Here is a 54993-nt window from a genome sequence, read left to right as displayed (position 1 = left end):
GGTGTTCTCGGGTTCGGACAGCGGCTTTACCTTTTGTTCCCACCGTATCGAGTGATGACTCTGTGTTCGATCGCCGGTAGTTTGGAGGCATGACCAACGACGTGGCTCTCTCCTCCGAGGCGGTGGCCTTCGCCGACCGCATCGGCGAGTTGGTCACGCGCATGCGGTCCGCCGAAGCCGAACTCGGGGCGGTCCTGGTGGAAATCGAGCAGCGCGGGGTGATGGAGCTGTTCGGCTACCGCTCCGCCGCCCGCCTGCTGGAACACCTGGCCGATATGCCGAAGCCGGCCACGGAACGGCTGATCAAACGCGCCCGCCTGCTCAACCCCGGCCGCAACCTCGACGGCAGCCCGATCCCCGCACTCGCGCCCGCCACCGGCGCCGCGGCCCGTGCTGGGCGGTTGAGCAACCCGATGATCGACGTGATCACCAACGTGCTGGCCCAGGTTCCGCCCGAGCACTGCGCGAGCGCCGAGACCAACCTGCTGGCTTTCGCCGAGGAGGCCGGGCACAAACAGGTCGCCGCCCTCGGTGCCCGCATCCTCGCCCACCTCGCCCCCGACGGCCCCGCACCCGACGACACCGAACCCGTGGTTCCCACCCGGGAACTGTTCCTCCGCCACAAAAGAACCGGCATCTGGGAACTGAGTGGCCGGTTCGATGATGAGACCGGCACCCGCGCCCACGCCCTGCTCGACGCTTTGGCCGAGCGCCGCACCGGGGATGAGGGTCCCGACTTCCGCACCACCCCGCAGCGTTACGGGGATGCTTTCTCCGACGCCGTCGACCTGGCCCTGAATTCTCCGGAGTTGCCGATGCAGGCCGGGGAACGCGCCCACGTCATGGTCGCGGTCTCCCTGAACGACCTGAAATCTGGTGTTGGCAAGGCGACCCTTGGCGATACCGGGACGATGACCGCGGCCGAAGCGCGGGTGCATGCCTGCGACGCCATGATCATCCCCGCCGTGCTGGGCGACAAAAGCGAACCGCTGAACCTGGGCCGCCTCCGCCGATTGATCTCCGCCGGACTCCGCCGCGCGTTGTTCCTCCGGGACCGGGGTTGCGCCTTCCCGGGCTGTCATCGGCCACCCCGGCACTGTCAAGGTCACCACATCCGGCACTGGGCAGACGGTGGCCCCACCGATCTCACCAACCTGGTGCTGATGTGCGCCCACCACCACCGGCTCCTGCACCGATCCGGCTGGGAAGTCCGCATCGCCCCCGACGGGTTACCGGAGTTCCTGCCACCGGTATTCATCGACCGGCGCCGCAAACCAAGGCGCAACAACCTCCACGAACCACTCCCATTCACAGCCTGAACACGGGACGGGCCCGCAGCCCCACGGCTGCGGGCCCACACCCACGCGCGCACCACAAGCCACCCGTTGATCGCCGCGATTCGCCGGCCAGGCCGGACTCCGGTGTTCAGGTTCACCCCAGTCCAGACCAGCTCGACGTGGCGCCCGGACTGACGAGCGGGCTGGTCCCGAGCCCGCCCGGCAACGGCTCGTCGTCGCGGAACTGACCAGCAGGTCGACGGTCACCACGACAGTGGCGGTCAGCCGAATCATCACGAGAGCAGGCATTACCAGATCCTTTCGCTCGACGCGCGAGCGCCACGAGGTCGCGGGCGCGCCGAACGAGGGCGGCGTGATCGTGACCGGCACGCGCAGTGCGGCGTGCCGGCCGGAGGCGAGGTCGGGGTGGCCGGCGGGTGCCGGCCCGAGGAGCAGCGGGACCGCAAGCGGCAACCCGAGGCGGTGGCGCCGCCCCGGGTTGACGCTGGTCACGCTGCCTCAGCCACCGCCGTAGGTGGCCTGGGTGACCGCGAAGACGTTGCGGTTGCCCACCCCTTCCTGCATTGTCCACAGCAGGTCGGCGGCGGTGGCGTCCTCCCAGTAGGAAATGCTCTCGCCGCCGCTGACCCAGGCGAAGGTCTGCGCGGCAGCCGCCGGCTTCCAGTAGTAGAGCTGTTTCGAACCGGACGACTGGAACCACCAGCGGCCGTTGTGCGACGCCACGCCGTTGAGCTTGTACCAGGGCAGCTGCAGTGCCTGGCTCGCCGTGGTCGTGGCCGCGAAGGTGCCGGTGGCGGCGAACGGGTAGCGGATCGCCCGCGGTGCCCGGTTCGGGTAGCTGGTGCAGCCGGAGGAGCACGTGTACTCGGTCATCACGATCGACTTGCTGACGCGGTCGAGGGAAATCGACGACCACGCGAGGTTCGTGCCCGATGTCGTTTTCGACGAGATGGTGCCGACCTGCGGCAGGACGTAGGCGTAGTTGTGGGCGTAGTACGTGCTGCCGCTCTGCCGGCCGATCTGGTCGGCGGTGCCGCCGGTGCTCGTCTTGAGGATCTTGCGCATGTCGAACACGCGCATGCCCTTCCCGGTGTCGGCGACGTAGAGGTAGTCGCCGTACCAGGACATGCCGCCCGCGTGGATCGGGATGTCCTTGAAGTCCGGGGCGTCCGCGGTTCCGGTCGGCTCGACCAGCAGGATCTTGCGGTAGGCGTTCGGGTAGTCGGCGTCCCAGTCGACGAGGGTGATCCGGCTGCGCTGCTGGCCGCCGTCACAGCCGTCCTTGGTGTACCAGCTCACCGCGATGAGCTGGTGGCCGTCGTAGTTGCCGCCGTTCGCGGTGCCGACGGCGTCGCGGCTGGTGGTGATGCCCTGCGGGTAGTTGGTGCAGTCGGAGTTGTCGCCGCTGTCGAACCGGAACCCGGTCTCCAGCCCGGCGACGGAGAACGACGACGGCAGCGCGGTGCGGTTGTGGTTCGCGTTCTCCATCACGGTGTGGACGGCGGCGGTGCCCAGCGTCGACACCAGGGCGCTGTTCACCGCGTCGAACTGGTTGTAGTTGGCGGTCAGGGTGTACTGGTCGGCGGGCAAGGTGGACGGCGCGGCCGCGGCGGCGGACGCCGGCGCGGCCGCCAGGCCCGCCAGCACGCCGGCGGCCAGCGCGGCCTTGGCCAGACGGTGGAGTGACATGGGAGCCATCGTCGGACGGGCACGTACAAGAGTCGTACAACTCACCGGTTAATACTTTCCGCCTATTCCGTGCCGTCCGAACTTCCGATGTGCGCGCCCGCCGGACCGGCGATCGTGGACGTACTCACCCGTTGCGAGTCCGAAGTGGAGTACGAATGTCCGTGGCACACGAGACGACGCAGGCCTGGATCTTCATGGGTGTGGCCGGCGCCGCCGTCCTGGCCTTCGCCGTGCTGTTCCTGGCCGCGCTCGTCAGCATCCTGCGGTCCCCGCTGACCGGCGGGATGAAGCTCGTCTGGGTGGTCTTCGCCTTCTGCGCGCCGTTCCTGGGCAGCCTGCTGTGGTTCGTGGCCGGCCGCCGCGACGCCGTCGTTCCGGTCCGGCGATGATCGTCGCCGAAGGACTGGGCAAGTCCTATCGGGACGGCGCCGGGGTCGAGGGGCTGTCCTTCACCGTGCGCCCGGGCGTCGTGACCGGTTTCCTCGGCCCGAACGGCGCCGGCAAATCGACGACCATCCGGCTGATGCTCGGCCTCACCCGCGGCCGCGGCCACACCACGTTCGGCGGGCGGACCTACGCCGAGGTACCGGGTCCACTTCGGACGGTCGGTGTGCTGGCCGACGCCGCGGCGGTCCACCCGGCGCGGACGGCCGCCGCGCACCTGCGCATGGTCGCCGCGGGTGGCGGCGTGCCGTTCCGCCGGGTCCGCGAGGTGCTGGCGGCGGTGGGGCTCGCGGACGTCGCCGGGAAGCCGGCGGGCCGGTTCAGCCTGGGCATGAAGCAGCGGCTCGGCCTCGCCACCGCGCTGCTGGGCGACCCGGAGTACCTGATCCTCGACGAACCGGCGAACGGGCTCGACCCGCAGGGGGTCCGCTGGATCCGCGACCTGCTGCGGCGGCTGGCGGGGGAGGGCCGCACGGTCTTCGCGTCCTCGCACCTGCTCGCCGAGACGGCCCTGCTCGCCGAGGACCTGATCGTCATCGCCGGCGGCCGGCTCGTCTCGGCCGGTCCGCTGGACGAGTTCGTCCGGCGGCACGCCCGCGCGGACGTGGTGGTGCGGGCCGAGAGCCCGGGAGCGTTGCTGGTGGCGCTGGCCCGCGACGGCCTGCGCGTGCGGCAGGAGGCGAGGGAACTGGTGGTGGACACGGCCGACACCGCGCGGGTGGCCGCGGTCGCCGGCCGCGCCGGGGTGCCGGTGCGGGAGCTGTTCGTGCGGCAGAGCGGCTTGGAGGACGCGTTCCTGGCAGCGACCGCGGACGCGGCGACTGCGGGCGCGGTGGCCGCGGGGGCGATGACTGCGGACGCGATGACGACAGACGCGGTGACCGACCGGAGCCGAGGCGGGTTGCCGTGAAGCGCGCACTGGCTTACGAATGGGCCCGGGCCCGCTCCCTCCGGTCCACCTGGCTGCTCGTCACCGCCGCCGGCGTGCTGCAGTTCGCTTCCGGCCTCTACTGGGGCATCCAGCACGATCCCGGCGCCTTCGTCGCCGCGCTCGGGCTGGCCGGGAAGCTCGGCGCCCTCCTGCTCGCCGCGGTCGGTATTGCGTCCTTCGCGGCCGACCACCAGCACGGGACCCTGGCCACCACCCGTCTCGTGCTCCGGTCGCCCGCGCGGATCGTCGCCGCGCGGGCGCTCGTCAGTGGTGGTGTCGCGTTGCTCGGCGGCCTGTCGATGGTCGTCCTGACCGCTGCCGGCGTGGTGGGGGGGGGGCCCGCCCTGCCGGCCGTGGGGGGGGGGCATGGCGGGGCGGCCGGGGCGATCCTCCTCCTGGCCGTCCTTTCCGGACTCGCCGGCGTTGCGCTCGGGGGGCTGCTGCGGCACTCCGGCCTGGCTGTCGGTCTGTTCGGCGGCTGGGTGTTCGCCGGGGAGGTCACGCTGGCCCTGCTCGCCCACGTGCCCGCCACCGTCTTGCCCGTCGCCGGCACCGCCCTGCTCGCCGCGCCCGGCGTCGCCGTCTTCGCGGGCCTGGTCGCCGTGGCGCTGGCCGCGACCACGCGGACGCTAACCTGACCACGATGAAGCGATGGCTGAGCTGGTGGGACGGGCGCCCCGCCCTGCTGGCGCTCGACGTCGCGGTCGCCGCGGCCGTGATCGTCGTGTCCCTCACCGGCGGCGACCCGCGTGACCCGCACCCCGCGCTCTACGTGCCCGCCGTCGTCGTTTCCGGGCTCGCCCTGCTCGCGCGGCGGCGGTGGCCGTTCCTCGTGTTGCTCGTCGCCGTCGCCTGCATGCCCGCCGGGGTGACGCTGCTGCCGCTGATGGTCGCCCAGTACTCCGTCGCCGCGCGGCACGGGGTCAGCGTCCTGACCGGCGTTGCCGTGGTCGTCGCCGGGATCGCCGGCAACGTGCTGCCCGTGCTGCGCGACCCCGGGAGCTTCACCCTCGTCGTGGTCGTGCTCGGCACCTACGTGCTCGGCCCGGTGCTGGCCGGCCTGTGGATGCACCAGCGGGCCGTCCTGCTCGGCGTGCTGCGCGAACGCGCGGACGAAGCCGAGCGCACCCGGACGCTGCTGGCCGACCGGGCCGTCTTCGCCGAGCGGCGGCGGATCGCCCGCGAAATGCACGACGTCGTCGCCCACCGGGTGACCGCCGTCGCGCTGCAGGCCGGGGCCTTGTCGCTGCGGGCGCCGGACGAACCGACCGGGCAGGCCGCCGAGACGATCCGGGCCACCAGCGCGCTCGCGCTCGACGAACTGCGCGGGATCCTGCGGGTGCTGCGCGACGCCCCGGTCGGCGACGCCCCGGCCGAGGACGCCGGGCCGGGTGTCCTCGCGTCGCTGGAGGACCTCGTCGACGGCGTCGCCGCGACCGGGGCGCGGGTCGAGCTGAGCCTGCCCGACCCGCTGCCCGCGGTGCCCGACCAGGTCGGCCGGGCCGTCTACCGGGTGGTGCAGGAGTCCCTGACCAACGCCGGGAAGCACGCCCCGCACGCCGCGGTCGACGTCCGGCTGGCGGTCACCGGTGACCGGCTGACGGTCGAGGTGACCAACCGGCTGACCCCGCACGGCAGCACCGTCCCGGGGTCCGGCTACGGTCTGGTCGGGATGCGCGAACGAGTCGAGCTGGCAGGCGGTGACCTGCGGACCGGGCCGACCGGCGACGGCCGGTTCCGGGTGCTGGCGCGGTTCCCGGTGGGGGTGCGGCCGTGACGGTCAAGGTCGTGCTGCTGGAGGACGAGGAGCTCGTCCGCAGCGGCATCCGGATGATCCTGGAGTCGGCGGGCGACGTCGAGGTGGTCGCCGAGGACACCGACGGCGCGCGGGCGGTCGAGCTGACCGACCGCCACCGGCCGGACGTCGTGCTCACCGACGTCCAGATGCCGAAGGTGGGCGGCCTCGAGGTGGTCAAGCGGCTCGCCGGCCACCCCGCGGCCCCGGCGGTGGTCGTGCTGACGACCTTCGACGTCGACGAGTACGTCTACACGGCGCTGCGCCACGGCGCGGCCGGCTTCCTGCTGAAGGACACCCCGCCGCGCGAGCTGGTCAACGCGGTGCGCGTCGCGGCCCGCGGCGAGGCGATGCTGTCGCCGAAGATCACCAAGCGGCTGCTGGCCGAATTCGCCCTCGGGGGCGGCACTTCGCGGGCCCAGGCGAAGCTGTCGGTGCTGACCCCGCGCGAGCACGACGTGGCCGTCCACATCGGACGCGGGCAGAGCAACGCGGAGATCGCGCGCGCCCTGGTGCTCAGCGAATCCACCGTTAAGGTCCACATCGGACACATCATGGCCAAGCTCCAGGCGGCGAACCGGACGCAGGTGGCGATCCTCGTCCACGACGCCGGCCTAAGCTGACCCGCGCCGCCGGTCGAGCACCTTCAGCGACTGCTCGCACCACCGCAGGTTCTCCCGCTCGAACGACAGGCCCCGCATCAGCGTCAGGTACGGGCCGATCCGCTCGGCTTCGGCGAGGTAGTCGTCCTCGAAACGGCCGTCGAGCAGACGCGCGCGAAGCCGTTCGTAGCCGGCGATCTTGGCCTCCGCCCGGGCCATCCGCTCCGCCAGCGCCCGCCGGACCGCCGCCTCGTCGCCCGCGTCCACGGCCTGGACCTGCACCAGCAGCTCGTCGCGGATCACGCTCGGCCGGGGCGGGCGCGCGGTGAACGCGTGCAGCTCCCGGTGGCCGGCTTCGGTCAGGGAGAACAGCCGTTTGTCCGGGCGCCGCTCCTGGCGGACCAGCTGCGCCTGCACCAGGCCGTCGGCCGCCATGCGGTCGAGCTCCCGGTAGAGCTGCTGCGGGGTGGCCGCCCAGAAGTTCGCCACAGAGGCATCGAACCCCTTCGCCAGGTCGTAGCCCGACGCCTCGCCTTCGAGCAGCGCCGCCATCAGCGCGTGCCGCAGTGCCATACTCAACTAGTTGACTGCTTCACGCTGGATCCGATCGAACTGCGCCGCCATCGCCTCCGCGAGGGCCTGCGCCGCCGACAGCGGCCGGACCATCACTGTGAACTCGTCGATCAGGCCGGCTTCGTCGAGGTGCAGGAAGTCGCAGCCCTCGACCTGCACGTCGCCGATCCGGGCCTCGAACACGAGCGCGTGGTCCCGGCCTTCGCCGCCGGTCAGCTCGCGCACGTACCGGAAGTCCTCGAACACGCGCAGCACGCCGCGCAGGATGGCGGCGGTGATCGCCTTGCCGGGGTACGGCTTGAACGCGACCGGGCTGCGGAACACGACGTTCTCCGCCAGCGTCGCGGCCATGGCCTCGGGGTCGCGTGCCTCGACGGCCTTGCGGAAGCTGTTCATGCCCACCTCACCTACTCAATTTTTTGACTATTCCGGGTGAGCATACCCCGGCCCGGCGATCGATCGGCAACGGATAGCTTCGTCACAGGCCTGTCTCAGTTGCCGTCGTGACGCTTGGCCCCAAAGCCGGGTCAAGCGGAAGCCGGCCGGCCATTACCCACCACGGGAGGACGGGCATGGGGAACGACCACGAGGGCCGGCGCGTCAGCCGGCGCCGGCTGCTCGCCGGCGTGAGCTCGATCGGCTTCGGGGCGCTCGTCACGGCGTGCGCCGGCAAGGGCGCCGGCCCGAGCACCGTCACGACGTCCACCGGCGAGACGGTCACGCTGGAGGCGGTCACCGACGCCGACCTCACCGCCCTCCTCTCCGGCGCGCAGACGTGCACGCTCACCGCGTCCACCACGCAGGGGCCGTACTACTTCGACGCCGGCAAGATCCGCAGCGACATCCGCGAGGACAAGCCGGGCACGAAGCTCCGGCTCGCCCTGCAGGTGCAGGACAGCGAGACCTGCCGGCCGATCCCGAACGCGGTCGTCGAGATCTGGCACTGCGACGCGGGCGGCCTGTACTCCGGCGCGGAGGCGGCGTCCGGCGGCAGCGGCGGGGCACCGCCGCCGCCGGGTGGCGGCGACGGCGACCTCGTGCCGGCCGACGACACGCGCTACCTGCGCGGCGCCCAGGTCACCAACCAGGGCGGGATCGTCGAGTTCACGACGATCTGGCCGGGCTGGTACCGCGGCCGGACCGTCCACATCCACGTGATGGTGCACGTCGGCGCCGAGAAGACGCTCACCACACAGCTGATGTTCGACGAAGCCCTGAACGCGCGGGTGCTGGCCACCGAGCCGTACGCGCGGCACACCGGACGGGACACCTTCAACGACGACGACTCGATCTACCGGCCGAGCATGCTGCTGAAGGTGGCCCAGGCCCGCGACGGGTACGTCGGCGGCATCGTCCTCAACGCCGACCCGGACCACGACGGCGCGTAGTGCCTCACGCCCGGGCGAGCCACTCGGCGAGCGTCGTCTCCGAGAGCCGCGCGCCCGCTCCCGGCAGGAGGTCCGCCCGTCCCGGCACCGCGCCGAAGTACGGTGCCCGCGGGTCGGTGACCACCTGGCGCGGATCCGAGCGCGCGGTCAGCACGGTGCGCACCCACTCGTCGAGCCCCAGGACCTCCGGCCCGGCGACCTCGGTGACACCCCCGACGGCGTCCCCGGTGGCGACCCGCCCCACGGCGGTGGACACGTCGGCAGCGGCCATCGGCTGCACACCGGCGCCGGGCAGCCGCACGACGCCGTCGGTGACCGAGGTGTCCGCGATCCCGCCGGCGAACTCGAAGAACTGCGTCGCCCGCACGATCGAAAACGGCAGCCCCGACCCCGCGATCAGCTCTTCCTGCGCGACCTTCGCCCGGAAGTACCCGACGTCGGGCTGCCGGTCCGTGCCCACCACCGACAGCGCGACGTAGTGCCCGACGCCCGCTTCCTTCGCCGCGTCGACGAGGTTGCCGGTCGAGGTGCGGAAGAAGGCCATGACGTCGTCGTCGGCGAACGACGGCGAGTTCGAGACGTCCACCACGACGTCGGCGTCCCGCAGCACCTCCTTCAGCCCTTCGCCGGTCAGGGTGTTCACGCCGGTGCTCGGCGCCGCGGGCACCGCTTCGTGGCCCTGCCCGGCCAGCCAGGTCACCAGGTGCCTGCCGATCAGACCGGTCCCGCCGATGACGACGACCTTCATGTGTCCGTTCCCTCCGTTCGGCACCGCCCGGCGGCGCTGCTCATCCCTGGGGACGAGAGTGCTCGCCGATTCGTGACAGCGGAGGTTGTCGGATCAAACGGCCTATACGTCGGCGCTGTGCCGCGCGTACTGGGCGCGCAGGGCCTTCTTGTCGGGCTTGCCCAGCCCTGTCATCGGCAGCGACTCGGCGACGACCACCTGCTTGGGCACGTGCACCGGGCCCTTGCGCTCGCGGACCGCCGCCTGGATCTCGGCCGTGAGCCGCTCGAGGCCGGTGTCCGCGTCCTGCCGCAGGACCACGACCGCCGTCACCGCTTCGCCCCACTTGTCGTCCGGGGTGCCGATGACACCCACCTGCGCGACCGCGGGGTGCTCGGCCACGACGTCCTCCACCTCGCGGGGGAACACGTTGAACCCGCCGGTGACGATCATGTCCTTGACCCGGTCGACGATGAACCAGAAGCCGTCCTCGTCCTCGCGGGCGACGTCGCCGGTGTGCAGCCAGCCGTCGCGGAAGGTCTCGGCGGTGATCTCCGGCAGGTTCCAGTAGCCGCCGGCGAGCAGCGGGCCGGCCACGCAGATCTCGCCCGGCTCGCCCGGTGCCACCGGGGCGCCGTCCGGGCCGAGCAGCGCCGTGCGCAGGAACGCCGACGGACGCCCGCAGGAGGCCAGCCGCGCGTCGTCGTGGTCGCCCTTGGCGAGGTAGCTGATCGCCATCGGAGCTTCGGACTGACCGTAGTACTGGGCGAAGATCGGGCCGAAGCGGTCGATCGCCTCGCGCAGCCGCACCGGGTTGATCGACGCCGCCCCGTAGTACACCGTCTGCAGTGAAGACAGGTCGCGCGTGCGCGAGTCGGGGTGGTCCATCAGCGCGTAGAGCATCGTGGGCACGAGCATGGTCGCGGTGATCCGCTGCTCTTCGATGATCCGCAGGGTTTCGGCGGGGTCGAACTTCGGCACCACGATCAGCGAGCCGCCCTTGAGCAGCGTCGGGGCGAAGAACGCGGCGCCGGCGTGTGAGAGCGGGGTGCAGATCAGGAACTTCGGTGACTCGGGCCACTCCCACTCGGCCAGCTGGATCTGCGTCATCGTGGTCATCGCCCGCGCGGTGCCCATGACGCCCTTCGGCTTGCCGGTGGTCCCGCCGGTGTAGGTGATCGAGACGACCTGGTCCGGCGGCAGCACCGCGGGCTCCAGGGGTTGCGGCTCGAACTTCGCGGCGGCCGCGGTCAGGTCCGTGCCGACGTGGGCCAGCGGTTCGGGCACCGGCCCGATGGTGAGCACCTGGGTCAGGCCGGGGACCTTGGCCAGGAGGCCGAGCGCGCGGTCGACGAAGGCGGGCACCGGGTCGATGATCAGCGTGGTGATGCCGGCGTCGGCGAGGATGTAGGCGTGGTCGTCGAGCGACCCGAGCGGGTGCAGCGCGGTGCGCCGCGAGCCCTGCAGCTGACCGGCGGCGATGATGAGCAGGACTTCCGGCCGGTTCAGCGACAGCAGCGCGACCGGCGCGCCGGTGCCGGCCCCGAGCGCCTCGAAGGCCTGGGCGTACTGGCTGACCTGTTCGGCGGTCCGGGCCCCGGTCATCGTGGTCTCGCCCAGCACCATGACCGGCTTGTCCCGATGCCGTTTCAGTGCGGAGACGACCAGGTGGCCGAGGTGGTTCGGATACCGCATCGCCTGCTCGTCCATCCCGGTCCCTTCCACGGCGCCAGACTAGAACACGTTACTGTTTTGGACAAGATACGGCGATCCGGCCGGGTTTGTCAGCTGGGGTCGTGGTGGAACAGGTTTCAGGGGCCGCGCCGACGGTGCCCGGGGCGGCCCGGGCACCGCTCCTTTGTGGACGGTTACGGCACCGGCACCGGCGCCGCCTGCGCCCTGGCCACGGCCTCGTCGCGGTCGGGCCGCAGCAGGTAGCCCGCCCGCACGGCCCGGTCCGCCGCCGCGGTGAACTTCGCGACGTACGTGGCGTGGTCCGGGTACAGCTGCCGGATCCGGTCCGGCGTCAGCGGCATGGTCGTGCCGAGCAGCAGGCACGCGCCGGGCACGTTGCCGCCGGTGTTGTTGGGCGAGTAGGCCGCCACCGGGACGTCGAGGTCGGGCAGCCGGACGCCGCCGAGGGCGTTCTGGTCGCCGTCGCGCAGGATGATGAGGTTGAACAGCATCGAGATCGGCGGCGCCGTGGGCGGGGCGGCGCCGCCGCGCGCCCAGCGGTCCAGGTGGCGGAACGCGGCGTTCTCCGCGTAGCGGAACGTCATGCTGTTGACCGGCTTGTCGCAGGTCGTCGGAGCGCCGTTGTTGATCGACTTGTCCCGGGCGTTGGCCGCGTTGTACAGGTCGAGGCCGTACTGGTCGGCGTGCGCGGTGCCGGCGACCTCCCACGTGCGCACCCGCGCGGTGTCCTGCCGGACCGAGGCCGACGCGACGACGTCGGTCTCCGCCTGCAGGACGAACACCGGGACGCCGAGGTCGGTGCGGATCCGGGCCGACAGAGCGCCGACGACGCCGTCGCCGATCGGTGCGGCCAGCGCGGCCCGGCCGTGGATCAGGAAGCCGTCATAGCTCCGCCGCACCGGCTGGACGGCGTTCGCGAAGGTGGTCAGCCGCAGCGCGGACTGCGAGTGCCCGCTGCCGAGCACGATCGACGGCGTCCGGCCGCCCAGCAGCTGCGGGTTCGCCCGGATCGCCTGCGCGGCCTGGGAGAACACGTCGTAGGAAAGCGCGTCGCCGCCGAGGTTCACCGCGGCGTACCGCGCGGGGTCGAGGCTCTTGAGCTTGTCGGCACCGGCTTTCTGGGTCGTCAGGCCGACGTAGGCGTGGCCCTCGCGGACGAAGTGCTCGTAGGACTGCGAGAAGTCCACCGGGATGTCGACGCCGAAGCTGACGTTGAGCCATTCGACCACGACCGTGCCGGTGAACCGCGCGGCGTCGCGCGGTCGCACCACGACCATCCGGGTGGTGTACGGGGTGTCCGTGGTGGCCACCCGGGTGGTCCAGCGGCCGTCTTCGGTCCACAGTCCCACCTGCTCGAACGTGTCGGCCTGGCCGGACAGCAGGTATTCCTCCTCGACGTACCCGCGGGCGGCGAGGTCGAGGACGCCTCGGGCACCGCTGACCGGCCAGCCCCGCCCGGCGTTCGCGGGCACCGCCGCGACGGCCGGGGCGGCGGACGGTCCGGCGTGGGCGGCCGGGGTGATCGCGAAGGTGGGCAGGAGCGCGGTCAGCAGCACGAGCAGGGCTCTGCGCATGGGGAAACCCTTCTGGTCGTCGACGGCGCGCGAGCGGCTCCCGGCTCGTGTACCGTCCACATCGGACACTGGGTGGTGACCGGCCGGTCACCGCCGTTTTCTTTACTCGCCGGTAAAGGCCGGGGCAACGCCGGGTCGGCGAACCGGGGAGAATCCACCCGGGACCGCTCAGGGATGTGACAAGTCAACGCGCCCGTCACTCGCTTGGCGCGAAATCGGGAAAGTCCTTTCGGCGCCGCAACCTTGCGCAGGTGTCACTCGTTGCGCGACTATCTCGGGACGTTCTGCACGTGCACGCGCACGGCGAGGGGGAGTGGTGACCGATGTGGCGCCGGCGGTGGCCGGGACGACGGACGTCCCGAGCGACGCGGCCTTGATCGCGGCGGTCCGCGGTGGCGACATCGCGGCCTACGGCGAGCTCTACGACCGGCACCTCGTCGCCGCCCGCCGGGTGGCGGCCGCGATCGCGGCCGACCGGGCGGAGCGGGAAGACCTCATCGCCGAAGGATTCACCCGCGTACTCCGGATTCTGCGCTCCGGCGAAGGCCCGGACGAGGATTTCCGGCCGTACCTGCTGACGACCATCCGGAACACGATGATCAGCTGGCGCCGCCGCGACTCGGCCGTCTCGGTGGTCGCCGAGGTCCCGGACGTGACGCCGGGTGCGGGGAGTGACGAGCCGGTCGGCAGCCGGTTGCACGCCACGGTCGCCGCGGACGCGTTCGCGAGCCTGCCCGAGCGGTGGCGCACGGTGCTGTGGCGGACCGAGATCGACGACGAGTCACCCGCGGAGATCGCCGAGGACCTCGGGATGACGCCGAACGGCGTGGCCGCGCTGGCCTACCGCGCCCGCGAGGGCCTGCGCCAGGCCTACCTCGACCAGCACGTGCCCGAGGCGCGGCGGCGCAACTGCAAGAACGTCTCCGGTCAGCTGGCCAAGTTCGTGCGCGACGGCATCTCCGACCACAAGGCGCACCGGGTCGCCGCCCACCTCGACCGCTGCCCGGACTGCCGGGAGCTGGCCGACGGGCTCCGGCAGCTCAACCAGGAACTGCCCGCCACGGTGGCCCCGCTCATCCTGGGCATCCCGATCGTCTCGCAGTGGTTGTCCACCACCGGTTCGATCGCCTCCTCCGGGGCCGCCGCGGGTGCCACCGGCACGGGCGTGTCCGCCCTGTCGTGGGCGACGGCGGCGAAGGTGGCGGCCGCGGGCGCGGCGCTGGTCACCACGGTGACGATCGGCGCGAGCACGTCGAGTGACGCCCCGCCGCCGTTCTCCGGCGAGGGCACGACGACCCAGCCCGTGCGCACCGGACCGCAGGCCGGCTCCCGCGCCGGCGTCCCGCCGGGCGGCGTCGCACCGACCTCGGACGCGGCGGGCACGGCGGTACCGGGCGTCCCGGGTGGTGTGGAACCGACGGGCGTGCCGCCGGCGGGTGAGACAGCGGGAGCCGGGGAATCCGGGGAATCGGGAGCGGCCGGAACCGGAACCGGAACCGGAACCGGTAACGGCAACGGCAACAACGGAAACGGCAACGGGAACAACGGCAACAACGGGAACGGCCTCGGGAACGACCCGGCCGCGAAGGAGTCCAAGAAGGCGGCCAAGGAGTCGTCGAAGGCCGCGAAGGAATCCTCGAAAGCGTCGAAGAAGGCCGAAAAGACCCAGAAGAACGGGGGATGACCCGGCGCCACGCGGCGCCGGGTCATCCCGCTCAGCAGGGCTGCAGCAGCCAGCAGAGCCGGTAGTTCGCCTGGTAGGACGCGCCCGTCGCCGGCGCGACGACGTTCTGCGTCCGCGCCCCGCCGTGCGCCCAGCTGGTGAAGGCGTACTTCATGTTCAGCGGGGGCAGGTTCTGCGGGCTGTTCGCGCTGATCGAGTTGACCGACCCGGCGATCACCGTCCGGGAGAACGGCGTGCGCTGCTGGGTCCCGCCGACGGTGAGCATCGCCTGGCTGGGGCTCGACGTGAAGTTCAGCGTCACCGTCTTCGGCTGGAGGTCGATCGTCCTGGACCCGGTGCGGCCGGTCGAGTCCGTCGCGGTCAGCGTCAGCTGCAGGTACGACGGGTATTCGTGGTCCGGCGCGACGAACGAGCCCGCGGCCACGCCCGGGAAGTCCTGGACGTTGTGGGTGTGGCAGGTGCCGTTGGCCGCGCAGTGCCGGATGGCGAGCCGCCACGACAGCGCCGAAGGCGGCAGCTCGCCGTCCTGGGCGTCGACGGCGCGGCCGGAGAAGGACACCGTCTGTCCGACCGACCAGTTCAGCGTGGCGGCCGGGGTGTCGATGACCGGCACCGGGTCGAGCCCGGCCGGGGTCCCGACGGTCACCCGGACGGTCGTGGCCGCCGTCGCGCCGTGGGAGTCGGTCACCCGCAGCCCGGCGTCGACCGCCGCCGCGGTGGTGTAGGTCCGGGTCGGCCGCGGATCCGCCGAGTCGTCGTAGGCGCCGTCCGCGTCGAGGTCCCACGCGTAGGAAAGCGTGTCGCCGACGTCCGGGTCGGTGGAACCGGTGCCGTCGAACTGGACGGTCAGCGGCGCCGGTCCGCTGGACGGCGTCGCCGTGGCCACCGCGACCGGCGGCCGGTTGGTGCCGCCGGCGTAGCTCACCCGGCGCAGTTCGCCGGCGCCCAGCGCGACGTAGAAGAGGTCGCCGCCGGGACCGGTGAGCACCTGCACCGGCGTGCTCACCCCGGTCACGAACGGCACCAGCCTGCTCGAACTCGGCTGGCCGGAGACGGTCTGCATCGCCCAGATGCAGCCGCGGGAGGAATCGGCGAAGAACAGCGCGCCGGCGTACTCGGCGGGGTAGTTGCTGCCGGCTTCGAAGGCGATCCCGCTGATCGAGGAGCCGCCGGTCGGACACGGGTCGGTCGCCACGACCTTGGCGTTGTGGTTGTAGGCGAAGTACGGCGCGGTCTGCCCGCCCGCGGAGTACAGCGATTCGCAGCGGTCGAGGTTGGCGCCGTCGTAACCGGCCTGCCGGGCGCTGCCTTCGAAGCAGGGCCAGCCGAAGTTCTCGGCCACGCCGTCGCCGGCGTTCGCGACGCGGTTGATCTCCTCCCAGGTGTTCCAGCCGACGTCACCGGCCCACAGCTCGCTCGTGCCGGGCCGGAACCCGAACCGGAACTGGTTGCGGAAGCCGTAGGCGATCACCCGGCGGGCGTCGGCGTCGCCGCTGCTCGCGAAGGGGTTGCCGGGCAGGCCGGCGCCGGTGTCGGGGTCGATGCGCAGGAGCGCGCCGTTGAGCAGCACAGGCTGCCCGGCCGCGCGGCGGGGCGACTGCGACCGCAGCGCGCCGCCTTCGGCCGACGGCGGCGCGAGGTTCGTGCCGGCCGGCGCGGGCGGGTCGGCGCAGGGGTTGCCGACCTGGCCGTAGTCGGCGAAGTTGAAGCTGGCGCCGTCGCCACCACCGGCGTACAGGGCGCCGTCCGGGCCGAAGGCGAGCGCGCCGACCGAGTGGCTGGGGTACTGCTGGCACCAGCCGGTGACCAGGGGTTTCTCACTGACCGCCGTGCCGGCCGGGCCCATGGTCAGCTGGGAGACGCGGCCGGTCACGACGCAGCCGGCGTCGGTCGCGCCCGGCGGGGTCGGGCAGGTGTCGCCCCACCTCGGCGCGGTCCCGCCCGGCAGGGCGTCGAGGGTGTAGGAGACGTAGACGTACGGCCGCGCGGGGAAGGCCGGGTCGACCGCCAGCCCGAGCAGGCCGCGGTCCCAGAAGTCCTGGGTCGGGGTGCGCAGGTCGGCGAACACCGTCGCCGTCGGGTCGGCAAGGGAGTCGAACACCTTGACCAGGCCGCTCTTCTCCGCGACGAACACCCGCCCGTCGGGGGCGAACGCGGCGGCGGTCGGCGAGCTGAGGCCCCCGATGGCCAGCGTGTCGGTGAAGCCGGTGGGCACGGCGGCGGCAGCGGGTGCAGCGGTGGCGACGGCGACCGCGAGCGCGCCGGCGAGGGGCACCACCAACCCCGCGGCCGGCAGGCGTCTCGATCTTCGGGGCAGCGGGAAACGGCGAAAACCCATCACGAACTCCTCGTGCGGCGGGGACCGGACTGGCGCGAGCGCCGTCCGGTATGGCGCGCGAGGCCGGAAAGTTGTTACACCACACACAAGAAATGCGCACGAACAGCTCAATCCCGTTAGGGGTCAACGACTTACCGGCACTCGCGCGGCCGCCGCGGTGCGGCCATGCTGGGGACACCAGGGGAACGAGGAGGGTGCCCGTGACACAGCTGCCGACGACGATGCACGCCTGGCGCGTGCAGCGGCCGGGTCCGATGCCGACCGGGCCGGTGGACCTGGTGCGGGCCCCGGTGCCGCGCCCCGAAGCGGGGGAGCTGCTGGTGCGCGTGCTGGTGTGCGGCGTGTGCCGGACGGACCTGCACGTCGCCGAGGGCGACCTGCCGGTGCACCGGCCGGGGGTGACGCCGGGTCACGAGGTCGTCGGCGAGGTGGTCGCGCTCGGCGCGGACGTCACCGGCTTCGCCACCGGCGACCGGGTCGGGATCGCGTGGCTGCGCGCGACCTGCGGGCGGTGCCGGTACTGCCTGCGGGGCCGCGAGAACCTGTGCCCGGAGTCGCGCTACACGGGCTGGGATGCCGACGGCGGGTACGCGGAGTTCGCGGTCGTCCCGGCGGCGTACGCGTTGCCGTTGCCCGCCGGCTACACCGACGACGAGCTGGCGCCGCTGCTGTGCGCCGGGTTGATCGGGTACCGCGCGCTCCTGCGGGCAGAGCTGCCCGAAGGCGGCCGTCTCGGCATCTACGGGTTCGGCGGCAGCGCGCACCTGACCGCCCAGGTCGCGATCGCGCGGGGAGCCGCGGTGCACGTGCTGACCCGCAGCGCCGAAGCCCGCGAGCTGGCGCTGGCACTGGGGGCGGCGTCGGCGGGGGACGCGGCCGAGCCGCCGCCGGAGCCACTGGACTCGGCGATCCTGTTCGCGCCGGTGGGAGACCTGGTGCCGCCGGCACTGGCCGCGCTCGACCGCGGCGGGACGCTCGCCGTCGCGGGGATCCACCTGTCCGATGTGCCGCCGTTGGACTACCAGCGGCACCTGTTCCAGGAACGCCAGCTGCGCAGCGTCACCGCGAACACCCGGGCGGACGCGCGCGAGTTCCTGGCCTTCGCCGGTCACCACCACCTGGAAGTCAGCACGGTGCCCTATGCGCTGGACGCGGCGGACCGGGCGCTGACCGACCTGGCCGCGGACCGGGTGACCGGAGCGGCGGTGCTGCGGGCGACGTGATTCCACTGGTAACCCCATTGTGATATCACTGATGCTAACGTGGTTAGTATCAGCGTGAACAACACGAAGGGGTGGACCATGATCGTCATCACCGGGGGTACCGGGAAGCTCGGGTCGGGCATCGTCGACCGGCTGCTCGAGCGCGTTCCGGCGGCCGAAATCGGGGTCAGTGTCCGGGACCCGGCCCGGGCGGCGGACCTCGCCGCGCGGGGCGTCCGGGTCCGGCGCGGCGACTTCGCCGACCCGGGCTCGCTCGCCGCGGCGTTCGAGGGGGCGGCGCAGGTTCTCGTCGTGTCCACGGACGAAACGGGCGAGGAAGCCGTGGCGCACCACGTCTCGGCGATCGAAGCCGCGCGCGACGCGGGCGCCAAGCGCGTCCTCTACACCAGCCACCAGGGCGCGGCCGCCGGTTCGCGGTTCGCGCCCATGGCCGACCACGCCGCGACCGAGCGCCGGCTCGAAGGTGCGCCGTTCACCGCGCTGCGCAACGGTTTCTACGCCGCCACGGTGCCGCTGCTGCTCGGCGGCGCGCTGGAGACCGGCGAACTGGCCGCGCCGGTCGACGGGCCGGTGTCCTGGACCGCGCACGCCGACCTCGCCGAAGCCGCGGCGATCCTCCTTGCGGACGAGGGGCGCTTCGACGGGCCCACGCCGCCGCTGACCGCGCCGGTGGCGCTCGACCTCGAGGACGTCGCCGCCCTGCTCACCGAACTCACCGGCCGCCGGATCCGGCGGGTGGTGGTCTCCGACGACGCCTGGGTGGCGGGCCTGATCGGGCACGGCGTCCCGGCGGCGCGCGCGGAGCTGCTGCTCGGCATGTTCCGGGCCGCGCGCCGCGGCGAGTTCGCCACGGCCGGGCCGGACCTGGAAGCCTTGCTGGGCCGGTCGGCGACCCCGCTGCGGACCGTCCTGGCCGAGGCGCTCACGCGGTAGCCGGGGGCGCGAGGAGGTCCACAATGGACTGTCCGGAGTACAAGAGCCGTACAAGGCCGGTGTACGAATTTTGGATTGCCCGCTGGCGTACTGCTCCCATGCGAACTCCGAAAGTCCTCCTCCTCGCGCTGGCCGTGGCGGCCGGCGCGCTGGCGCTGCCCGGGACGGCCAGCGCCGCGTACAGCGATCCGCTGACGACGACGACCAAGCAGAACCTGGTGTGGCACGCGACGCCGGCCTCCGCGCTGACCGCGCTGGACAGCGCGCTGCCGAACGTCAGCCTCAACACCGTCGTCAACGACACCAGCTACGCCATGACCGGCTGTACCACCGCGGAGAAGGCCTCGCTGCCCAAGGCGCCGGTGGCCACCAAGTCGATGTGCTGGGACGCCGACCGCGCCGGGACGAAGACGTGGAGCCCCCAGGGCATCACGACCTCCGGCGACGCCGACGACGACGGCAAGTGGGGCGACGACAAGATCATCCTGTCCGGCTGGCACGGCACCGACGAGCTCGGCCGCTACAACGACGCCCGGATCCAGGCGATCAACTACAACGACCCGGCCAAGCCGTCGTACCGGATGCTCTACCTGGCCGTGCCGAACAGCACCGGCTCCAGCTTCTCCGCCGCGCAGGCCCACATGGGCGGGATGGCCTGGTACGGCGACAAGATCTACGTGACGGCGGAAGGCAACACCTCGACCGCCATCCGCGTGTTCAGCACCAAGCACATCCTGCAGATGACCGACACGACGTCGAACTCCATCGGCAAGACCTCGGGCGGATACGCCGCCTACACCTACAAGTACGCGATGATGCAGGTCGGCTACTACACCTACGCGGGCGGCACCTGCAGCATGGCGTCCGACACGGGCGTGCCGTGCTTCTCGTCGATGTCGCTGGACCGCAGCACCACCCCGGCGTCGGTCGTGACGACGGAGTACTTCTCCGACCAGAGCCTCCACGGGCGCCTCTACCGCTACCCGATGGGCACGGACTTCCTGCTGTCGGCGTCGTCGTCCGGCACGGTGGGCGCGACCGAGGCGCTGCGCAGCTCGGTGGGCAACATGCAGGGCGTGCTGTCCAACAACGGCAAGTACTACGTCGCCCACAGCTCGGCGACGATCAACGGCCAGCTCTGGACCCAGACGACGGCGAAGAGCAGCTCGGCCACCTGCGGCACCGGCACGACGGCCTGCTGGGCGGTCCACCCGGAGGCGCTGACCTACGACTGGTCGACGGGCCTGGTGTGGTCGCAGTCGGAGTGGTCGACGGCCGACTGCTCGGCGAAGAACCAGGTCTGCGGCCGCGCGGTGTTCGCGGTGCCGCTGTCCTCGCTGCCGGCGTGAAAAGTGTTCAGGTGACCGGCGCCGCCGGCTCGGGTTCCCGGGCCGGCGGCGCCGCCGCGGCGCGACGGCGGCGTTGCCACAGTTCCCGGCCTCGCCGCAGCAGCACCGGCGCCACCATGACGCCCAGCGCGAGCGCCGTGACGTCGAGCAGGTAGGCCGCCAGCCAGACGTGCTTGGCGATCTCGAAGTACCCGTCACCCACGACCGACATCGCCGCGATGCCCAGCGCGCTCGTGACGGCGACGCCGGCGACGATGCCGTAGCGGGTCGTCGACCGGCGGCGGCGCACCAGCGCCACCACCGCGGCGGCCAGGCCGAGCAGGACGAGCAGCGCGGGCAGCCACGGCAGGCCCATCCCGTCGAGCCACTGCTGGAACGTCGCCGCGTCGCCACCCATGTCGCCGCTGACCGGGGCCGAGTTGTCCGGCGGACGGCTCACCGCCGACCACGGCTGGTCCGGCAGGTACGGCAGGCTCCGGCCCAGCGTCGCCTGCAGGCCGACGCCGATCGCGTGCGCCAGCACACCGGGGTGCTCCAGCAGGAGGTCCCACGCCTTGTGCTTGACCGCGGTGGGGTCTTCGAGCAGCACGTCCGAGCCGGCGAGCGCCTCGGGGCCGTCCGGGTAGTACGCGTGCCCCGCGCTGTCCTGCGCGGCTTCGGGCAGGCCGAGCCGGGACGCCGAGCCCGGCACCTCGGCCAGCGCGAGGGTGTAGACGACGTTGACCGCGTTGACGTCGGCGTAGTTGCGTTCCTGCCACGCGAGGTTCGCGCGGATCGGGGCGATGATCTCCAGTACGAGCAGGACCGCGAGCACCGGCCCGACGATCCGGCCGGTCCACCACTTCCCGCTGCCCGGCCGCGCGGCGGTGACCGCGCAGACGAGCACGGCCAGCACGAACAGCGGCAGGAAGCCGATCTTCGCCAGCCCGCCCACGACCCCGCCGACGGCGACGAGCACGAGGGCGGCCAGCCGCGCGAAGCCGTCCTCCGCCTTGGTCGCGGCGATGACCGCGAGCCCGCACATCAGCGTGTACGCGCCGAACAGGCCGGCCGGCTCGGCGAACGTCGAGAGGAACAGCCGCGCGAAGGCCGGCTCGAGCAGGGGGAGCAGCGGGGGTACCAGGAACAGCAGCCGCTTCGGGCCGCGGGCCTGCAGCGCCCAGGCCGCGAGCAGGGTGACCAGGAAGACCAGCAGCACGTACAGCCAGCCGAGTTCGAGGAGGCTGAACGAACCCTGCCCGTTGGCGACGGACCCGAACAGCACCGCGGCGCTGGAGGGCTGCGGATCCGGGCACGGTGTCCCGCGCCCGAAGTCGAGCACGACCCCGCCCAGCCAGCTCGCCTTGTGGTTCGGCGTCGCGGGCGTCAGCCCGGGCCCGCAGAACAACCGATAGCCGTCCCCGTTGTCCCCGGCGCCGGTCGGTGTGCCGCCCAGCAGACCGAGGACGAGCGCCAGCACGAGCGCGGCGACCGCCGCGGTCGCCGTGGCGATCCCCACCCTCTTCATTCCGGTCAGCGTAGGTGGTCGGGGCCCGAACCGGTTCCGGAACACCCGATTTGCGGGGTGTGATCAGGCTCCCGGGTGCCCGCAGGCGTAGACGTCGGCCGACGCCAGCGCGACACAGGCGGGGCAGGTGTTGACCGAGCGGTCGCGGCGGCCGTAGTACGGGTGGCGGGCGCCGCACAGCGCCGTGATCACGTCCCCGGGCCGCGGATCCGGGTGGCACCGGGGGCAGTAGGCGTGCGCGGCGCGTTCGACGTCGGCGGACATGTCACCCGGGTACCCCCGGCGGTGGCGCGCCAACCCGCCGCCACGCCCACACCGACCGGCCGCCGGTGAAGCACCAGATCGCGATGACCGGGTCGCAGATCGCGCAGCCGAACGACGAATCATGGGCGAACGGCAGGATCGGCTGGCCCTTGAGGTGGTGGACGACGTCCCAGCCGGTGTGCAGCAGCCAGCCGATGCCGATGAACGTCCACGAGTCGAGCCCGCGGAACGCGACGTAGGTCAGCACCGCGCAGAACGCCAGTTCCCACGGCCCCAGCGCGCCGCCGGAGAGGTAGGCCGCGCCCGCGCCGCCCACCATGACGGCGTTGAACCGCTGCCGGTGTCGCTCCGGGATCAGGGAGTTGAGCAGGACGTAGCCGAGGCCGACAAGGATCGGCGCCAGGATCTCGATCACGGGATCCGAGGTTAGAAACGGGCCGCCGGGGCGGCCAGTGGCTCGATGGTCAGGGGGCGCCGGGATCTCGCCATCAAATTAACTCAAGCGCTTGACTTAAACTGAGGTACGCTGTCGCCGTGACCACCACGGAACGGCTCACCGCGGACAGCCCGATCGGCGAGTGGGTCGCGCACCCCGACGGCGGCCCGCTGATCCGCGCCCTGCTCGCCGAAGCGGGGGTCGACGAGACCGTCCTCGCGCCGGTCCGCCTGCTGCCGCTGCGGCAGCTGGTCACCCTCAGCCAGGGACGGCTCGCCCAGGACGTCGTCGACGACATGGTGGCCCGCGCCAACCACGGCGTCGTCCCGGCGCCGGTCTCCGGGCGGACCGGCTGGCGCGAGCGGATCGTGCCCGGCCGGTTCGCGGGCAAGACCGTCGTCGTGACCGGCGCCGCGTCCGGGATCGGGCGGGCCACCGCGTCCCGCATCGCCCGTGAAGGCGGCCGGGTCGACGTCTCGGCGGACCGGCTGGACGAGTTCGCCGCCGGCCTCGGCTCGTCCGAACTGGTTGCCGTCTCCGCCGACATCACCGGAGAGCACGGCGTCGCGCGGATCCTCGCCGCCGCGGGCTCGCGCATCGACGGGCTGGCCAACGTCGCCGGGATCGTCGACGACTTCTCCCCGGCCCACGAGGTGAGCGACGAACTGTGGCAGCGCGTCTTCGCCGTGAACGTGGACGGGACGTTCCGGCTCATCCGCGCGGTCGTGCCGTCGATGCTCGAAGCGGGCTCCGGCGCCATCGTGAACGTCGCTTCCGAAGCGGCGCTGCGCGGCTCGGCCGCCGGGATCGCCTACACCGCTTCGAAGCATGCCGTCGTCGGCATCACCCGCAGCTGCGCCTTCATGTACGGGCCGCACGGCATCCGCGTCAACGCCGTCGCGCCGGGCGGCGTCGCCACCGGCATCGGGCTGCCCGCGGAGCCGTCGGAATTCGGGCAGGGCCGGGTCGGGGAGTTCCTCGGGCTGATCCCGCCGATCGCCACGGCGGAACAGCTGGCCGCATCGATCACCTTCCTGCTCGGCGACGACGGCGTGAACGTCAACGGCGCCCTGCTGCCGTCCGACGGTGGCTGGTCGGTGCAATGACCGTGCCCCTGTCCGCGGTGGCGCCCGAGCTGCGCGCCCGGGTCCGGCGGCTGCCGCGCCTGCCGCTGGAGCGCGCCTGGGCGCGGCGGCTGATGCGGGCGGCGACCGGGCGGATGCGGCCGCGGCCGGTCCCGGACGTCGACGTCGAGCTGCGGCCCGGCCTCCGCGTCTACCGGCCGCGGACGCCGCGGTCCGACCTGACGCTGCTGTGGATCCACGGCGGCGGCCTGGTCATCGGCGGCGCGGCCCAGGACGACCGGTTCTGCGCCGGCACCGCCCGCGAGCTCGGCATCACCGTGGTGTCGGCCGAGTACCGCCTCGCCCCGGAACACCCGTACCCGGCCGCGCTCGACGACTGCCACGCCGCCTGGACGTGGCTGCGGGCCGGCGTCGCCGCGGAGCGGGTGGTCGTCGGCGGGCAGAGCGCCGGCGGCGGGCTCGCGGCGGCCCTCGTGCAGCGCCTGCACGACGAGGGCGAGCGGCCACGCGCGCAGTGGCTGTTCTGCCCGATGCTCGACGACCGCACCGCGGCCCGGCGCGCCCTCGACGCCGCCCGGCACCGGGTCTGGGACAACCGCCTCAACCGCTTCGGCTGGCGCGCGTACCTCGGGACCGAACCCGGCGCGCCGGTCGTGCCGCACTACGCGGTGCCCGCCCGCCGCGACGACGTCACCGGGTTGCCGGAGACGTGGATCGGCGTCGGGGACATCGACCTGTTCCACGACGAAGCCGCCGAATACGCCCGCCGGCTGCGCGCGGCCGGCGTCGGCACGACGTTCCACGTCGCGCCCGGCGGGCCGCACGGGTTCGAGGCCTGGGCGCCGTCGGCCGCGTTCACCCGCCGCTACCTGGACGCGGCGCGGGCGTGGCTGGGACGGCTCCGGTGAGCGGCTCCGTAAGGTGGGAGCCGGCAGGGCGTCGGGTGGACCGGGTGGGTGGATGAACGTCAAGGCGGATCGCGCGAGTGCCACGCGGGAGAGCATCCTCGTGACGGCGGAGCGGTTGTTCGCCGAGCACGGCGTGCACGCGGTGTCCAACCGGCACATCAGCGAGGCGGCCGGGCAGGGCAACAACGCCGCGGTCAACTACCACTTCGGCACCAAGGTCGACCTGGTCCGCGCGATCACCCGCAAGCACTCCGTGCGGATCGAGCGGCTGCGCGAGGAACTCGTCGAGGCCGTCGACGGCGACGGCGACCTCCGCGACTGGGTGGCGTGCCTGGTCCGGCCGAGCACGAGCTACCTGCACGAACTGGGCGCGCCGACGTGGTTCGCGCGGTTCAGCGCCCAGGTGATGACCGACCCGGCCCTGCGGGCGATCCTCGCGGAGGAGTCACTGTCCTCGCCGGCCCTCGCCCGCGTGGTCGAGGGCCTGAACCGCTGCCTCGGCGGCCTGCCCGCCGAAGTCCGCGCCGAGCGCGGCGACATGGCCCGCCAGCTGATGATCCACATGACGGCCGAGCGCGAGCGGGCACTGGCCGAGGGCACGGCCACCCCGCGGGCGAGCTGGAACGACGCGGGCACGGGCCTGATCGACGCGATCACCGGCCTCCTCCTCGCCCCGGTGACCCCGCCCTCCTGACCCCGCCGGCGCGGGACTCAGTGCACCGAGGTGGACGGTGTGGCCGGGCGGCCGCGCCGGACCAGCCAGCTGCCCGCGAAGGCGACCAAGCCGACGACCCCGGCCACGACGAACGCCGTCCGCAGCCCCGCGGCATCCGGGCTGGTCGCCGTCGTGTCGTGGCTGCCCAGCGTCGCCACGCTGACGAACATCGCCGTGCCGAGCGCGCCGGCCACCTGCTGCAGCGTCGAGAGGATCGCGCTGCCGTGCGAGTACAGGTGCTCGGGCAGCACCCCCAGCGACTCGGTGAACAACGGCGTCATCATCAGCCCCAGCCCGGCCATCATCAGCACGTGGATCCCGATCACCGCGACCAGCGGCGAATCCGGCCCCAGCGCCGCGAACAGCCACAGCGAAGCGGCCATCGCCGCCGCGCCGGGGATGACGAGCGGGCGCCCGCCGACCTTGTCGAACAGCGCGCCGACCGGCCGGCCCAGCAAGCCCAGCACCAGACCGCCGGGCAGCACGGCCAGCCCGCTGACGAACGTGCTGGTGTGCAGCACCGTCTGCAGGTAGAGCGGCAGCAGGATCGCCGCCGCGCCGATCAGGCACACGAACACCAACGCCGTCAGCGCCAGCGCGACCACGAAGCTGCGGTGGGTGAACGGCCGCAGGTCCAGCAGGGCCCGGTCCTGCCGCTGCAGCCGCACCTGCCGCCAGGTGAACACGACCAGCGCGGCGACGCCGACGACGATCGGCACCCAGCCCGGCACCAGCGGCTCGGCCCCGGCCTGCTCCCCGCTCGACGACAGCCCGTACAGCACCCCACCGAACCCGATCGCCGACAGCAGCACCGACGGCAGGTCCAGCGGCAGCCGGCGGCGTTCGCCGTCCAGACGCAGCAGAACCGCCCCGGCCACCAGCGCGGCCACCGACAGCGGCAGCACGATCCAGAACATCCAGCGCCAGCCCAGCGACGACAGCACCGCGCCGCCGATCGTCGGCCCGATCGCCGGCGCCACCGCGATCACGATCGTGATCGTGCCCATCGTCGCGCCCCGCCGCTCCGGCGGCACCAGCAGCATCACCGTCGTCATCAGCAGGGGCAGCATCACCGCCGTGCCGCACGCCTGCACCACGCGCCCGGCCATCATCAGCCCGAACCCGGGCGCCAGCGCGCACAGCACCGTGCCCACGCTGAACGCCGACAGCGAGAACAGGAACACCTGCCGCGCCGAGAAGCGCTCCAGCATGAACCCGGTCGTGGGAATGACGACGGCCATCGTCAACAGGAACCCGCTGGTCAGCCACTGCACTGTCGTGGTGGGGACCCGCAGGTCGACGGTCAGGTCCCGCAAGGCGACGCTCAAGATCGTCTCGTTGAGGATCATCACGAACGCGGAGAGCACGAGAACCCCGATGAGGAGTCCCGAACGCGCCGGGGCGCGGTGCACGTCGGCGGGCGGGGTGGACACGGTTTCGGTCATCGGGGTGGGACTTCTCCTGGTCGGTCGGGACGGCCGCGGCGAACACGGACGTCCTTCGCAGTGTGCCCGTTTCCGGCCACTTCTGTCAGGAGGTTTTCCGTACAGCGGACCCCCTGCAAAGCCGTTCGAGGCATCCGATATGCTTCCGCCAGTACGAAGTTCCGCAGCGCGCGATTAGCTCAGCGGGAGAGCGCTTCCCTGACACGGAAGAGGTCACTGGTTCAATCCCAGTATCGCGCACCACGAAGACCACCCCCGGAATTCGTGAAGTTCGTACCACGGGCGATTAGCTCAGGGGGAGAGCGCTTCGTTCACACCGAAGAGGTCACTGGTTCGATCCCAGTATCGCCCACGAGATTCGTAGGAGAGCCCTGTCCGCGGAAAGCGCGGACAGGGCTCTTCTCGTCGTGTCCTGTGGGGGCCGAGCCCCCACGCCCCCGCCGGGGGCAAGCCCCCGGACCCCCGCGTGTGGTCACCTTTTCGTGTTGGCTGCTGTTTGATCCACTTTGGACTGTTGGTCTGGTTGGTCTGGTTGGTTTGGGTCAGAGTAGGCGGCGTTGGAGGGGGTCTGCCATCACCGTGTTGACCATTTTCTCCAGCTCTGTGGGGTCTGGGAGGGATTGGCGGGGGCGGCCCGCGAAGATCAGGTGGGCTGCTCCGATCAAGGAGACCGCCAGGGCGCTCAGGTCCGCGTTCGGTGCTATGCGGCCCTGTTCGCGCTCGGCTGACAAGTAGGTCGCCAGCATGGCCTGGGCCTCCGACAGAATCGGGAGGCCCTTTTCTCCGCTTTCCCCGCGTAGGCGGGTGCGGAGCTCGTCGCGGAAGAAGATCAAGCTCGTCAGGGCTACCGAGATCGGGTCGAACAGGTCTGTCAGTGCGTCGACGAGGTTTTCGGTGACGCTTCGGGTTCCCGCCGCTGCTTCCAGGAGAGCCGCCTGGTCTGCCAGGCGGGCCAGGCGGTCGCGGACCAGCTCCGCCAGGAAGTCGTCGAAGTCGGCGAAGTGACGGTGCAGGACCCCTTTCGCGACGTCGGCTTCGGTTGTCACCGCGCGGCTCGTCAGGGCGTTCGGGCCGTCGCGGAGGAGAACCCGCTCCGCCGCGTGGAACAGCTGCCCGCGCACGTCGCGCAGGTGGACCCCGGTTGGCATGGCGCCATTCTCCGGTACGCCCGCGGCGAACGCTCGCGCGGTTGCCCTAGTGGGCGACTGCCCACTAAAGTGGGCGCATGCCCACTCAACCTCATGAAGCCCGGTCCGTGGCGGAGTCCTTCGGTGCCGACGTCGAACGCTACGACCGGGCGCGGCCCGAATATCCGCGCGACCTCGTGGCGGGGATCGTCGCGTCGAGTCCCGGTGGCGACTTCCTCGATGTCGGTTGTGGCACCGGGATCGAGGCGCGGCAGTTCCGCGCCGCGGGGTGCCGGGTGCTCGGCGTCGACCCCGATCCGCGGATGGCCGCCTTCGCCCGCCGTGGCGGGATCGACGTCGAGGTGGCCACGTTCGAGGACTGGGACCCGGCCGGGCGGACCTTCGACGCCGTCGTCGCCGGGCAGGCCTGGCACTGGGTCGACCCGGTTGCGGGGCCGGCGAAGGCGGCCGCGGTGCTGCGGCCCGGCGGGCTGCTCGCCGTGTTCGCCCACGTGTTCCAGCCGCCTGCCGAGGTGGCGGACGCGCTGGCCGCGGCCTGCCGTCGCGTGCTGCCCGACGTGCCGTTCGCGGCGGAGTCCCGGCCCGCCGGGGAGATCTACGACGTGATGTTCACCGGTTTCGCCGACGCGATCCGGAAAGCCGAGGGGCTCGGCGAGCCGGACCGCCGCCGGTTCACCTGGGAGCGGAGGTACGCGCGCGAGGAGTGGCTCGACTTCCTGCCCACGACCGGCGGCCTGACGCGGTTGTCACCGGACGCGCTCGCCGAGGTGCTGGCCGAGGTCGGGGCGGCCATCGATCGCGTCGGGGGGAGTTTCGTGCTGCCGTACGCGACCGAGGTAGTGATCGCGAGGAAGGCTTGACAAAAAAAGTTGTCGGTGAGACGGTGATGCCCGCGAGGGCGAGGACCGCGACGACGAGGTTCGCGCGCGGCGACGCCTCCCCGGCGGCTCTGGATGGCTCGGGCACGGGCGGTCCTCCGAAGATTGAAATTAAATCAGTCGCTTGACTTAGCGTAGCAGGCTTCGGTTGACTACTCACGAACCGATGGCCACCGCGGAGGAATGATGACGACGACCGCCGAGCTCCCCGAGTTCCCGATGACCCGGGCCGCCGGTTGCCCGTTCGACCCGCCGCCGGCCGCCCGCGCGCTGCAGGGAGAAGCCCCGCTCGCGCGGGTCCGGTTGTGGGACGGCAGCACGCCGTGGCTCGTCACCCGCTACGCCGACCAGCGGGCGCTGCTGGCCGACCCGCGGGTCAGCGCCGACGTCACCCGGCCCGGCTACCCCAGTCCCGCGCCGCTGCCGAAGGGTGGCACCGGCATCAGCTTCATCCTGATGGACAACCCCGAGCACGCGCGGCTGCGCAAGATGGTGACGGCGCCGTTCACGATCCGCCGGGTCGCCGCGATGCGCCCGGCCGTGCAGCGGATCGTCGACGACCAGATCGACGCGCTGCTGGCCGGCCCGAACCCGGTCGACCTCGTCGAGGCGTTCGCGCTGCCGGTGCCGTCACTGGTGATCTGCGAGCTGCTCGGCGTCCCGTACGCCGACCACGACTTCTTCCAGGACAACAGCAAGGTCATCATCCGCCGCGACGCCAAGCCGGAAGAACGCGCGGCCGGGCACCGGGCACTGATCGGCTACCTCGACGACCTGGTGGCGGCGAAGCCGGCCGCGCCCGCCGACGACCTGCTGTCCGGGCTCGCGGCCCGCGTCGCGACGGGCGAACTGACCCGGCTCGAAGCGGCGCAGATGGGCGTCCTGCTGCTCATCGCCGGCCACGAGACGACGGCGAACATGATCGCGCTCGGCACGCTGGCCCTGCTGGAGCACCCGGACCAGCTGGCGCTGCTGCGCGAGAGCGACGACCCGGCGCTGGTCGCGTCGGCGGTCGAGGAACTGTTGCGCTACTTGAACATCACGCACAACGGACGTCGCCGCGTCGCGCTGGCGGACATCGAAATCGCCGGCCGGGTCATCCGCGCGGGCGAGGGCCTGATCATGGCCAACGACATCGCCAACCGCGACCCGGAGGTCTTCCCCGACGGCGACCGGCTCGACCTGACCCGCGACGCGCACCGCCACGTGGCCTTCGGCTTCGGCGTCCACCAGTGCCTCGGCCAGCCGCTGGCCCGGCTGGAGCTGCAGGTGGTCTACAGCACGCTGTACCGGCGGATCCCGGCGCTGGCGCTGGCCACCGACGTCGGGCAGATCCCGTTCAAGCACGACGGGTCGGTGTACGGCGTGTACGAGCTGCCCGTCACCTGGTGAGTCAGACGCTCCGCAGCACCGACACGACCGCGCCGAGGATCACCGCGCGGTCGCCGTCGATGACGTCGTAGGCCGGGTTGCGGGGCTCGAGGTACACGTGGCCGTCGCGGCGGCGGTAGACCTTGACCGTCGCCTCTTCGTCGATCATCGCCGCGACGATCTGGCCCGAGTGGGCTTCGGACTGCTGCTTGACCACGACGATGTCGCCGTCGCAGATGGCCGCGTCGATCATCGAGTCGCCGCGGACGCGCAGGCCGAACACCGTGCCCCGGCCGGTGAGGTCGCGCGGGAGCTTGAGGACGTCGTCGGTGTGCTCGACCGCCGAGATCGGCGTGCCGGCGGCGATGTCGCCGACCACGGGCACCGGCACCGAGTCGCCGTCCTCGGCGGCGGCCGAGCCGTTCAGGAACGCGCGGACGTCGATCGGGCGCGAGACGGTGGCGCCGCGCCGCAGGAAGCCCTTGTCCTCCAGGCTCGCCAGGTGCTTCGACACCGACGACGTCGACTGCAGGCCGACGGCCTCGCCGATCTCGCGCGTGCTGGGGGAGTAGCCGTGCTGGACCACCCAGTCCCGGATCGCGACCAGGATCCGCTGCTGCCGCTCCGGCAGGGCCGAGGGGTCGAGGTGCTCGAAGGTGTCGTCGTAGGTGGTCACGGGCGTGATCCTAGGGGGAGTGGACTGCCCGCCGCCGCCCGGTCCCCGGGTCGCGGTCCCGCTCAACGGAACAGCGGGTGACAGTTGGCGCCTTACCAACATCAACCGTGACTTTGCCGAACGTTGACCTGGGCGGCGAACCGACGTATGGTCTAGACCACAAATTTCCTTCGCTCGTAACCCTTCCCGTCGCGGCGGACCTCCCAGCGAGGCCGGGGCCGCGGCCTCGCCGTGCCCGGCGGCGGGAGGCGAGCCCGTCCCCGAAGGAGCTGGTATGAACCGCAAACTGGTCGCCGCCGCGGCGGGTGTCCTCCTGGCCCCGGTGCTGGTGGTGCTCAACCCCGCCGGGATCGCGAGCGCCCACGGCTACGTCAGCTCACCGGCCAGCCGGCAGGCGCAGTGCGCCCAGCGCGTCGTGTCGTGCGGGTCGATCCAGTACGAACCCCAGAGCGTCGAAGGGCCGAAGGGCCTGCGGTCCTGCAACGGCGGCGTGGCCCGGTTCGCCGAGCTCAACGACAACAGCAAGGGCTGGCGCGCCGCCAAGGTCGGCCGCACGGTGACCTTCACGTGGACGTTCACGGCCCGCCACCGCACGTCGAACTACCAGTACTTCATCGGCGGCCAGAAGATCGCGGAGGTGAGCGGCAACGACCAGCAGCCGCCGGCCACGGTCGCGCACCCGGTGAACCTGGGCGACCGCACGGGCCGCCAGACGGTCCTCGCGGTGTGGAACATCGCCGACACGTCAAACGCCTTCTACGCCTGCATCGACCTGCAGGTGGGCTGAACCCGGCGCGGCCACCGGGGCGCGTTGTCCACTGTGGTCGGGCGGGCCGGCGGCTGCCACAGTGCGCCGGGCGGTCCGGCCATTGTGGACGTCGGATCAGCGCGGTGGCGGTGCCGGGAGGCCCGCCGCGGCCAGTGCGGCCCAGAGCGGCCGCGCGTCGAACCGGCGTGGCCCCAGTCCTTCGACGAACTGGCAGCCGTAGCCGGCGGCAGTGACGGTGGTCGTGCGGCCCCGGGCGTCGAGGAACCTCAGTTCGAAGCCGGGACCCATGTCGGCGGTGCAGGCCAGGTTCGACGGCGGTTCCGGCAGGCCGCACGCGGCGGCGACGATGCTCCTGATCGCCGCCGCGTCGGTGGTGCGGTCTTCGGCCGGAGCGCGTCCCGTGGCGGAGGGCAACGCGGGGTACAGCGGCCCGCGGACCACGAGTTCCCGAGGCTCGTAGGACGGGGTGCACAGCGCCTCGGCCGTCCGGGGCACCTGCTGGTTGCGGCCGCAGGCCGCGGTGCTCAGGACGACGAGGAGCACGAGAGCGGACAGCCTGCGCACGGGCGGTGCCTCCTTCGATCCGGTGCCTTCCGGACGGAACGACCCGGCCGCCCGGTTGCACGGTTGCCGCCGGTGCCGGGGCCGGCCGCCGCCGAGATACTGATGCGAACTCGGCGCGCGACCGCCCGCTGAAATGGCGACCCTGGTCAACCGGACGATCCTGGTTGTCGGGGCGCAGCGCGCTGCCGTAGCCGTCGAGGTAGGCCAGATAACTGCCGGAGTGCGCGGCCTCGCTGCTCGACGCCGTGGTGATCACGCCGCTGGACGCCGTCCACGACGTCGCGCCGCTTTCGAAGCCGGGGTTGGCCGGCTTCTGGCCCGAACAGCCGCTGCCGCCCGGTGCCGTGATCGTCCACGAGAACGTCGTGCTGCCCGTGGCGCCCGAAGAGTCCTTCGCGGTCGCCGTCACCGAGTACGTCCCGGCGGTGGCCGGCGTGCCGGAGATCAGGCCGGCCGCGCTGATCGACAGGCCGGCGGGCAGTCCGGTGGCGGTCCAGGTGTAGCCGCCGCTGCCGCCGGACGCCGACAGCTGCAGGCTCGCCGCCGTCCCGGTGACGCCGCTCTGGCTGCCCGGGTTCGCCGCGGTGACACCACCGGACGACGTGCCGGCGGTGAACGCCGCGGTGCCGTTGGGGGTGCCGAGCCCGGTCGGGCCGTCCCAGCCGGTGCCCGCCTTGCACTGCACCGCCGTCGAGCAGGTGCCGTTGCTGCCGGAGGTGACGTCGTTGAGGTTCCCGGCGTGGGAATACGGGTAGGCGGCCGGGGTGTCGGCGGCGCCGGGGGTGCCGGCGAGCGCGTAGACCGAGGCGATGATCGGCGCCGAGGCGCTGGTGCCGCCGTAGACCACCCAGCCGCTGCCGCCGTAGGTCTGGTAGACCGCGACCCCGGTCTGCGGGTCGGCGACCGCGGAGACGTCGGCGTTGGCGCGCTTGGCGCAGCCGGTCGGCACGTCCTGGAACGCCGGCTTGGCCACGCTGGTCGAGCAGCCGCTGCCGGCGCCGCTCCAGGCGGTCTCGGTCCAGCCGCGGGTGCCGCCGCCCTGGGTGAGCGACGTGCCGCCGACCGCGGTGACGTACTGCGACGACGCCGGGTAGCTGATGCCGTAGCCGTTGTCGCCGGTGCTCGCGGTGATCGCGACGCCGGGGTGGTGGAAGTAGCTGGTGTCGTAGCTCGGCTCGCTGCCGTCCTCACCGCCGCCGTAGCTGTTCGAGACGTACTTGGCGCCCAGCGCGACAGGTCGAGCGGTAGGTGGCGAGGTCGCTTTCGGCGTTGGGTCGTCGTTGGAGTCCACAATGGCCACCGTCGCGGACGCGCTGCCGCTCGCGGTGAGGTTGTACGCGGAGCGCAGCCCGGACGGCCCGAACCCGCTCGGCAGGGCGTCGGGCGCGAGGGCGGCGTGCATGGTGTCGGTCCGGCGTTCGGCGAAACACGTTGCCATGCCGGGCCGCGCGGTCTGGGCGCAGACACGTGCGGTCGGGTGGACCGCGGCCGCGCCGGCGGGCGACGCGGCGGCGGGGAGCGCGGGGACGGTCAAGGCCAAAGCCGCGAAACCGGCTACGGCGAGGACTCTTCGACGCATGGATCACTCCTGGAGAGAAGCTGCGAAGTGGCGGAGCCCCATGGGTGTCCTGTTTATACAGTCGGGCCGCCGCCGGTGACCCCGTTCCGGCGCGGGCAAAGCAATTGGTACCCGCCGCCCCGGCCGTCGTTGCGCCGAATGGCCCGCGGACCAACCGGCCGGCGCGCCACGTTCGGCCCCGATCGGGACGAATCGGCCGGTGCGCCCGTCCGACTTTCGTCGTGAACCGCCCCCGACTTTCGTCGGGCGGAAGTGAACCGGAGGGGCCCATCGTCCGTGTTCAAGGGCGGGTGTGGAGCGGAAGTACGGGAGAAAAACCTGGTGACTGCCATCGACGAAGCACGGCGCGGCGCCGGCCGCCGGGATCGGGAGGGGCAGGGCTGGAACGTCGATCCCGTCCTCGTCCTGACCTTGGTGCTGCTGGTCGGGTTCCTGGCGCAGGGCCCGGTCCGGCGGCTGCTGTCCGCTCCGGCCGTGCAGAGCTGGCTGACGGTGTTCGTGGCGGTGGTCGTGCAGGCGCTGCCGTTCCTGGTCGTCGGCGTGCTGCTCTCGGCCGCGCTCGCGGTCTTCGTGCCACCGTCGGTCTTCACCCGCGTGCTGCCGAAACGGCCCGCGCTGGCCGTGCCGGTCGCCGGGCTGGCCGGGGCGGTCCTGCCGGGCTGTGAATGCGCGTCGGTGCCGGTGGCCGGCGCGCTGGTGCGCGGCGGCGTCCGGCCGTCGGCCGCGGTGGCGTTCCTGCTGTCGGCGCCGGCGATCAACCCGGTGGTGCTGACAGCGACGGCGGTCGCGTTTCCCGGTCAGCCGCGGATGGTCGTCGCCCGGTTCGTCGCGAGCCTCGCGGCGTCGTGCGTGATGGGCTGGCTGTGGCAGCGGCTCGGCCGTCCGGACTGGCTGCGTCCCCGCCCGCATGACCACGGCGAGGGCGCGAGCCGCGGCGAGGTGTTCTGGGGTTCGGTGCGGCACGACGTCCTGCACGCGGGCGGGTTCCTGGTCGGCGGCGCGATGGCGGCGGCGACGCTCAAGGCCGTGGTGCCCGCGAGCTGGCTGGCGGCCGCGGCCGGCCATCCGGTGGTGGCGGTCCTGGCGCTGGCGGTGCTCGCGGTGCTGCTGTCGATCTGTTCGGAGGCCGACGCGTTCGTGGCGGCGTCGCTGACGCAGTTCTCGCCGACGGCGCGGCTGGCGTTCCTGGTCGTCGGCCCGATGATCGACCTGAAGCTCTTCGGCATGCAGGCGGCCACGTTCGGCCGCGGGTTCGCGCTGCGGTTCGCGCCGGTGACGTTCGCCGTGGCCGTGGCGGCCGCGGTCCTGACCGGGGCGGTGCTGCTGTGAACCGGACGGTGCAGGCGATCCTGCTGTTCCTCGTCGGCGGCGTCCTGATCCACGCGGGCGTGAGCGGGCTGTATCTGCGGTACGTCAAGGCCGGCTTGCAGCCGCTGGTCCTGGCGGCCGGGGCGGTGCTGGTGCTCGCGGCCGGGGCGACGGCCTGGTACGCCCGCCGCCGCCCGGCCGGGCACCCGGGGCCGCGGGTCTCGTGGCTGCTCGTGCTGCCGGTGTTCGCGCTGGTCCTCGCGGCGCCCCCGGCGCTGGGCTCGTACAGCGCGATGCGCACCGGCACGGCGGTGACGGCGCCCCGGATCGTCGCCCCGCTCCCGGCGGGCAACCCGGTCCGCCTGCCGGTGATCGACTACGCGGACCGCGCGGTCTACGACCACGGCCGGTCGCTGGCCGGCCGCACGGTGACGCTCACCGGGTTCGTGGCGTTCGACCACGCGGGAGCGCCGTACCTGGTCCGCATGCTGCTGAACTGCTGCGCGGCGGACGCCCAGCCGGTGAAGGTCGGCTTGACCGGGCGGGTGCCGCCGGTGCTGCAGCCGGACTCGTGGCTCGAGGTCACCGGCGGCTATTCGGCCGAGTCGGTGCGGGATCCGGTGAACGGCGGGACGATTCCGTTCGTCGAGGTCGCGGAGGCGCGGCCGGTCGCGGCGCCGGCCGATCCGTACGAAAGCCTGGGATAGGGCGTTCCGCGACTGGTTCCGAGTCGCGGAGTGCGGTACAACCGGAAGCGTGGCCGAGCGCGTCCGGCGCCCTGACCCGCACGTTTCCGTCGAGCGTGACGTGCTGGTGCGGTACCTCGACGCCTGGACCGCGACCGTGCTGCGGTCGCAGCGCGGCGGCACCTACGTCGAGTGCGGCGGCTTCGCCGCCGATGCCTGGCGCGTCTTCGGCGAGTTCGCCGACCGGCTCGCCGACCACCGCCTGGAGGCGGTGCTCGTCGGGCGGGAGTCCCCGGGCGAGGCGCCGGCGGGGCTGGTCGTCCGGACCGTCGCCGACCTGGGGGAGGTCGACGTGGCCGGGCCGATGCTGGCGCACCTGTCCGGCGCCTGGCCGCCGTCGCTGGTGCGGGGCAGGGCACACGAGGTCCTGCTCACCGCCGACCCGGGCGCGGACCACCGCGAGCGGCTGCGGGCGGCGGGGCTCGGGTGCGCGGTGGCCGTCGACCTGGTGGCCGACGACGGCACCGCCCGGACGCTCGTCTTCGCGACGGCGGACAGCCGCCACCTCGCGACGTTCAAGACCGAGCTGTGGGCGGTGGACGAGTTCGCGGGCATCCGTTACCGCGACCCGCACGACGCCGAGCGCACGCTGGTCGACATCTCGCTCACCCCGCAGCTGCTGCCGTTGCGGCGCGCGCTGCTGGCGGAACTGGACCGCCGGGGTCCCCGGACCGTCGCCGAGCTGCAGCGGTTCGCCCTGCTCGAAACGATTTACCGGGCTGAGGACGCCGTCGGCGCGCTGTCCGCCGCGGTGGCTGCCGGGCAGGCCGCGCGGGAACCGGAGAAGGGCCGGCTGGGCTCCCGCACGGTCCTCTCGGTGAGCTAGTCGATCGCCGCGGCGGCGACGGTGCCCGGTGTCAGGGTCGGGCGGAGCGCGGCGACGATCGCGGTGGCGACGACCACGTGCATCAGCATCAGCCCGGCGACGTTGGCGGCGGTGGCGCCCGCGGTGAGCAGCAGCAGGTCCGGGACCCAGGTCAGGACGAGGACCGCGGGGACGACCACGCGCAGCGCCTTCGGGGCCGTGCGGGCGAGCACGAACCAGCCGATCGTGCCCAGAAGCAGCCCGACGGCGGTGAAGGGCAGGTAGATCGCGGGGGACAGGCCCATGTGGATCCCGCCGTCGTCGAGCGCCGTCGCCGCCAGCGCGATGACGGTGTTCGCCGCGGCGGCGGCCAGCAGGGCGATGCCGAGCCGGACGGCGGTGGCCGCCGTCGGCTTGGGGGTGGGGGTCATCGAGGTCTCCTTGGGTTGCGTGTTCAACCCAAAAGGTAGGTTGGGTTGCGTGTTAAAGTCAAGACGTGTCCGACGAAGAACTGGTCCGCTGGCTGGACGAAGACGAGCGACGCGCCTGGATCAACCTGGCGAAGGTCCTGCTCACGCTCCCGGGCGCGCTGGAGAGCCAACTGCTGCGCGACGCCGACCTGACGCTGCTGGGTTACATGATCTTGGCTCGCCTGTCGGCGTCGCCGGGGCGGAGCCTGCAGATGAGCGAGATCGCGAAGATGGCCAACGGCTCACTGCCCCGGATCTCGCACGCGGTCGCGCGCATGGAGGACCGCGGCTGGGTGAAGCGCGAGGTCTGCACGGGCCAGGGCCGCCGCTTCACGACGGCGACGTTGACCGAAGCGGGCCTGACGCACTTGGCGGCGTCGGCGCCGGGGCACGTGGAGACGGTCCGCCGCCTGGTGATCGACCCGCTGGGTGAGGACTTCCTGCGGCTCGGGGACGCGGTGGAACGGATCGTCGAGACCCTGGGGGTGCCCACGGAGGTGCTCAAACCCCGGTAGCGGCGGGAGTGTTGTCCACAATGGACAACACTCCCGGCGCGCTCAGCAGCTGAGGTACGGGGACAGCCAGTCGCCCCAGTCCCCGGCCGACCCGTCGCCCGCGTCGTCCACCGCCAGGGCCAGCACCTGCACGCCCGTCACCGGCACGACGAGGCGCTGTGCCGCGTCCCCGTGCCGCATGTCGCCCGTGGCCTCCAGCTCCACGCCGTCGCCCAGGACGCGGAAGCCGAGCGTTCCGTTCGGGCCGCGGTCGTCCACGCCGACCGTCGCCGTGAACTGCTTGCACTTGCCGCCGAGGTAATAGCGGACCACCGAGGGGGCGTGCGCGCCCAGGCCGCCGTGGGTGTCGGTCTTGCCGTTGATCGTCAGCGGGTGGCCGTTGTCGGTGCTGTCGCGCTCGACCGGGCCGAGGCCGTTCTCCGACGACATCCACGGCTGCGTGTTGAGCAACCCGTTGGTGTAAGGCGGGTTCGGCGCGAGCAGCAGTGGCGCTTCGGCGGACGCGGAAACGCTCCGCGCGCCCTGTGCGGTCGTGTAGGTCACCGTCGCCGGCATCTTGAACGGCTCCGTGGCCGTCGAGGCCGGGTGCAGCGTCACCGCCGTCTCCCAGGTGGCGCCCGGGGCGACGGTCGCCGTGTCCGCCTCGGCCGGGCTGTCGAACTGCCACTGCGCGGGGGCGGTCAGCCGCAGGTGCGCGCCGGTGATCGGGGTCGAACCGGCGTTGGTGAACTTGACCGTGGCCGTGACCGGCTGGGCCGGCGGCACCGAGTCGGGTAGCTCGACGGTCAACGACGTCCGCGGCGCGGCTGCCGTGCCCGTCGGCCAGACGCGCAGGACGGTGGCCGCGTGCCGGCCGACGGTGCCGCCGAGCGCGCCCGTCGTCTCGGTTTCGTCGCCCGTCCACAGGTCGCGCACGCGGTAGGTGGCCGCGGCGGGGAGCCCGGCGTCGGCGACGGACGTGGTGATCGGCGCGGCCAGCTCGCCGCGGTTGAACAGCACCAGCACCGCCGAGCCGTCGGACATCGGCTTCGTCCACACCTCGGTCCAGCCGGTGTCACGCACCTTGTGCCCGGCGACACCCGCCCAGTCCTGGTTGACGGCGATGATGTCGGGGTTGCCCAGCTCGGCCGCCGGCAGCGTGGCGTCGGCCGCCAGCGCCATGTCGGCCACCAGCGGGGCGTTCAGCACCGCCCACAGCCCGAGTTTCGCCTGGCGCTCCGCGGTGTCGAGGTAGCTGAAGGTGAACGAACCCGGGTTGTTCCAGCCGCCGGGGCCCTGGTACCCGTCCAGGCCGTACTGCTTGTCCAGGCTGCCGGTCGAATAGCCGAAGTTGAACGTCGCGTTCTTGTACGTGCGCCACACGTTCGCGCCCGCCGCCCGTGCCCACAGCCACGGGCTCTGGGAGCGGTCGTAGTCGTCGACTTCCAGGGTGATCGGCCGGCCGGTGCGCTTCAGCGCGTCCGCCATCTTCTTGACCCGCGCGGCCGCGTCGCCGTTGACGCTGTAACAGGTGTCGTAGCGCAGGTAGTCCGCGCCCCAGGCGGCGAACGTCTGCGCGTCGAGGTCCTCGTTGCCGAGCGAGCCCGCCGCCTGGCCGCTGCACGTCTTCGCGCCGGTGCCGCTGTAGAAGCCGATCTTGAGCCCGCGCGAGTGCACGTAGTCGACCAGCGCGGGGATGTCCGTCGAGAAGGTGCTGCGGGCGGTCAGCTTGCCCGCGGCGTCGCGCTGGGCGGCCTGCCAGCAGTCGCCGAGCATGACGTACTCGTACCCGGCGTCCCGCAGCCCGGAGCTGACCAGCTGGTCCGCCGCGGCCTTCACGACGTTTTCGCTCGAGTTGTAGAGGCAGTAGGGGTCCCCGGTCGCCCAGGTGATCCCCAGCGGGGGTCTGTCGCCCGGGACCGGGTCGGGTGGCGTATCGGCCGACGCCGGGACGGCGGTGGCGGTGGCGGCCAGGAAAAGTGCGCAGAGCAGCACGGAGAGTCGTCGCATTTTGGTCCCCTCCAGAAACGGACAAGACTCCCAGGATCACCGGGCCGTGCGATCGGGTCAAGGCGGGTAAAACTGCCCTGGCCGGGAGTGCCGCTCCGCGGAGAATCACCGCGGGCTTGAAACGTAACAACGCATCGTAGTAGCGTCAGCGAGACAGCGATTTGAAACCTTTCAGTCAGCGGGAGCGGGTGGACGCATGAAGGTTGCCGTGCTCGTCACCTGCATCAACGACTCGCTGTTCCCCGACACCGGCAAGGCGGTGTTCCGGCTGCTGCGCCGCCTGGGCGTGGACGCGGACTTCCCGCAGGCGCAGACCTGCTGCGGCCAGCCGATGGTCAACACCGGCTACCTCGACGAGGCCGTGCCGGTGGTCCGCGCGTTCACCGAGGCGTTCGCCGGGTACGACCACGTCGTCACGCCGTCGGGCTCGTGCGCGGGATCGGCCCGGCACCAGCACGGCCTGGTCGCGCGGCGCGCGGAGGAGCCCCGGCTGGCCGAGACCGGGCCGAAGGTCCACGAGCTGAGCGAGTTCCTCGTCGACGTGCTCGGCGTGACGGACGTCGGCGCCTACTTCCCGCACCGCGTCACCTACCACCCGACCTGCCATTCGCTGCGCATGCTCGGCGTCGCCGACAAGCCGTTGCGGCTGCTGCGCGCGGTACGCGGCCTCGACCTCGTCGAGCTGCCCGCGGCGGAGGAGTGCTGCGGGTTCGGCGGCACGTTCGCGGTGAAGAACGCCGAGACGTCGACCGCGATGGGCGCGGACAAGGCCCGGCACGTCCGCTCCACCGGCGCGGAGGTGCTGGTCGCGGGCGACAACTCGTGCCTGCTGCACATCGGTGGCCTGCTGTCGCGGCAGCGGTCCGGGGTGCGCGTGCTGCACCTGGCCGATGTGCTGGCTTCGACGGAGGAGGACGCGTGAGTGCCACGTTCGTCGGTATGCCCGCTTTCCCCGCGGCGGCGCGCGAAGCGCTCGCCGACACGCAGCTGCGCCGCAACCTCGCCCACGCCACCGGCACGATCCGCGCCAAGCGCGCCGCCGTCGTCGGCGAGGTGGCCGAGTGGGAGGAACTGCGCCTGGCCGGCGCGGCGATCAAGGACAACACCCTGCGCCGCCTCGACGAGCACCTGCTGACCCTCGAGGCCGCGTTGCAGGCGCGGGGGACGACCGTGCACTGGGCGCGCGACGCCCGGGAGGCCTGCGACATCGTCGCCCGCATCGCGCGGGACCACAGGGTCGACGAGGTCGTCAAGGTCAAGTCGATGGCGACCCAGGAAATCGGCCTCAACGAGGCACTCGCCGAACACGGCGTCACCGCCTGGGAAACCGATCTCGCCGAGCTCATCGTCCAGCTCGGCGACGACCTGCCCAGCCACATCCTGGTACCGGCGATCCACCGCAACCGCGCGGAGATCCGGGAGATCTTCCGCCGCGAGATGGCCGCCGCGGGCCGTCCGGCGCCGGACGGCCTGACCGACGAGCCCGCCGAGCTGGCCGGTGCCGCCCGGCTGCACCTGCGCGAGAAGTTCCTGCGCGCCAAGATGGCCGTCTCCGGCGCGAACTTCGCCGTCGCCGAGAGCGGCACCCTCGTCGTCGTCGAGTCCGAGGGCAACGGCCGGATGTGCCTGACCCTGCCCGAGGTGCTCGTTTCCGTGGTGGGCATCGAAAAGATCGTCCCCACGTGGGCCGACCTCGACGTCTTCCTCCAGCTGCTGCCGCGCTCCAGCACGGGGGAGCGGATGAACCCCTACACCTCGACGTGGGCGGGCGTGGTCCCGGACGACGGGCCGCGGGAGACGCACGTGGTGCTGCTGGACAACGGCCGCAGCCGCGCGCTCGCCGACGAGGTCGGCCGGCAGGCGCTGCGCTGCATCCGCTGTTCGGCGTGCCTGAACGTCTGCCCGGTCTACGAACGCACCGGCGGGCACGCCTACGGCTCGGTCTACCCCGGGCCGATCGGCGCGATCCTCAACCCGCTGCTCAAGGGCGTCGGCGTGGACGAGCAAACCGACTCGCTGCCGTACGCCTCCAGTCTGTGCGGCGCCTGCTTCGAGGCGTGCCCGGTGCGCATCGACATCCCGGAAGTCCTGGTGCACCTGCGTTCCCAGGTCGTCGACGCGCATCGCGGCGGCACCCCGAAGCCCGAGGCGGTGGCGATGAAGGCGGCGGCCTGGACGCTGTCCGACGCTCGCCGGCTCGGCGTGGCCGAACGCGGGCTGGGCGCCGCGAACCGCGCGCTGACCCGGTTCGGCCGCCGCCTGCTCCCCGGCGGCCGCCGGGCCCTGTCCCGCCTGCCGTGGCCGGGTTCACTGTGGACGGACACCCGGGATCTGCCCGCCCCGCCGCGCGAGTCGTTCCGGTCCTGGTGGCGAAGGGGCGGGCGATGACCGCGCGCGAGGAGATCCTGGCGGCCGTCCGCGGGGCGCTGCGGACCGCGGACCGGACCGAAGCCGTGGTCCCGCGGGGGTACCGCGCCGCCACCGTCGCCTCGGTGGTCGACCTGTTCGCCGACCGCGTGACCGACTACCGCGCCGTCCTCACCCGGTGCACCGGCGCCGGGCTGCCGGAAGCCATCCGCGCGGCGCTGGGCCCGGCGCGGAAGGTCCTGGTGCCCGAAGGGTTCCCGATCGACGTCGAAGGCTCGTCGCCGGACGGGGTCGCGGCGGAGTTCGAGGCCGTCGTCACCACTGCCGCGCTAGGCATCGCGACCACCGGCACCCTCGTGCTCGACCACGGCCCCGGTCAGGGGCGGCGGGCGCTGAGCCTGCTGCCGGACCTGCACGTGTGCGTGCTCCGGGCGGAGCAGATCGTGGCCGGGGTGCCCGAGGCGGTGGCCGCGCTGGACCCGGCCCGCCCGCAGACCTGGATCAGCGGTCCGAGCGCGACCAGCGACATCGAGCTGACCCGGGTGGAAGGCGTGCACGGGCCGAGGAACCTGCACGTCATCGTCGTCACGGGCGGAAGTTAGCCGACCAGGCGGGGGAACAGCTCCCGCACTCCGCGCCGCAGGTCGTCGAGGGCTGTTTCCTCGCCGGCGAGGTGGCGCAGCAGGGCCTGCTGGAACAGCCCGTCGAACAACGCATACGCGTCGGCCTCGGAGCAGGTCGGCCGGCTCTCCGCCAAGTCGGCGTACGCGCTCACGTTGCGCCAGATCATGTCCCGCAGGCTGGCGTCGATCTCGGCGACGTCCTCGCGGAACGCCGGTTCGAACAGGGACTGCGTGCGCAGGTCGTACCACATGCGGTGCATCAGCGGCGCCTCGGCGAGCGCCGTCGCCAGTCCGTCCGCGCAGGCGGCGGCCAGCTCTTGCGGGGTGGCCGCCTCGCCGACGCCGCCCTCGTAACGCTGGACGCACGCCGCCTTGTAGCGCCGTACGCAGTAGGTGATCAGCTCGACCTTGTCGGCGAAGTAGTAGTGCAGCAGCCCGTGGGAGAACTTCGTGTGCTCCGCGATCGTGCGCAGGCTGGTGCGGGCGTAGCCGAGGTCGGCCAGTGCCAGCAGCGCCGCGTCGGCCAGTTCCCGGCGGCGGTCCTCGAACTTGTCGGCGGGGGTCCGGCGCCTCACGGCGGCTGCGCTGGTCACGCCCCCGAAGATACCATCGCGCGCTTTTCTGACCAATCGTCCAAGAAAATCTTGACATTCGTCCAAACGGCGGTCATGGTCTTCACCAGCCACCGGCGAAGTCGGGAGGGACGACGATGTCTCTGTTCTTCTACCTGGAGAAAGGCGCCTCCCTGGACCCCGGGGCGCCCTGCTTGACCCTCGACGGGGTCTCCCGCAGCTACGGCGAAGTCGCCGACCTCGCCGAGGCGGTCGCCCGCGCGTTGCGGCGCTCGGGCGTCGCTCCGGGGGACAAGGTCGGGATCCTCTCGGCCAACGACCCGACCGCGTTCACCTGCGTCTTCGGCATCTCCCGGGCCGGCGCGGTGTGGTGCCCGATCAACCCGCGCAACGCCGCGAGCGAGAACGCCGAGCTGCTGGACCTCTTCGACTGCACCACGCTGGTCTTCCAGCCCGCCTTCGAGGACCTCGTCCGCCGGATCGCCCCGCAGCTGCCGAAGCTGACCACGCTCGTGCGGCTCGGGGAAAGCGACGACTTCGCGCCCGGGTTCGACGCCTGGCTCGACGCCGCCCGCGAAGACCCGCCGGCCGCGGCCGCCCCACCGGACGACGTCGTCGCCCTGGTCGGGACCGGCGGCACCACCGGCCGTCCCAAGGGCGTCATGCTCACCGGCCGCAACCTCGAGACGATGTCGGCGATCACGCTGATGAGCTACCCCTTCGAGGGCCGCCCGGTCTACCTGGCCCTGGCGCCGCTGACGCACGCGGCCGGCGTCCTGTGCTTCCCGGTCCTGGCCCGCGGTGGCGAGGTCGTGATCATGGCCAGGCCCGACGTCGGCCGGTTCCTGGAGCTGATCGAACGCCACCGCGTGACTCACACGTTCCTGCCGCCGACGCTCATCTACCTGGTGCTCGGCCACGAAGCCCTGAACGGCACGGATCTCTCGTCGCTGCAGTGCTTCTGGTACGGCGCGGCCCCGATGTCGACGGCCCGGCTGGCCGAGGCCCTCGACCGGATCGGGCCGATGGCCCAGCTGTTCGGCCAGTCCGAAGCGCCGATGATGATCTCGACGCTCTCACCCGCCGAGCACCGCCGTCCCGACGGCACCGTCCACACGGGACGGCTGGCGTCGGCGGGCCGTCCCGCGCCGCTGGTCACGGTGGCGATCCTCGACGGCGACGGAAACGCCGTCCCGCAAGGCGAACGCGGCGAAATCTGTGTCCGCGGCTCGCTCGTGATGGCCGGCTACTACCGCAACCCCGAGGCGACCGCGGAGGCGTCGGCGCACGGCTGGCACCACACCGGGGACATCGGTTTCCTCGACGGCGAAGGCTTCCTCCACATCGTGGACCGCGCCAAGGACATGGTCATCACCGGCGGGTTCAACGTCTACTCCGCCGAGGTCGAACAGGCGGTGCTGGCCCACGACGCGGTCCGCGACTGCGCCGTGGTCGGCCTGCCCGACGACAAGTGGGGCGAGCGCGTCACCGCCGTCGTCCAGCTGCGGCCCGGCCGGGAACTGGACCGCGCCGAGCTGATCGCGTTCGTCAAGGACCGCGTCGGGAGCGTGAAGGCCCCGAAGCAGATCGAGATCTGGTCCGACCTGCCCCGCTCGACCGTCGGCAAGGTGCTCAAGGCCGAAATCCGCACCACCCTCACCGCCCGCTGAAGGGAACCACCATGAAACTCGCGCTCTACCTGCCGAACTTCCGGGACAAGGTGACCGTGCGGGAGCTCGAGGACCTCACCGCGCTCGCCGAGGACCTCGACTTCGACTCCGTCTGGACGCTCGACCGGATCATCGTGCCGGAGACGTCGGACACCCAGGAGATGCAGTACTCCTTCGGCATGATCGAGGGCTTCCCCAAGGGGCTGCCGGTCAGCTCGCGCGGCGAGTTCCTGCAGGGCATGCCGCTCATCCCGTGGCTTGCGGCGAAGACGTCGAAGGTGCGGATCGGGATGAGCGTCATCGACACGCCCTACCGCGCGCCCGGCGTCCTCGCCGCGGAACTGGCGACCATCGACCACCTTTCCGGCGGCCGGTTGAACGTCGCCGTCGGCTCCGGCTGGATGCCCGAGGAGTTCGCCGCCGCGAGCGCGTCGCACCTCTTCCCGAAGCGGCACAAGCACGTCCGGGAAACCCTGGAGATCATGCAGGGCATCTGGACCAACGACGTGTTCGAGTACCACGGCGAGTTCGCCGACTTCCAGCGCAGCGGGTTCGGCGCCAAGCCGGTGCAGAAACCGCACCCGCCGATCTTCTTCAGCGGCCTCAAGGACGCCAAGCGCTCGGCCGCCCGCATCGCGAAGTACGGGCTGTCCGGCTGGATCGGCATCCAGGACTCGCCCGAGGACATCCGGCGCTGGCGCACCGAGATCCAGCGCGAGCTCGAAGCCCTCGACACCCCGCGCTCGGTCGACGACCTCGAGATTTCGAGCATGATCTGGTTCGTCGTCACCGACCAGGAGATGGACCAGAGCCCGCTGGGCAAAGGCACCAACCTGCTCGTCGGCTCGCAGGCGCAGATCACCGACCAGCTCAAGCGCTACCGGGAAGCCGGGCTGACGATGCCGTTCCTGTGGCCGCCCTTCCAGGACGTCCCGGTGGCGAAGACCCTGGACGACATGAAGCGGCTCAAGGAAGAAATCCTCCCCAAGATCGAAGCGATGTGAAAGGGACCAGCATGTCCGAACTCGCGGGAAAGCGCGTCTTCGTCACCGGCTCCGGCGCCGGCATCGGCAAGGCGATAGCGGCGCTGTTCACCGAACGCGGCGCCCGGGTCGTCGTCAGTGACCTCGACACCCTGGCGGCCAAGCAGGCGGCCGGCGAAATCGGCGCGGCCGGCGTCGCCAACTGCGACGTCACCGACGAAACCCAGGTCCAGGCGGCGATCGAGCAGGCGGTCGACCTCCTCGGCGGCCTCGACGTCCTGGTGAACAACGCCGGGATCGAGGTGTCGTCGCCGCTGCTGCAGCAGCCGACGGAGAGCTTCGACCGGATCTTCGCGGTCAACGTGCGCGGCACGTTCGTGACAATGAAGGCGGCGACCCCGCACCTGGTGGAGTCGAAGGGGAACATCGTCAACATCGCGTCGATCGCGGGCCTGGGCGGCAGCCCGCTGCTCGGGTCGTACTGCGCGACGAAGGCGGCGGTCATCCAGCTGACCCGCGTCGCGGCGGTCGAGATGCGCCCGACGGGCGTCCGGGTCAACGCCGTCTGCCCGGGCTTCGCGGACACGGCCATGGTCGAGCGCCTGGTCCCGGATTTCGAGGCGGCGACCCAGGTGCCGTTCGGCGACCTGGTCGCGGCCAAGCAGGGCAGGCTGGGCACCCCGCAGGACATCGCGGAGGTGGCGGCGTTCCTGGCGTCCGACCGGGCGAGCTGGATCACCGGCAGCCACTACGTCCTCGACGGCGGGCTGACCGCGTCGCTGGTCTGAGCCGGTCCGGACTCCCCGGGCGGGCAGGCCCGCCCGGGGAGGACTCCTCACGCGTCGAGCGGCGCCAAGCCCAGGTGGTCCCGCAAGGTCGTCCCCGGGTACTCGGTCCGGAACGAGCCGCGCTCCTGCAGCAGCGGGACCACCTTGTCCGCGAACTCGTCGAGACCGCCCGGCGTCACGTGCGGGACCAGGATGAAGCCGTCGCTCGCGTCGGCCTGGACCAGGTCGTCGATGGCCGCCGCCACCGTTGCCGGTGCGCCGATGAACGTCTGGCGGCCGGTCACCTCGATGATCAGGTCGCGGGTCGACAGGTTCTTCGCCTCGGCGAGCTGCCGCCACTCGCGGGCCGTCGCGAGCGGGTCGCGGTACATGCGGACGCTGGCGCGGCCCGGCGCGATCGTGGACCCGTCGACCACCGGGTCGGTCGACGGCAGCGGGCCGTCGGGGTCGTGGCCGCTCAGGTCGGTGTTCCAGACCTGCTCGAGGAACTTGATCGCGGTCTGCCCGCTGACCTGCTGCCGCCGCACCACGTGGGCGCGCTCGTGGGCGTCGACGTCGGTGTCGCCGAGCACGAACGTCGCCGCGGGCAGGATCACCAGCTGCTCCGGCTCGCGGCCGTACTTCGCCAGCCGGCCCTTGACGTCGGAGTAGAACTTCTGCCCGGCTTCGAGGGTGCCGTAGCGGCTGAAGATCGCGTCGGCGGTGGCCGCGGCGAACTCGCGGCCCTCTTCGGAGTCGCCGGCCTGGATGATCACCGGGCGGCCCTGTGGGCTGCGCGGCACCGGGAACCGGCCTTCGATGGCGAAGTGGGCGTCGTGGTGGGCGAAGGCGCCCGCGGCGGGATCCCGCAGGAACACCCCGGTTTCCGGATCGGCGGCGACCTCGTCGCCGTGCCACGAGTCGAACAGCTCCCAGGCGGTGCGCAGGAACGTCTCGGCGCGGTCGTAGCGCTGGTCCTGTGGCAGGAACCCGCCGCGGCGGAAGTTCTCGCCGGTGAAGGCGTCCCACGACGTCACGACGTTCCACGCGGCGCGCCCCGCCGAGAGGTGGTCGAGCGAGGCGAACTGCCGCGCCACCTCGAAGGGCTCGTTGAACGTCGAGTTGATCGTGCCCGCCAGGCCGAGCCGCTCGGTCACCGCGGCCAGTGCCGACAGCACGGTGAAGGTGTCCGGGCGGCCGACGACGTCGAGGTCGTAGATCTGGCCGCCCTGCTCGCGCAGCCGCAGGCCTTCGGCGAGGAAGAAGAAGTCGAACTTCGCGCGCTCGGCGGTCTGCGCGAGCTTGACGAAAGAGCTGAATTCGATGTGGCTGCCGGCTTCGGGGTCGCTCCACACCGTCGTGTTGTTGACGCCGGGGAAGTGCGCCGCGAGGTGGATCTGCTTCCGGGACATCTCGGCCTCCTCAGACGGCGGCGTAGCGGTTGGCGGGCCGGGGAAGACCGAGCAAGCCGCGCAGGGTGCTCGCCTCGTACTCGGTGCGGAAGGCGCCGCGGGACCGCAGCACGGGGACCAGGCCGCGGGTGATCGCGGTCAGGTCGTGCGGGACCGCGCCCGGCCGCAGCCGGAAGCCCGAGAGCCCGGCGCGCTGCCAGTCGAGCAGCAGGTCGGCCAGCCCGGCCGGGGTGCCGGTGAAGACGAAGGCGTCGGAGGTGTACTCCGCGCCGAACCGGTCGTCGAGCCGGGCCTTGCGGTCCGCGGCGGCCCGCTCGGTCTCGCCGAGGAACACGACGACGTCGCCGAACACGTGCAGGGTCTCGCCGGCGCGGCCGGCCCGCTCCTGCTCGTCGCGCACCGCGGCGACGATCGTGGTGGCCTGCTCGCGGTCGAACGGCGTCACGTAGCCGACGTCGGCGGAGCGGGCGGCGAGCCGGTAGGGGACGGCGGCGTGCGCCAGCGCCGTGACCGGCGGCTGGCCCTGCGGCGGCCGCGGCGTGATCGACGGGCCCTTGACCGAGAACCAGCGCCCGCTGAAGTCGATGTAGTGCAGCTTCTCGCGGTCGACGAACCGGCCGGTGGCGACGTCGCGGATCTCGGCGTCGTCCTCCCAGCTGTCCCACAGCCGGCGCAGCACCTCGACGTAGTCGGCGGCCTCGTCGAACAGGTCGGCCGGCGGGCTCGGCCGGTCCGGCTCGGCGGAGTCCGCGAGCCGGAACTCGCCGAGCTCGCGGCGGCCGAAGTGCCGGTTGTCGTCGGCCCGGCCGGCGACCTGCACGCGGACGCCGGCCCGGCCGGCGCTGACGTAGTCGAGCGTGGCGATCGCCTTCGACAGGTGGAACGGCTCGGTGTGGGTGACCACCGCCGTCGGCACCAGCCCGATGCGCGAGGTCAGCGGCGCGACGCGGGCGGCGATCAGCACGGCGTCGAGGCGGCCCTGAACGATGTCGGTCCGCTCGCCCGGCCGGTCGAGGGGGTTCACCGTCTGCAGGGCCAGCGAGTCTTCGAAGGTGACGAAGTCCAGCTTGGCGGCCTCGGCTTCGCGGACCAGGTCGGTCCAGTACCCGGCGGTGAGCAGGTCGCGCGGCCGCGCCCCGGGTTCGCGCCACGCGGCGGGGTGCCACCCCGTTCCGTCCAGCGCGACGGCGATCCGTGGTCCTGTCATCCCGGCGTTCCCTTCTCTTCGGCCCGTCTCCGCAGTGTGCGCCGGATTCCGCGGGCGGGGCGGAAGCGGCCAACTGCTGGGACGGCGCCGGTGGCGGGAATAACGGCGGGCACCCGCGCCGGTTCAGGCACCCGCGTCGAGGGCCGCCTGCAGGTCTTCGGCGCGCTCGGGCAGCCCGATCGCGCGCCACAGCTCGGCCGCCAGGCCCAGGTGGCGCCGGGCCGCGGCCGGGTCGCCCAGTTCGCGCTCCAGCTCGCCGAGCTGTTGCCAGCACGCGGCTTCGTTGCTGCGGTCGCCGTTCATGCGGAACACGTGCGCCGCGCGGTGGAGGGCCGAATCCGCACGGGACCGGTCGCCGAGCTCCGCGTAGATCACGCCGAGCCGCTGGTCGGTGTAGGCGCCGCACCGCTCGTCGCCGATTTCGTTGAAGATCGTCAGCGCTTCGGTGAGGTCGCGCAGCGCGGCCGGGGTGTCGCCGACGCCCAGGTGGTAGCGGCTGAGCGTGCGGAGGATGACCGCCTGCCGGTGCCGGTCGCCGAGCTGCCGGGCGATCCGCAGGCCCTCCTCGATCCACCGGCCCGCGTCGTCGGCGCCCTGGTCGAAGCCGATGATGCCGATGGCCGTCCGGATCTGGGCCTCCGCCTGGCGGTGCCCGGCGGCCACCAGGTGGGCCAGCGCCTCCTTGTCGACGGCCAGTGCCGCGTCGAGTTCGCCGCGGACGCGGTGCACGGTGCCCAGGCTCGCCAGGGCGAGCCCTTCGCCGCGCCGGTCGCCGACGGCCTGGTACAGCTTCACGCAGCGGCGCAGGTCGTGGCGGGCCTCGGCCATCTCGTCGAGGTAGATGTGCACCTGGCCGAGCCCCTGCAGCAACGCCGCTTCGCCGTGGGCGTCGCCGGCCGCGGCGGCGGCCTCCAGCGCGATCCGGTGGCTGCGGTTCCAGTCCTGGTAGAGGCTGCGGTGGTCGTAGTACGGCACCGCGGCCACCGCCAGCTCCCAGGCGAGCTCGGCCATGCCCCAGTCCGCCGCGAGCTCGATCGCCCGCAGCAGCGTCCCGCGTTCGGCGTCGAACCAGGCCAGCGGGTCGACGACCCGGTAGTCCGGGGTCCAGCGCGGCGCGCGGCCCGGCGTCGGCCGGAAGAGGCTGGGGTAGCAGCGGTCGCGGGCCTGCTCGGCGAGGGCGAGCCAGGCGGACAGGACCCGCTCCACCGCCGCCCGGCGCTCCTCGACCGGGTAGCACTCCTGCGCGCCTTCCGCCGCGTAGGTGCGCAGCAGGTCGTGCAGCCGGTACCGCGGCTGGCCGACGCGGTCGGTCGTCACCAGGCGCACGAGGTAGGCGTCGACGAGGGCGTCCAAGACGTCGTCGCCGGCCGGGCGGCCGAGGAGCGGGCCGATCACCCACGCGGGGAGCGTTTCCGCGCCCAGCAGCCCCAGCAGCCGGAACGCCCGGACGGCGTCCTCGGGCAGCAGGCGCAGGCTCAGGTCGAAGTTGGCCCGCACGTCGAGGTCGCCGACCCGCAGCTCGCGCAGCCGCCGGGACTCGTCCGCCAGCCGGTCCCGCAGCACCCGCAGGGTCCACGCGCGCCGGCCCGCGAGCTTCGCCCCGGTGATCCGGATGGCCAGCGGGAGGCGGCCGCACAGCCGGACGATCGCGGCGGCCTGCTCCGGTTCCCGCTCGACGCGCTCGGCGCCGGCGACGCGGGCGAGGAGGTCGCGGGCGTCTTCCGCGGACAGCACGTCCAGCTCGACGTGCTCGGCGCCGGCCAGGTCCGCCAGCCGGTGGCGGCTGGTCACCACCACCGCGCACCCCCCGGACGGCGGCAGCAGCGGCCGCACCTGCCGGGCGTCCGCCGCGTCGTCGAGCAGCACCAGCATCCGGCGATCGGCCAGCCGCGACCGGTAGAGCGCGGCTCGTTCGTGCAGGCCGGGCGGCATGACCGCGTCGGTGACGCCGAGCGCGCGCAGCAGTTCGGCCAGCATCATCGCCGGGTCGCGCGGGACGGCGGAGGTGCCGGCGAGGTCGAGGTAGAGCTGGCCGTCGGGGAACGCGTCGCGGGCGTCGTGGAGTGCGCGCACGGCGAGCGCCGACTTGCCGGTCCCGGGCGCGCCGGCGACGACCACCACCCGGCGCTCGGCCAGCAGGCCCAGCAGCTCCGCGAGCGGCTCGGCCCGGCCGGTGAAGTCCGGGATGTCGGCGGGCAGCTGGGCGATCGGCCGCTGCTCCCGGGTCGCGGTGACCAGGTCGAGACCGGGGTCGGCGCGCAGGATCTGCGCGTGCACGCGCTGCAGGCCGGGCCCGGGGTTGGCGCCGAGCTCCCGGGCCAGCAGCTGCTGGATGTCGTGGAACACCGCGAGCGCGTCGCCTTGGCGGCCGCTGCGGTAGAGCGCGATCATCAGCAGCTCCCGTACGCGCTCGCGGTACGGGTGCTCGCCGGCGAGCCGGGACAGCTCCGGGATGGCCGGCGCGTGCTCCCCGCGCAGCAGGTCGAGCTCGGCGAGGTCTTCGAGCGCGCCGAAGCGGTACTCGTCCAGCCGGGCCCGCTCGGTGGTGGCCGCGGGGGTGTCGATGCCGCTGAAGGCGGGGCCGCGCCACAGCGTCATCGCCTCGGCGAGGTGGGCCCGGGCCGCGGTCAGGTCACCGTCGCCGCGGGTCTCGCGCGCCCGGGCCAGCCGGGCCGCGAACTGGGTGCTGTCGAGCTGATCGGGGGCGACCCGCAGCAGGTACCCGGTGCCCACCGTCCGCAGGGCGCCGTCGTCGAGGTCCAGCGACCGGCGGACGTCGCCGACGTACTTCTGGACGAGGTTGACCGCGCTCCGCGGCGGCTGCCCGCCCCAGGCGCCCTCGATGATCTGCTCGCGGTCCACCCGCTGGTTGGCGTGCAGCAGCAGCATCCCGAGCACCCGGAGACCCTTGCCGGAACCGACGTCGACCGGGTCCGCGCCGCGCCAGGCCGCGATCGGCCCGAGCACGCCGAACCGAACACCAGGCATGCGAACGCCCCCTCCCCCCGGCGAGGGTACCCCCGACCGGCCACGTTCCGTAAGACTGCAGTGCCACTGCAGTGGACGCTGCCAGGCTCCCCGTTCGGCCACTGATCACGTGCCGGCGGGGGAGGTCCACGATGGGAGTCGGCACTGTGCTGCGCCGCGGCGGTACGGGGCACCGGGTGACGGCGATCGTGGCCGTGGCGGCCACGGTCCTCGCCGGGACACCGGCCGCGACCGCGGCACCTGCGCCGTCCGGCGTCGACGTGCCGCGTACGCCCGGCCCCGGCCGGGCGGGTCCCGCCTGTGGGCCGGGCCGCTGGGTCAGCATCACGCTGGCGACGGGCAAGCCGGGCGGGACCCGCCGCGTGTTCATCGAGCTGACCGACGCGGCGCACGGCACCAAGGCGTCCGGCGCCTGCCGGCGGCCCGGGTCCGGGGAGCGCAGCCGATCCTGACGGGGGAGAACCGCCGGACCGCGTCGGTTGCGCCTGCTGGGCGGGCAACGCCGGGGTGCCGGAGGGGGCGGATCAGGAGTGGGTGATGGCGACCTTGCTGAGGGGCCCCGCGCCGAACGCGGCGAACGCCTCGCCGACGCGGTCCAGGGGATAGGTGGCGGTGACCGGGATCCGCAACGCGCCCGACGCGCCGGACCGCGCCGCTCTCGCCCGGGCGATGTCCCGCTCCGGACGCGCCGTCCCCGAGCCGTGACCGGGGTTCGTGCCAGACTGTCAGCCTGTCCGACCGGGAAGGGGATCGGGTGACCGTGCCGTTGCGGGGCATCAGCACGCGCGACGCCCTCGTCGCGGAAATCCGGCGGCACATCCTCGGCGGCGAGCTCAAGCCGGGGGAGCCGCTCACCGAGGTCGGCCTGGCGACCATGTTCGGCGTGGCGCGCCCGACCGTGCGGTCGGCGCTGCAGGAGCTGCTCGCCCGCAACCTCGCCGAGCGCACGGCCGGGCGCTCGCTGCGCGTCCCGGTGTTCACCGCCGACGACGTCCGCGACCTGTTCTTCGTCCGCGCGCCGCTCGAGCTCGAGGCGGTCCGGCGGATCGTCGCCGAGCAGCGTCCGGTCGACGCCGCGGAAGCCGGGCTCGCCGCGATGGAGGCCCTGGCGCCGAGTGCGAGCTGGGGTGACCGGGTCGACGCGCACACGAAGTTCCACGTCGCGCTGATCGGCTGCGCCGGCAGTCCGCGCCTCGACCGGATCTACCCGGCGATGCAGGAGGAAATGCAGCTCTGCCTGGCCCAGCTCAGCGACTCCTACCCGGGGGCGGGCGACCTCGCGGCGGAGCACCGCGTGCTGCTGGACGCCGTGCGGTCCGGGGACGGGGAACGCGCGGTCACGGCGATGCGCGAGCACCTGGACCACGCTCAGCGCAGCTTAATCGGCTGACGGCCATTGTTATACTGTCATACACTGACCGCGTGACGGATCTGACGAAGTTCACGGCGCTCAGCTTCGACTGCTACGGGACCCTGATCGACTGGGAAGCAGGCATCACGGCGGTCCTGTCGCCGTGGGCCGAGGGGCTCGGGGTCTCCGACGAGGAACTCCTGGTCGCCTACGCCGGCAACGAGGCCGCCGTCGAGCGCGAAGCCCCGGCCACGCGGTACCCGGAGGTGCTGGCGGAGGCGTTCCGCCGCACCGGCGCCGGCCTCGGGCGCGAGGTGACCGGCGACTGGGCGCGCCGGCTCGGGGAGTCCGTGCCGGACTGGCCCGCGTTCCCGGATTCGGCCGGCGCGCTGGCGCGGCTGGCCGAGCACTACCAGCTGATCATCCTGTCCAACGTGCACCGCGCGGGGTTCGCGGGCAGCAACGAGCGCCTGCGCGGGAGGTTCGCCGCGATCATCACGGCGGAGGACGTCGGTGCCTACAAGCCCGCCCCGAACCACTTCCGCGCGCTGGACGAGACGTTGCCGTCCCTGGGCGTCGCGCGCGAGGAACTGCTGCACGTGGCGCAGAGCTTGTTCCACGACCACGTGCCGGCGAAGCGGGAAGGGCTGCCCTCGGTGTGGATCAACCGCCGTCACGACCGGCCGGGCTGGGGTGCCACACCCGAGCCCGGTGGCGACTGGTCCGCCGACCTGGAGTACCCGTCGATGGGCGCCTTCGCGAACGCGGTGGACCACGCGTTCGCCGGCAGGGGACTTCGATGACCATCGACCAGGTATCCACCACCGACTACCACACCGGCGGCGAGCCGTTCCGCATCGTCGCCGAGCCGCCCGTCGCCATTGCGGGCGCGACCGTCGCCGACCGCCGGATGTCCGCGATCCACGATTCCGATGTGGACACCCTGCGCAGGCTGCTCTGCTCGGAACCCCGTGGCCACGCGGACATGTACGGCGGGTTCATCACCCCGCCCGACGACCCGGGTGCCTGCTTCGGCGTGCTGTTCTGGCACCAGGACGGGTTTTCCACCGCGTGCGGGCACGGTTCGATCGCGCTCGCCGTCTGGGCGCTGGACACCGGCCGCGTCGCCCGGGATCCCAGTGGGACCACCGAGGTCGTGATCGACGTCCCGTCCGGCCGGGTCACGCTGCGCGTGCACCCGGGCGGCGTCGACTTCGTCAACGTCCCGAGCTACGTGCCGGCCGAGCAGGTCGCCGTCCCTACGGCACGCGGCGAGGTGCCGGTCGACGTCGCCTATGGCGGCGCGATCTACGCCCACCTCGACGCGGCGAGCGTCGGCCTTTCGGTGACGCCGGAGCACTACCGGGACCTCATCGCGATCGGGCGCGAGGTCAAGTGGGCGCTCAACGACTCCGAGCACGCCCGCCACCCGCTCGACGACCGGCTGGGCGGCATCTACGGCACGGTCCTCTACGACGACCTCGGCACCGGACCGGCGAGCACCGGTTCATCCTCGACCCCGCAGACCCGCTCGGCACGGGCTTCGTCCTGCGCTGAGCGGACCGGAGGAAAACACGCCCGGTGTCGTCGCGCCGCAGGCCGATCACGTAGTAGTGGCGGCGTCTGCTAAAA

Annotated in this window: 54 protein-coding genes, 2 tRNA genes and 1 pseudogene (1 of these 57 running past the window's edge); 35 read left to right on the top strand and 22 right to left on the bottom strand. The window is 72.6% G+C overall.

What is annotated here, in order from left to right:
- Nucleotides 1-89: 89 nt before the first annotated feature.
- Nucleotides 90-1319 (top strand): HNH endonuclease signature motif containing protein, encoded by a 1230-nt coding sequence (locus tag I4Q55_RS05395; RefSeq protein WP_206784876.1) that lies wholly within the window; start codon nucleotides 90-92, stop codon nucleotides 1317-1319.
- A gap of 477 nt (nucleotides 1320-1796) precedes the next feature.
- Here the strand turns inward: I4Q55_RS05395 and I4Q55_RS05390 are convergent, their stop codons facing one another.
- Entirely contained in the window at nucleotides 1797-2987 is a 1191-nt protein-coding gene (locus I4Q55_RS05390; protein WP_206784875.1) for a hypothetical protein, read from the bottom strand.
- 155 nt (nucleotides 2988-3142) lie between these two features.
- Here I4Q55_RS05390 and I4Q55_RS05385 point away from each other — a divergent pair, with 155 nt between their 5' ends.
- The 5 genes from I4Q55_RS05385 to I4Q55_RS05365 are packed head-to-tail and all read left to right on the top strand — an operon-like array spanning nucleotide 3143 to nucleotide 6780.
- Nucleotides 3143-3376 carry a PLD nuclease N-terminal domain-containing protein gene (locus tag I4Q55_RS05385; RefSeq protein ID WP_206784874.1) on the top strand — a complete coding sequence of 78 codons (234 nt, stop codon included), beginning with the start codon at nucleotides 3143-3145 and terminating at the stop codon, nucleotides 3374-3376.
- The gene (locus tag I4Q55_RS05380; RefSeq protein ID WP_206784873.1) at nucleotides 3373-4341 is read left to right on the top strand and encodes an ABC transporter ATP-binding protein; all 969 of its coding nucleotides are present in this window, start codon (nucleotides 3373-3375) and stop codon (nucleotides 4339-4341) included. Before I4Q55_RS05385 ends, I4Q55_RS05380 begins: the two co-directional genes overlap by 4 nt.
- Entirely contained in the window at nucleotides 4338-5000 is a 663-nt protein-coding gene (locus I4Q55_RS05375; RefSeq protein WP_206784872.1) for a hypothetical protein, read from the top strand. The genes I4Q55_RS05380 and I4Q55_RS05375 overlap by 4 nt, the downstream gene beginning before the upstream one ends.
- Nucleotides 5001-5005: 5 nt before the next feature.
- The gene (locus I4Q55_RS05370) at nucleotides 5006-6139 is read left to right on the top strand and encodes a sensor histidine kinase (RefSeq protein ID WP_206784871.1); all 1134 of its coding nucleotides are present in this window, start codon (nucleotides 5006-5008) and stop codon (nucleotides 6137-6139) included.
- Entirely contained in the window at nucleotides 6136-6780 is a 645-nt protein-coding gene (locus I4Q55_RS05365; protein WP_206784870.1) for a response regulator transcription factor, read from the top strand. Before I4Q55_RS05370 ends, I4Q55_RS05365 begins: the two co-directional genes overlap by 4 nt.
- Here the strand turns inward: I4Q55_RS05365 and I4Q55_RS05360 are convergent.
- Both I4Q55_RS05360 and I4Q55_RS05355 read right to left on the bottom strand, forming a co-directional pair.
- A complete protein-coding gene (locus tag I4Q55_RS05360; RefSeq protein ID WP_206785036.1) occupies nucleotides 6772-7332 on the bottom strand; it encodes a PadR family transcriptional regulator in 561 nt (186 codons plus the stop codon). The two genes, I4Q55_RS05365 and I4Q55_RS05360, sit on opposite strands and share 9 nt — an antisense overlap.
- A 6-nt stretch (nucleotides 7333-7338) precedes the next feature.
- Nucleotides 7339-7728, bottom strand: coding sequence for a nuclear transport factor 2 family protein (locus tag I4Q55_RS05355; RefSeq protein ID WP_206784869.1), 390 nt, complete (start codon nucleotides 7726-7728; stop codon nucleotides 7339-7341).
- Between the two features lie 176 nt (nucleotides 7729-7904).
- Here I4Q55_RS05355 and I4Q55_RS05350 point away from each other — a divergent pair, with 176 nt between their 5' ends.
- Nucleotides 7905-8720 (top strand): intradiol ring-cleavage dioxygenase, encoded by an 816-nt coding sequence (locus tag I4Q55_RS05350; protein ID WP_206784868.1) that lies wholly within the window; start codon nucleotides 7905-7907, stop codon nucleotides 8718-8720.
- 4 nt (nucleotides 8721-8724) lie between these two features.
- Here I4Q55_RS05350 and I4Q55_RS05345 read toward each other — a convergent pair whose 3' ends face one another.
- From I4Q55_RS05345 to I4Q55_RS05335, 3 genes are all read right to left on the bottom strand, one after another.
- The gene (locus tag I4Q55_RS05345) at nucleotides 8725-9468 is read right to left on the bottom strand and encodes an SDR family oxidoreductase (RefSeq protein WP_206784867.1); all 744 of its coding nucleotides are present in this window, start codon (nucleotides 9466-9468) and stop codon (nucleotides 8725-8727) included.
- 102 nt (nucleotides 9469-9570) lie between these two features.
- Nucleotides 9571-11172, bottom strand: coding sequence for a fatty-acid--CoA ligase FadD8 (fadD8, locus tag I4Q55_RS05340; RefSeq protein ID WP_307793121.1), 1602 nt, complete (start codon nucleotides 11170-11172; stop codon nucleotides 9571-9573).
- Between the two features lie 143 nt (nucleotides 11173-11315).
- Complete coding sequence (locus I4Q55_RS05335) at nucleotides 11316-12716, bottom strand: alpha/beta hydrolase domain-containing protein (RefSeq protein ID WP_206784866.1); 1401 nt, start codon at nucleotides 12714-12716, stop codon at nucleotides 11316-11318.
- 316 nt (nucleotides 12717-13032) lie between these two features.
- On the opposite strand from I4Q55_RS05335, the gene I4Q55_RS05330 reads away from it, so the two are divergent.
- Complete coding sequence (locus tag I4Q55_RS05330; RefSeq protein WP_307793120.1) at nucleotides 13033-14400, top strand: sigma-70 family RNA polymerase sigma factor; 1368 nt, start codon at nucleotides 13033-13035, stop codon at nucleotides 14398-14400.
- Nucleotides 14401-14431: 31 nt separating this feature from the next.
- Here the strand turns inward: I4Q55_RS05330 and I4Q55_RS05325 are convergent, their stop codons facing one another.
- Nucleotides 14432-16738 (bottom strand): PQQ-dependent sugar dehydrogenase, encoded by a 2307-nt coding sequence (locus I4Q55_RS05325; protein ID WP_242545307.1) that lies wholly within the window; start codon nucleotides 16736-16738, stop codon nucleotides 14432-14434.
- A 221-nt stretch (nucleotides 16739-16959) separates the two neighbouring features.
- On the opposite strand from I4Q55_RS05325, the gene I4Q55_RS05320 reads away from it, so the two are divergent.
- The 3 genes from I4Q55_RS05320 to I4Q55_RS05310 all read left to right on the top strand — a co-directional run bounded on the left by I4Q55_RS05320 (nucleotide 16960) and on the right by I4Q55_RS05310 (nucleotide 20243).
- Complete coding sequence (locus I4Q55_RS05320) at nucleotides 16960-17961, top strand: zinc-binding alcohol dehydrogenase family protein (protein ID WP_206785033.1); 1002 nt, start codon at nucleotides 16960-16962, stop codon at nucleotides 17959-17961.
- A gap of 78 nt (nucleotides 17962-18039) precedes the next feature.
- Nucleotides 18040-18894: an NAD(P)H-binding protein gene (locus I4Q55_RS05315; RefSeq protein ID WP_206785032.1), complete on the top strand. Its 855-nt coding sequence runs from the start codon at nucleotides 18040-18042 to the stop codon at nucleotides 18892-18894.
- A 98-nt stretch (nucleotides 18895-18992) separates the two neighbouring features.
- The gene (locus tag I4Q55_RS05310) at nucleotides 18993-20243 is read left to right on the top strand and encodes a hypothetical protein (RefSeq protein WP_206784864.1); all 1251 of its coding nucleotides are present in this window, start codon (nucleotides 18993-18995) and stop codon (nucleotides 20241-20243) included.
- 7 nt (nucleotides 20244-20250) lie between these two features.
- Here I4Q55_RS05310 and I4Q55_RS05305 read toward each other — a convergent pair whose 3' ends face one another.
- The 3 genes from I4Q55_RS05305 to I4Q55_RS05295 form a co-directional block, all read right to left on the bottom strand.
- Complete coding sequence (locus tag I4Q55_RS05305; RefSeq protein WP_206784863.1) at nucleotides 20251-21750, bottom strand: hypothetical protein; 1500 nt, start codon at nucleotides 21748-21750, stop codon at nucleotides 20251-20253.
- A gap of 63 nt (nucleotides 21751-21813) precedes the next feature.
- Nucleotides 21814-22014, bottom strand: coding sequence for a hypothetical protein (locus I4Q55_RS05300; protein ID WP_206784862.1), 201 nt, complete (start codon nucleotides 22012-22014; stop codon nucleotides 21814-21816).
- Between the two features lies 1 nt (nucleotide 22015).
- Nucleotides 22016-22429, bottom strand: coding sequence for a DUF6010 family protein (locus tag I4Q55_RS05295; protein ID WP_206784861.1), 414 nt, complete (start codon nucleotides 22427-22429; stop codon nucleotides 22016-22018).
- A 119-nt stretch (nucleotides 22430-22548) separates the two neighbouring features.
- Between I4Q55_RS05295 and I4Q55_RS05290 the strand changes: the two genes are divergently transcribed.
- From I4Q55_RS05290 to I4Q55_RS05280, 3 genes are read left to right on the top strand one after another with little or no spacing between them, the layout of a single operon-like run.
- On the top strand, nucleotides 22549-23556 hold the full coding sequence (locus tag I4Q55_RS05290) for an SDR family NAD(P)-dependent oxidoreductase (protein ID WP_206784860.1): 1008 nt from the start codon (nucleotides 22549-22551) through the stop codon (nucleotides 23554-23556).
- Nucleotides 23553-24443, top strand: coding sequence for an alpha/beta hydrolase (locus I4Q55_RS05285; RefSeq protein ID WP_206784859.1), 891 nt, complete (start codon nucleotides 23553-23555; stop codon nucleotides 24441-24443). Before I4Q55_RS05290 ends, I4Q55_RS05285 begins: the two co-directional genes overlap by 4 nt.
- Before the next feature lie 52 nt (nucleotides 24444-24495).
- Nucleotides 24496-25137 carry a TetR/AcrR family transcriptional regulator gene (locus I4Q55_RS05280; RefSeq protein ID WP_206784858.1) on the top strand — a complete coding sequence of 214 codons (642 nt, stop codon included), beginning with the start codon at nucleotides 24496-24498 and terminating at the stop codon, nucleotides 25135-25137.
- Between the two features lie 17 nt (nucleotides 25138-25154).
- Here the strand turns inward: I4Q55_RS05280 and I4Q55_RS05275 are convergent, their stop codons facing one another.
- Nucleotides 25155-26603: a DHA2 family efflux MFS transporter permease subunit gene (locus I4Q55_RS05275; RefSeq protein ID WP_206784857.1), complete on the bottom strand. Its 1449-nt coding sequence runs from the start codon at nucleotides 26601-26603 to the stop codon at nucleotides 25155-25157.
- 168 nt (nucleotides 26604-26771) lie between these two features.
- Here I4Q55_RS05275 and I4Q55_RS05270 point away from each other — a divergent pair.
- Nucleotides 26772-26846: transfer RNA gene (locus I4Q55_RS05270), tRNA-Val, on the top strand.
- A 37-nt stretch (nucleotides 26847-26883) separates the two neighbouring features.
- Nucleotides 26884-26955, top strand: a tRNA-Val gene (locus tag I4Q55_RS05265).
- Between the two features lie 190 nt (nucleotides 26956-27145).
- Here the strand turns inward: I4Q55_RS05265 and I4Q55_RS05260 are convergent.
- Entirely contained in the window at nucleotides 27146-27751 is a 606-nt protein-coding gene (locus I4Q55_RS05260; protein WP_206784856.1) for a TetR/AcrR family transcriptional regulator, read from the bottom strand.
- Between the two features lie 107 nt (nucleotides 27752-27858).
- On the opposite strand from I4Q55_RS05260, the gene I4Q55_RS05255 reads away from it, so the two are divergent.
- Together I4Q55_RS05255 and I4Q55_RS05250 are read left to right on the top strand one after the other, a co-directional pair.
- On the top strand, nucleotides 27859-28611 hold the full coding sequence (locus I4Q55_RS05255) for a bifunctional 2-polyprenyl-6-hydroxyphenol methylase/3-demethylubiquinol 3-O-methyltransferase UbiG (RefSeq protein WP_206785031.1): 753 nt from the start codon (nucleotides 27859-27861) through the stop codon (nucleotides 28609-28611).
- Between the two features lie 204 nt (nucleotides 28612-28815).
- Entirely contained in the window at nucleotides 28816-30021 is a 1206-nt protein-coding gene (locus tag I4Q55_RS05250; RefSeq protein ID WP_206784855.1) for a cytochrome P450, read from the top strand.
- A 1-nt stretch (nucleotide 30022) separates the two neighbouring features.
- Here I4Q55_RS05250 and lexA read toward each other — a convergent pair whose 3' ends face one another.
- Complete coding sequence (gene lexA, locus I4Q55_RS05245; RefSeq protein ID WP_091313757.1) at nucleotides 30023-30676, bottom strand: transcriptional repressor LexA; 654 nt, start codon at nucleotides 30674-30676, stop codon at nucleotides 30023-30025.
- Nucleotides 30677-30950: 274 nt separating this feature from the next.
- On the opposite strand from lexA, the gene I4Q55_RS05240 reads away from it, so the two are divergent.
- Nucleotides 30951-31463, top strand: coding sequence for a lytic polysaccharide monooxygenase auxiliary activity family 9 protein (locus I4Q55_RS05240; RefSeq protein ID WP_206784854.1), 513 nt, complete (start codon nucleotides 30951-30953; stop codon nucleotides 31461-31463).
- A gap of 96 nt (nucleotides 31464-31559) precedes the next feature.
- Here I4Q55_RS05240 and I4Q55_RS05235 read toward each other — a convergent pair whose 3' ends face one another.
- Nucleotides 31560-32009, bottom strand: coding sequence for a hypothetical protein (locus tag I4Q55_RS05235; RefSeq protein WP_206784853.1), 450 nt, complete (start codon nucleotides 32007-32009; stop codon nucleotides 31560-31562).
- Between the two features lie 403 nt (nucleotides 32010-32412).
- Nucleotides 32413-32538 (bottom strand): annotated as a pseudogene (locus I4Q55_RS50905) (putative Ig domain-containing protein); the annotation flags it as partial.
- Nucleotides 32539-32560: 22 nt separating this feature from the next.
- On the opposite strand from I4Q55_RS50905, the gene I4Q55_RS05225 reads away from it, so the two are divergent.
- From I4Q55_RS05225 to I4Q55_RS05205, 5 genes are all read left to right on the top strand, one after another.
- The gene (locus I4Q55_RS05225; protein ID WP_206784851.1) at nucleotides 32561-32764 is read left to right on the top strand and encodes a hypothetical protein; all 204 of its coding nucleotides are present in this window, start codon (nucleotides 32561-32563) and stop codon (nucleotides 32762-32764) included.
- Nucleotides 32765-32929: 165 nt separating this feature from the next.
- On the top strand, nucleotides 32930-33103 hold the full coding sequence (locus I4Q55_RS05220; protein ID WP_206784850.1) for a hypothetical protein: 174 nt from the start codon (nucleotides 32930-32932) through the stop codon (nucleotides 33101-33103).
- Nucleotides 33104-33909: 806 nt separating this feature from the next.
- Nucleotides 33910-34917: a permease gene (locus I4Q55_RS05215; RefSeq protein WP_206784849.1), complete on the top strand. Its 1008-nt coding sequence runs from the start codon at nucleotides 33910-33912 to the stop codon at nucleotides 34915-34917.
- A complete protein-coding gene (locus I4Q55_RS05210; RefSeq protein WP_206784848.1) occupies nucleotides 34914-35603 on the top strand; it encodes a TIGR03943 family protein in 690 nt (229 codons plus the stop codon). Before I4Q55_RS05215 ends, I4Q55_RS05210 begins: the two co-directional genes overlap by 4 nt.
- A 49-nt stretch (nucleotides 35604-35652) precedes the next feature.
- A complete protein-coding gene (locus I4Q55_RS05205; RefSeq protein ID WP_206784847.1) occupies nucleotides 35653-36468 on the top strand; it encodes a hypothetical protein in 816 nt (271 codons plus the stop codon).
- On the opposite strand, the gene I4Q55_RS05200 is transcribed toward I4Q55_RS05205, so the two are convergent.
- Entirely contained in the window at nucleotides 36465-36878 is a 414-nt protein-coding gene (locus I4Q55_RS05200; RefSeq protein ID WP_206784846.1) for a DUF6069 family protein, read from the bottom strand. The genes I4Q55_RS05205 and I4Q55_RS05200 overlap by 4 nt on opposite strands.
- Before the next feature lie 65 nt (nucleotides 36879-36943).
- Between I4Q55_RS05200 and I4Q55_RS05195 the strand changes: the two genes are divergently transcribed.
- The gene (locus tag I4Q55_RS05195) at nucleotides 36944-37432 is read left to right on the top strand and encodes a MarR family winged helix-turn-helix transcriptional regulator (RefSeq protein WP_206784845.1); all 489 of its coding nucleotides are present in this window, start codon (nucleotides 36944-36946) and stop codon (nucleotides 37430-37432) included.
- 42 nt (nucleotides 37433-37474) lie between these two features.
- On the opposite strand, the gene I4Q55_RS05190 is transcribed toward I4Q55_RS05195, so the two are convergent.
- Nucleotides 37475-39421, bottom strand: coding sequence for an NPCBM/NEW2 domain-containing protein (locus tag I4Q55_RS05190; protein ID WP_206784844.1), 1947 nt, complete (start codon nucleotides 39419-39421; stop codon nucleotides 37475-37477).
- A gap of 196 nt (nucleotides 39422-39617) precedes the next feature.
- Here I4Q55_RS05190 and I4Q55_RS05185 point away from each other — a divergent pair, with 196 nt between their 5' ends.
- From I4Q55_RS05185 to I4Q55_RS05175, 3 genes are read left to right on the top strand one after another with little or no spacing between them, the layout of a single operon-like run.
- Nucleotides 39618-40343, top strand: a complete 726-nt coding sequence (locus I4Q55_RS05185; RefSeq protein ID WP_206784843.1) for a (Fe-S)-binding protein — start codon at nucleotides 39618-39620, stop codon at nucleotides 40341-40343.
- A 17-nt stretch (nucleotides 40344-40360) separates the two neighbouring features.
- On the top strand, nucleotides 40361-41809 hold the full coding sequence (locus I4Q55_RS05180; protein WP_206785030.1) for a lactate utilization protein B: 1449 nt from the start codon (nucleotides 40361-40363) through the stop codon (nucleotides 41807-41809).
- A complete protein-coding gene (locus tag I4Q55_RS05175; RefSeq protein WP_206784842.1) occupies nucleotides 41806-42390 on the top strand; it encodes a lactate utilization protein C in 585 nt (194 codons plus the stop codon). The genes I4Q55_RS05180 and I4Q55_RS05175 overlap by 4 nt, the downstream gene beginning before the upstream one ends.
- Here the strand turns inward: I4Q55_RS05175 and I4Q55_RS05170 are convergent.
- Nucleotides 42387-43004: a TetR/AcrR family transcriptional regulator gene (locus I4Q55_RS05170; RefSeq protein ID WP_206784841.1), complete on the bottom strand. Its 618-nt coding sequence runs from the start codon at nucleotides 43002-43004 to the stop codon at nucleotides 42387-42389. The two genes, I4Q55_RS05175 and I4Q55_RS05170, sit on opposite strands and share 4 nt — an antisense overlap.
- A 116-nt stretch (nucleotides 43005-43120) precedes the next feature.
- Between I4Q55_RS05170 and I4Q55_RS05165 the strand changes: the two genes are divergently transcribed.
- Genes I4Q55_RS05165 through I4Q55_RS05155 form a run of 3 tightly spaced genes read left to right on the top strand, consistent with a single transcriptional unit; the run spans nucleotide 43121 to nucleotide 46424 of the window.
- Nucleotides 43121-44653 carry a long-chain fatty acid--CoA ligase gene (locus I4Q55_RS05165; protein ID WP_206784840.1) on the top strand — a complete coding sequence of 511 codons (1533 nt, stop codon included), beginning with the start codon at nucleotides 43121-43123 and terminating at the stop codon, nucleotides 44651-44653.
- Nucleotides 44654-44664: 11 nt separating this feature from the next.
- Nucleotides 44665-45657, top strand: coding sequence for an LLM class flavin-dependent oxidoreductase (locus I4Q55_RS05160; protein ID WP_206784839.1), 993 nt, complete (start codon nucleotides 44665-44667; stop codon nucleotides 45655-45657).
- Between the two features lie 11 nt (nucleotides 45658-45668).
- Nucleotides 45669-46424, top strand: coding sequence for an SDR family NAD(P)-dependent oxidoreductase (locus I4Q55_RS05155; RefSeq protein ID WP_206784838.1), 756 nt, complete (start codon nucleotides 45669-45671; stop codon nucleotides 46422-46424).
- Between the two features lie 47 nt (nucleotides 46425-46471).
- Here the strand turns inward: I4Q55_RS05155 and I4Q55_RS05150 are convergent, their stop codons facing one another.
- From I4Q55_RS05150 to I4Q55_RS05140, 3 genes are all read right to left on the bottom strand, one after another.
- Entirely contained in the window at nucleotides 46472-47815 is a 1344-nt protein-coding gene (locus I4Q55_RS05150) for an NtaA/DmoA family FMN-dependent monooxygenase (protein ID WP_206784837.1), read from the bottom strand.
- A gap of 10 nt (nucleotides 47816-47825) precedes the next feature.
- On the bottom strand, nucleotides 47826-49022 hold the full coding sequence (locus I4Q55_RS05145; protein ID WP_206784836.1) for an LLM class flavin-dependent oxidoreductase: 1197 nt from the start codon (nucleotides 49020-49022) through the stop codon (nucleotides 47826-47828).
- Nucleotides 49023-49145: 123 nt separating this feature from the next.
- Nucleotides 49146-52010, bottom strand: coding sequence for a BTAD domain-containing putative transcriptional regulator (locus I4Q55_RS05140; protein WP_206784835.1), 2865 nt, complete (start codon nucleotides 52008-52010; stop codon nucleotides 49146-49148).
- Nucleotides 52011-52141: 131 nt separating this feature from the next.
- On the opposite strand from I4Q55_RS05140, the gene I4Q55_RS05135 reads away from it, so the two are divergent.
- From I4Q55_RS05135 to I4Q55_RS05120, 4 genes are all read left to right on the top strand, one after another.
- Entirely contained in the window at nucleotides 52142-52462 is a 321-nt protein-coding gene (locus I4Q55_RS05135; RefSeq protein ID WP_206784834.1) for a hypothetical protein, read from the top strand.
- A 302-nt stretch (nucleotides 52463-52764) separates the two neighbouring features.
- A complete protein-coding gene (locus I4Q55_RS05130) occupies nucleotides 52765-53400 on the top strand; it encodes a GntR family transcriptional regulator (RefSeq protein WP_206784833.1) in 636 nt (211 codons plus the stop codon).
- Between the two features lie 32 nt (nucleotides 53401-53432).
- Entirely contained in the window at nucleotides 53433-54164 is a 732-nt protein-coding gene (locus I4Q55_RS05125; RefSeq protein ID WP_206784832.1) for an HAD-IA family hydrolase, read from the top strand.
- Entirely contained in the window at nucleotides 54161-54991 is an 831-nt protein-coding gene (locus I4Q55_RS05120; RefSeq protein WP_242545304.1) for a proline racemase family protein, read from the top strand. Before I4Q55_RS05125 ends, I4Q55_RS05120 begins: the two co-directional genes overlap by 4 nt.
- Here the strand turns inward: I4Q55_RS05120 and I4Q55_RS05115 are convergent.
- Nucleotides 54988-54993, bottom strand: partial view of a hypothetical protein gene (locus tag I4Q55_RS05115; RefSeq protein WP_206784831.1) — the final stretch only. Its footprint extends 573 nt past the window's final position; only the last 6 of its 579 coding nucleotides appear in the window; the start codon falls outside the window, past its right edge — the gene reads right to left on this strand; its stop codon occupies nucleotides 54988-54990. The genes I4Q55_RS05120 and I4Q55_RS05115 overlap by 4 nt on opposite strands.

This window comes from Amycolatopsis sp. MtRt-6 (genome assembly GCF_017308975.1).
GTDB lineage: Bacteria > Actinomycetota > Actinomycetes > Mycobacteriales > Pseudonocardiaceae > Amycolatopsis.
The sequence above is the reverse complement of the archived record's forward strand: the minus strand, read 5'-3'. Positions and strand labels throughout refer to the sequence as shown.

Coding starts and splice junctions, on each gene's coding strand:
- I4Q55_RS05315 (WP_206785032.1), top strand. CDS start 18,040: ATGATCGTCATCACCGGGGGTACCGGGAAGCTCGGGTCGGGCATCGTC.
- I4Q55_RS05260 (WP_206784856.1), bottom strand. CDS start 27,751: ATGCCAACCGGGGTCCACCTGCGCGACGTGCGCGGGCAGCTGTTCCAC.
- I4Q55_RS05200 (WP_206784846.1), bottom strand. CDS start 36,878: ATGACCCCCACCCCCAAGCCGACGGCGGCCACCGCCGTCCGGCTCGGC.
- I4Q55_RS05370 (WP_206784871.1), top strand. CDS start 5,006: ATGAAGCGATGGCTGAGCTGGTGGGACGGGCGCCCCGCCCTGCTGGCG.
- I4Q55_RS05320 (WP_206785033.1), top strand. CDS start 16,960: ATGCACGCCTGGCGCGTGCAGCGGCCGGGTCCGATGCCGACCGGGCCG.
- I4Q55_RS05345 (WP_206784867.1), bottom strand. CDS start 9,468: ATGAAGGTCGTCGTCATCGGCGGGACCGGTCTGATCGGCAGGCACCTG.
- I4Q55_RS05165 (WP_206784840.1), top strand. CDS start 43,121: ATGTCTCTGTTCTTCTACCTGGAGAAAGGCGCCTCCCTGGACCCCGGG.
- I4Q55_RS05325 (WP_242545307.1), bottom strand. CDS start 16,738: ATGGGTTTTCGCCGTTTCCCGCTGCCCCGAAGATCGAGACGCCTGCCG.
- I4Q55_RS05190 (WP_206784844.1), bottom strand. CDS start 39,421: ATGCGACGACTCTCCGTGCTGCTCTGCGCACTTTTCCTGGCCGCCACC.
- I4Q55_RS05175 (WP_206784842.1), top strand. CDS start 41,806: ATGACCGCGCGCGAGGAGATCCTGGCGGCCGTCCGCGGGGCGCTGCGG.
- I4Q55_RS05280 (WP_206784858.1), top strand. CDS start 24,496: ATGAACGTCAAGGCGGATCGCGCGAGTGCCACGCGGGAGAGCATCCTC.
- I4Q55_RS05140 (WP_206784835.1), bottom strand. CDS start 52,010: ATGCCTGGTGTTCGGTTCGGCGTGCTCGGGCCGATCGCGGCCTGGCGC.
- I4Q55_RS05275 (WP_206784857.1), bottom strand. CDS start 26,603: ATGACCGAAACCGTGTCCACCCCGCCCGCCGACGTGCACCGCGCCCCG.
- I4Q55_RS05160 (WP_206784839.1), top strand. CDS start 44,665: ATGAAACTCGCGCTCTACCTGCCGAACTTCCGGGACAAGGTGACCGTG.
- I4Q55_RS05240 (WP_206784854.1), top strand. CDS start 30,951: ATGAACCGCAAACTGGTCGCCGCCGCGGCGGGTGTCCTCCTGGCCCCG.
- I4Q55_RS05250 (WP_206784855.1), top strand. CDS start 28,816: ATGACGACGACCGCCGAGCTCCCCGAGTTCCCGATGACCCGGGCCGCC.
- I4Q55_RS05305 (WP_206784863.1), bottom strand. CDS start 21,750: ATGAAGAGGGTGGGGATCGCCACGGCGACCGCGGCGGTCGCCGCGCTC.
- I4Q55_RS05335 (WP_206784866.1), bottom strand. CDS start 12,716: ATGCGCAGAGCCCTGCTCGTGCTGCTGACCGCGCTCCTGCCCACCTTC.
- I4Q55_RS05135 (WP_206784834.1), top strand. CDS start 52,142: ATGGGAGTCGGCACTGTGCTGCGCCGCGGCGGTACGGGGCACCGGGTG.
- I4Q55_RS05155 (WP_206784838.1), top strand. CDS start 45,669: ATGTCCGAACTCGCGGGAAAGCGCGTCTTCGTCACCGGCTCCGGCGCC.
- I4Q55_RS05310 (WP_206784864.1), top strand. CDS start 18,993: ATGCGAACTCCGAAAGTCCTCCTCCTCGCGCTGGCCGTGGCGGCCGGC.
- I4Q55_RS05395 (WP_206784876.1), top strand. CDS start 90: ATGACCAACGACGTGGCTCTCTCCTCCGAGGCGGTGGCCTTCGCCGAC.
- I4Q55_RS05380 (WP_206784873.1), top strand. CDS start 3,373: ATGATCGTCGCCGAAGGACTGGGCAAGTCCTATCGGGACGGCGCCGGG.
- I4Q55_RS05150 (WP_206784837.1), bottom strand. CDS start 47,815: ATGTCCCGGAAGCAGATCCACCTCGCGGCGCACTTCCCCGGCGTCAAC.
- I4Q55_RS05350 (WP_206784868.1), top strand. CDS start 7,905: ATGGGGAACGACCACGAGGGCCGGCGCGTCAGCCGGCGCCGGCTGCTC.
- I4Q55_RS05300 (WP_206784862.1), bottom strand. CDS start 22,014: ATGTCCGCCGACGTCGAACGCGCCGCGCACGCCTACTGCCCCCGGTGC.
- I4Q55_RS05360 (WP_206785036.1), bottom strand. CDS start 7,332: ATGGCACTGCGGCACGCGCTGATGGCGGCGCTGCTCGAAGGCGAGGCG.
- I4Q55_RS05145 (WP_206784836.1), bottom strand. CDS start 49,022: ATGACAGGACCACGGATCGCCGTCGCGCTGGACGGAACGGGGTGGCAC.
- I4Q55_RS05355 (WP_206784869.1), bottom strand. CDS start 7,728: ATGAACAGCTTCCGCAAGGCCGTCGAGGCACGCGACCCCGAGGCCATG.
- I4Q55_RS05120 (WP_242545304.1), top strand. CDS start 54,161: ATGACCATCGACCAGGTATCCACCACCGACTACCACACCGGCGGCGAG.
- I4Q55_RS05185 (WP_206784843.1), top strand. CDS start 39,618: ATGAAGGTTGCCGTGCTCGTCACCTGCATCAACGACTCGCTGTTCCCC.
- I4Q55_RS05180 (WP_206785030.1), top strand. CDS start 40,361: ATGCCCGCTTTCCCCGCGGCGGCGCGCGAAGCGCTCGCCGACACGCAG.
- I4Q55_RS05285 (WP_206784859.1), top strand. CDS start 23,553: ATGACCGTGCCCCTGTCCGCGGTGGCGCCCGAGCTGCGCGCCCGGGTC.
- I4Q55_RS05385 (WP_206784874.1), top strand. CDS start 3,143: ATGTCCGTGGCACACGAGACGACGCAGGCCTGGATCTTCATGGGTGTG.
- I4Q55_RS05390 (WP_206784875.1), bottom strand. CDS start 2,987: ATGTCACTCCACCGTCTGGCCAAGGCCGCGCTGGCCGCCGGCGTGCTG.